This is a genomic window from Streptomyces sp. NPDC006551, assembly GCF_040611675.1.
Classification (GTDB): domain Bacteria; phylum Actinomycetota; class Actinomycetes; order Streptomycetales; family Streptomycetaceae; genus Streptomyces.
Genome location: NZ_JBEXOT010000001.1, coordinates 172092 through 229409 on the forward strand (window position 1 = coordinate 172092; position 57318 = coordinate 229409).

Consider the following 57318-nt stretch of genomic DNA (forward strand, 5'->3'; position numbering starts at 1 on the left):
GACGGTGACGACCGTGCCGCCCGGTCCGGTGAAGACGTCGGCGCCCGCGCCGAGGTGGCGCCGGACGCCCACGGACCACTGGGCGGCGGCCTGGACCCGGCTGGCCAGCTCCTCGTACCCGAGGGGGAGGGTGACCAGGCCGCGCGCGCCGGAGTCCATGGCCGCCGAGAACAGCACCGGGCTGGCGTCGGCGGTGATGAGGACGACGCCGACGGCGGGGAAGCGGAGCGCGACCTCGCGGATGAGCTCCAGGGCGGGGACGGGGCCGATCCGTTCGTGGACCAGGACGACGTCCGGCAGCTCGTCGAGGGACGCGGCGGCGAGCCGGGCGAGGGTGTCGACCAGTTGCGTGGAGTCGCCGACGGGTGCGAAGGGCTCCGCGTCGGGGAGCTGGCTGAGCAGCGTGGTGACGGACCGGGCCGCGTCGGGGTCGCCGACGGCCGGCAGGATCCTGGTGGTCATACCGGCCTCACTTGTCCTTGTCGAGCGTGTAGGTGCGGTCGCCGGGCTTGAAGATCGGCTCGCTGCCCGGGGCGACCAGTGCCAGCCGTACGTGCTCGGCGAAGGACTCGGCGTAGGCGACGCGCTGGGTGTCGAGGGTGTTCAGGGCGAAGGTGATGGGGACGGCTTCGGTGGCGCGGCTGCCCCGCTCGTCGCGGCCGGCGCTGATCGGGGTCAGCTTGCCGACGTCGATGACGCGGGCGTTGCTGACGATGACCTTGGACTGGTCGGGCTGCCCGTCGCGTTCGCCGGCGAAGGTGGCGTAGATGTTGACCGTGGCGCCGGGGGTGATCTTGCCGGCCACTCCGGTGGCGGCGTCGATCATGATGGCGATCTCCTGCTGGCCGGGCTGGAGCGCCGGGCGTTCGACGATCATGTCGCTCTGCAGCAGCGAACCGGCCTCGAGCCGGGTGACGGCGATCTTTCCCTCGATCTGGGCGAGGTCGGTGACGGCGTTGGCCGAAAGCCATCGCTCGGGCATCGAGATCTTCTGGAACTGCTTGGTGCCGAGCGGGGCGTAGGGCTCGATGTCGCTCCTGACGCGGTACGCCGTCACCTCGGGTCCGACCTTGGAGTTCACGTCGCTGATCACCGAGAGGACTCCGGCGAACGCGCCCAGGGCACACAGGACGGACAGCAGAAGAAGTAGGACGCCACGGCGCTGGCGGGAGTTCATTGCCGTACAACCTCGATCGGAGACATGTGACTCGGCGGGCAGGGACCGGGGGACGAAACGAGCGACGGGAGGGGCGACGGGACGGGCGAGGGGCCGGGCAGGAGCGTGCGCGAGGGAACGTACGAGAGGTCGTACGGCCGGGGGCACGGCGGCACCATCGCGCGACATGGCAGCACCATCGCGCGGCACGGCGGCGCCATCGCGCGGCTACGGGACACGGGCCGCGGATGCGTGGGGCTCTGCGGTGGGCAGCGGGGCGGAGCAGAAGCCGCAGCGGTCGCCGATGAGCTCCATCGCGCACCAGTGGCAGGTCTCGCGCCGTACCGAGGAGACGAGTTGGTGGAGGACCGGCAGGTCGGGGAGGTAGGCGGCGAACTCGACGAGCCGTCCGGTGCCCCACCAGCGTGGTGATTCGGCGGGCAGCGGCGCCTCCCGCACGGCCCGCACCTGCCACCCCGGTACGAGGGTGGCGGTGGGCCAGTCGGTCTGGAGCTGCCCTCGGGCCAGCACCAGCTCGGTGGCGAACTCGGGTCCGGCCGGCGGCGGGACACCCGGTCCGATCCTGTCGAGCTGGGGGACGGGGCCGGCGAGCACGGCGAACTGCGCGCCCGGCATCCATCCCTTGACATGCGACTTCAGGCTGACCGGTACGCGGTCGAGCTTGGCGACGGAGCCGAGGACGGCCCCGGCGTAGATGTAGTGGGCCAGGAGCCGCGCCGCCGAGGCGACGACGCCGGGGCTGAAGTCGCAGACGGAGAGCTGTCGCAGCTGCCGCGCCAGGACGGCGGTGCCCAGGGGTGGCAGCTCGGACTTCACCAGGGCGATCCGGTCGCTCTCCAGGAGGGAGCGGATCGCGTACAGCCGCTGCTCCGTGGCGGTCGGCACAGAGGACGGGAAGACCACGATGACGTGGCCGTACCGGTCCACGAGCAGCTGGAGTTCGGCGACGGCGGAGGCGAGTGGCTGGGTCCCGGGAGCGGGCAGCACGGCGGCGGTGGGCGTTCGCTGATCGGCCGGTGGCAGCACCAGGTCGGCGCTGGTGACCGCGATCGCTGTCGACACGTCAGACCCCCCTCCATGTCACTCACTGCGTTCACCGCGTTACTGCACAGCGCGGCCGCCTCTGCACCTTATCCACGACCCCCGGGGTGGTGAACAGACAATCCGCCAAGCGACAGGGAGATTTTTGGGCCCGGCGTGGGTCCACGCTGGGCCCAGAGCTGGGCCCGCGGCGGACCCGCGGCGGACCCGCGGCGGACCCGCGGCGCGCCCGCGTCCGGGCCCGCGACGAGGATCACGCCGAGCCTCGCCCTGGGTCCGCGCCATGGGCCTCCGGACCCAGCCCCCAACTCGCCTTCACTCCAGAGGTCTTGACAACTCAATTGGTCTGGACCAGCTTGGTCCCTCAGCGGTGGCCACCGTTCCGAACTCCTCCAGACCCCCAACTCCCCCACCGGAGGCAGCAAGTGGACCGCACCACCACACGCTCCCGCAGATGGCTGGGCAGCGCCCTCGCGCTGGCCGTCGGCTCCGGGCTCGTCCTCGTCGGCGGCGCCGGCACCGCGCAGGCCGCGGACGTCAACGTCGCCAAGAACGCGGGCTTCGAGTCCGGTACCGCCAACTGGACCTGTTCCGCCGGCAGTGGCACCGCCGTCTCCTCGCCGGTACGGACCGGAGCCGGCGCCCTCAAGGCCACCCCCGGCGGCCAGGACCACGCCAAGTGCACCCAGGTCGTGACCGTCAAACCCAACTCGACGTACAGGCTGAGCGCCTGGGTGCAGGGCGGGTACGCCTACCTCGGCGCGAGCGGCACCGGTACGACGGACGTCTCCACCTGGACCCCGGACAGCTCCTCCTGGAAGCAGCTGACCACCACCTTCACCACCGGGGCGAGCACCACCTCCGTCACCGTCTACACCCACGGCTGGTACGGACAGGCCGCCTACCACGTCGACGACGTCAGCGTCTTCGGGCCCGACGGTGGCGGCGGCACCGATCCCGACCCGGTGGTCCCGGCGGCCCCGGCCGGCCTCGCCGCGGGCACCGTCACCTCGTCCTCCGTCGCCCTGACCTGGAACGCCGCCTCCGGCGCGACCGGCTACAACGTCTACCGGGGCGGCACCAAGGTCCTCTCGGTCAGCGGCACGTCCGCCACCGTGACCGGGCTCGCCGCCGACACCACGTACCAGTTCCAGGTGTCCGCGACGAACTCCGCGGGCGAGTCCGCCAAGTCCGCCACCGTCTCCGCGAGGACCGGCAAGGTCACCGACCCCGGCCCCGGCCCGGCCGTACCCAAGCACGCGCTGACCGGCTACTGGCAGAACTTCGACAACGGTGCGACCGTCCAGAAGCTGCGGGACGTGCAGGCGCAGTACGACATCATCGCCGTCTCCTTCGCGGACTCCACCGCCACGCCCGGCCAGATCGTCTTCAACCTCGACCCGGCCGTCGGCTACGCCTCCGTCGCCGACTTCAAGGCCGACGTCGCCGCCAAGAAGGCGGCCGGCAAGTCCGTGATCATCTCGGTCGGCGGGGAGAAGGGGAACGTCACCATCAACAGTGACGCCTCTGCGACCGCCTTCGCGAACAGCGCGTACGCCCTGATGCAGGAGTACGGCTTCAACGGTGTCGACATCGACCTGGAGCACGGCATCAACTCGACCTACCTGACGAAGGCGCTGCGCCAGCTCTCCGCCAAGGCGGGCTCGTCGATGGTCCTGACGATGGCCCCGCAGACCATCGACATGCAGAACACCGGGACCGAGTACTTCAAGACCGCGCTCGCCGTGAAGGACATCCTCACGGTGGTCAACATGCAGTATTACAACAGCGGTTCGATGCTCGGCTGCGACGGCAAGGTCTACAGCCAGGGCTCGGTGGACTTCCTCACCGCGCTCGCCTGCATCCAGCTCCAGGGCGGTCTCGACGCCTCCCAGGTCGGACTCGGAGTGCCCGCCTCGACCCGTGGCGCGGGCAGCGGCTATGTCGACCCGTCCGTCGTGAAGAACGCGCTGGACTGCCTGACCCGTGGCACCGGCTGCGGTTCGTTCAAGCCGTCGCGGACCTGGCCGGGCCTGCGAGGCGCGATGACCTGGTCGACCAACTGGGACGCGACGGCCGGGAACGCCTGGTCGAACGCGGTCGGCCCGCACGTGCACAACCTGCCGTAACAGGGACGGGGCACGCCGTGGCGCCGCCGCTCCCCCGGCGGCGCCACGCGCGTCGAGCGCCGTGACCGGAAAGGCTCGCCCGGGGCGGGGCAGGAGGGCGAGCCTGCCGAAAAGCGTTTCGATCGCCGTGGCGGTTGCCTCTACCGTGACCTGGTGACGACTCAGGTGATCGTGTTGAACGGTGGGTCCAGCTCGGGCAAGTCCGGGATCCTCCGGTGCTTGCAGGCGGTCCTGCCGGATCCGTGGCTCGCCGCCGCCGTCGACTCGCTCGTCGAGGCGATGCCCGCCTCCCTCCAGACATCGGACGCGGGGATCGGATTCGCCGCGGACGGCGGCGTGCATGTCGGATCGGCGTTCCGGGAGCTGGAAGCGGCGTGGATGGAGGGGGTCGCCGCGATGGCCCGTGCGGGCGCCCGGGTCATCGTCGATGACGTCTTCCTCGGCGGAGCGGCGTCCCAGGAGCGGTGGCGGAAGGCTCTCGGCGGGCTGGACGTGCTCTGGGTCGGCGTCCGGTGCGAGAGCACGGTCGCCGCGGGCCGTGAGGTCGCCCGGGGGGACCGGGCCGTGGGGATGGCCGCCAAACAGGCGGAGGCGGTCCACCAGGGCGTGGTCTACGACCTGGAGGTGGACACCACCCACACGGAGGCGCTGGAGTGCGCGCGGGCCATCGCCGCCCACGTCGGGTGACCGAGAACTCCGGCTGTCGGGGCGGGACACGGACCGCCGACGGAAGCGGGCACGGCATCCCGTACGAGCGTCGGCGGCGGGACCGGTGGGGACGCCACGTCCGGTACGGAAGCGGGCGCCGCGTCCCGTACGAGGGTGGGCGGCGTCTCGTCCCGTAGCCGGGGGTCCCGAAGGCCGTACCGGTGGCGGTGAGCCGGGTCGACTCCAGGGCGCGGGCGATGCCGAAGTCGATGACCCTGGGGCCGTCCGCCGCCATGACGATGTTCCCCGGCTTGAGGTCGCGGTGGACGAGCCCGCAGCTGTGCACGGCCTCCAGGGCCTCGGCGAGGGCGGCCCCGAGCGCGCAGCCGAGGCTCGGGCAGGGGCCCTTCGGCCGCGAGGAGACCCGAGAGGGGGGCCCGTGATGTACGCGGTCGCCGGCCAGGGCGCCTCGGCCTCCGGATCGGCGTCCACGACCTGGGCGGTGTGGAAACCGCCGACCCTCCGCGCGGTGGCGACCTCGGCGCGGAAGCGGGCGCGGAAGGCGGGGTCGGCGGCGAGTTCCGGCCGGGCGACCTTGACGGCGACCGCCCGTCCGCCGCGCGAGCGCGCCAAATACACGGTGCCCATGCCGCCGTCGCCCAGCTTGTGCTCGACCTCGTACGTACCGATCAGCGTCCCCACGCGGGAGAGCATGGCCGAACGTAACGTCTTGACCGGTGCATGCCAGGGCTCCACGATGTGCCCTGGACACCCGCACCGATTTCTGTCGCACACCCCCACACTCCCCACCCAGGAGACAGCATGCGACTACGCATTCGCGGAAGAAGGTCCGCCACCCTCGCGGCCCTGTTGGCGCTCGCCGTGGCGGCGCCCCTCTCCGCAAGCGCGATGCCCGCCGGGCCCGACCCGGCGCCGGCCGCCGCCACCACCCCCGCCGAAGAGGTGATCCGGCAGTACGAGATCACCGGCCCGTCCACCCCCGCCGCCCGCACCGCCCTCGCCGCCACCGGAGTCTCGGTGGACGAGGTCGACGCCCGCTCGGTCGTGGTCAGCGCCAACGCCGAACAACTCCGACGGCTCAAGGCCCTCGGCTACAAGGTCACCGCCCTGCCCGCCCCGCCCACCCGGACGATCGAGGGGCTCGGGATCAAGCCCCTCGACTTCCCCTCCGCCGACTCGAAGTACCACAACTTCGCCGAGATGAACGCGGAGATCGACCAGCGCCTCGCCCAGTACCCGTCCATCATGAACAAGCGGGTCATCGGCAAGACGTACCAGGGCCGGGACATCGTCGCCATCAAGATCAGCGACAACGTCGGCACGGACGAGGCCGAGCCCGAGGTCCTCTTCACCCACCACCAGCACGCGCGCGAGCACCTGACCGTGGAGATGGCGCTCTACCTGCTGCGCGAGCTCGGCGCCGGCTACGGCACGGACTCCCGGGTCACCAACGTGGTCAACGGCCGCGAGATCTGGATCGTGCCGGACCTCAACCCGGACGGGGGCGAGTACGACATCGCCTCCGGCTCCTACCGCAGCTGGCGCAAGAACCGGCAGCCCAACGCCGGTTCCAGCTACGTCGGTACGGACATGAACCGCAACTGGGACTACAAGTGGGGCTGCTGCGGCGGCTCGTCCGGTTCCGCGAGCTCCGAGACCTACCGCGGCACCGCCCCCGAGTCCGCCCCCGAGGTGAAGGTCGTCGCGAACTTCGTCCGCTCGCGCGTGGTCGGCGGCAAGCAGCAGATCAAGGCCGGCATCGACTTCCACACGTACAGCGAACTGGTGCTCTGGCCGTTCGGCTGGACCAACGCCGACACGGCGCCGGGCATGACCCAGGACGACCGGGACGCCTTCGCCGCCGTCGGGCGGAAGATGGCCGCGAGCAACGGCTACACCGCCGAGCAGTCCAGCGACCTCTACATCACGGACGGGTCGATCGACGACTATCTGTGGGGCTCGCAGAAGATCTTCGGATACACCTTCGAGATGTATCCGGCCTCGTCATGGAACGGCGGCTTCTACCCGCCCGACGAGGTGATCGAGCGCGAGACGAGCCGCAACCGGGACGCCGTCCTGCAGCTCCTGGAGAACGCCGACTGCATGTACCGGTCGATCGGCAAGGCCTCGCAGTACTGCACGAGTTGAGGCCGTGACACCGCCCCGTTGATATCGATTCCGTGAACTCCCTGTCCCGGATCCGTCCGGGACAGGGAGACCCATGGCCGAGCCGCCCGCGTCGTGCCACTGTGGACGGGGACCGGTACCACGGGGGAGGTACGGCATGACGGGGGCGCGCGTAGAGGAACTGCGCGGGGACGATCCACAGCGGCTCGGGCGGTACCGGCTGCTCGGGCGGCTCGGCACGGGCGGCATGGGACGGGTCTATCTCGGCCGCACCCGGGGCGGACGGCTCGTCGCCGTGAAGACCCTGCTCGCCGAGGGCGTCGTCGGCGAGACCGACCGCCGCCGCTTCGCGCGGGAGGTCGCGCTCGCCCAGCGGGTCACCAGCGTCTACACCGCCCAGGTCCTCGACGCGGACGCCACCGCCGACCGCCCCTGGATGGCGATCGAGTACATCGCCGCGCCCTCCCTCGCCGAACTCGTCCGCTCGAAGGGCGTGTTGCAGGCGTCCGCCGTACGGTGGGTGGCGGCCGGGACGGCCGAGGCACTGGTCACCCTGCACCGGATGGGAATCGTCCACCGCGATGTGAAACCGCAGAACATCCTGCTGCCGCTGGACGGCCCCCGTCTCATCGACTTCGGAATCTCGCACGCCACCGACCTCACCCGCACCCAGCTCACCCTCGGCACCATCGCCTTCACCTCTCCGGAGCAGGCGCGCGGCGAGGAGTCGACGGCCGCCGCCGACGTCTACTCGCTCGGCGCGACCCTCTTCCATCTCGCGGTGGGCCGGCCGCCCTACCCGGAGGACGGCGACACGCTCCGGCTGCTCTCCCGTGTGCAGCGCGGCGATCTCGACCTGGGCGGGCTGCCCAAGGAGCTGACCCCGCTCATCCGGCCCTGCCTCGCCGCTGAGCCGGACGCCCGGCCGGAGCCGGCCGAGGTCCTGGAGCAGTTCACCTCCTCGATCGCCGGGCTGCCCGACTCCCCGAGCGGCAACCGGTGGCTGCCGCCGCGCTGGACGGAGCTCATCGGCGCGTACGAGAACCAGGGGCGCCGTTTCCTGGAGGCGGGCGCGGGGGACGCCGAGGCGCCGACCGTGAACCAGCGGACGAGCGCGGTCCCGCCACCCGGCCCGACGAGGGTCCTCCCGGAGGAGCGGGCACGCCGCGGCGCGGAGGCGCGGGCCGCGCAGGCGGCCATGTCCGCGGCGCTCGCGGCCCAGGAGGAGGCGCTCCGCCGCGCCCGCGCCTCCCGGACACCGCCGCGCACCCCACCGGCCCGCACCCCACCGCCCCCGGTACCGACACCGGCAGCGGCACCGGCGGGTGGCGGCAAGAGCGGCGGCGGCTGGTTCGGGATCGTCGTGCTCGCCGTCATCGGGTTCTTCCTCTACCAGGCGAACGCCGACGACACGAGTTCGAGCAGCGGCGGTTCGGTGTCGTCGCCGCGCTCCACGTACACCTACACCCCACCGCCGACCCCGACACCCGACGCGGTGGACCGCGCCTTCCGCGCCGTCGACTCCGGCGACTGCCTCACCGCGTACGACGACGGCTACGAGTCCTGGTCGACGAGGGCCCCGCAGATCGTGCGCTGCTCGGCCGCGAACGCGTACCTCCGGGTCACCGCGGCGACCGCGGGCATCGACTTCGCCGACTGCCCGACGGGCACCGGCCGCAGCTACTGGTACCACTCCGGCTCGCGCTACGACTTCTCCACCACGCTGTGCGTGGAGCGGCAGTTCCGCAAGGGCCAGTGCTTCGTCGCCAAGCGCAGCGGCACCACCATCACCTCGTCCCGCCCCATGAACCTGTGGAACTGCGAGGCGGAGAAGGTCCCCAAGGGCTACAACGAGATCCTCCAGATCACCGGTTACTACAAAGCGCAGAAGTCCTACCCGCCCGGATACTGTTCGCGCGACCACTACGACCGGAACGTCTACTGGACGTACGAGGTCGACGGGGGAAAGAGCGTGCTGTGTACGACAACGGTCTGATGGTCCCCGTACCGCTCCTGGCGGGCGGTGCGTCGCTGCCCGCGCCGCGCGATCCGGAAGGCCGGCGAACGGCCGTCGTCGGGCGGCTGCGGCGGCGGTGGCGGGGCTGCGGCGGCTGAGCTCTGGGGAGCCTGTCAGACCACGAGGCTGAGGACCGCCGCGACCGCGAAGCCGGCCAGTGAGAGCACCGACTCCAGGACCGTCCAGGACTTCAGGGTGTCGCGCTCCGAGATCCCGAAGTACTTCGCCACGATCCAGAACCCACCGTCGTTGACGTGCGAGGCGAAGATCGAGCCGGCCGAGATCGCCATGATGACCAGGGCGAGGAAGGCCTGGGAGAAGTCCCCGCCCTCGACCAGCGGCAGGACGATGCCGGCCGTGGTGACGATCGCGACGGTCGCCGAGCCCTGCGCGACCCGCAGGACGAGCGAGATCAGATAGGCGAGGACGATGACGGGCAGGCCGACGTCGTTGAAGGTGTCGGAGAGCGCCTGGGCGACCCCGCTGGCCTTGAGGACGGCTCCGAAGACCCCGCCGGCGCCGACGACCAGCAGGATGTTGCCGACCGGCTTCAGCGAGGAGGTGGACACCTGCTCAAGGGACTTGCGGGACCAGCCGCGCCGGATGCCGAGCAGGTAGTACGCGAGGACCAGCGCGATCGTCAGCGCGACGAACGGGTTGCCGAAGAACTCGATCACGGACCGGAGGGTCGACGGGTCGAGCGCGATGGAGGAGAAGGTCGCGGCCAGGATGAGGACGAGCGGCGTGCCGATGATGAAGAGGACCGTGGAGAGCGAGACCGGCGCCTCCGAGGCGCCGCCCCTGCGTTCCGCCGCCACCTTCGCCTTGGCCTCCTCGGCGGCCTCCAGCATGTCGTGCGGGACCTCGACGAAGATCCGCTTGCCGATCCAGGACGCGTAGGCCCAGGCGGTGAGGACGGCGGGGATGCCGACGACGACGCCCATGAGGATGACCCAGCCGAGCGAGACGTGCAGCAGTCCGGCGGCGGCGACGGGGCCCGGGTGGGGCGGCAGGAACGCGTGGGTCATCGAAAGACCGGCGAGCAGCGGCATGCAGTAGAGCAGGATCGACTTGCCGGAGCGCTTGGCGGCGGCGTACACGATCGGCGCGAGGACGAAGATGCCGACGTCGAAGAAGACGGGGATGCCGAAGATGAGGCCGGTCAGGCCCATGGCGAGCGGTGCGCGCTTCTCCCCGAAGAGGCCCAGGAGGCGGCTGCTGAGCACCTCCGCGCCGCCGGAGACCTCGAGTATCGCGCCGAGCATGGTGCCCAGGCCGATGATGATGGCGACGTGGCCGAGGATGCCGCCCATGCCGTTCTCGATGACGGAGGCGGCGGCCGACTTCTGCACCGTGCCGAAGAGTTCGGTGACGGAGAGACCGGCGGCGAGGCCGACGCCGAGGGAGACGGCGAGCAGCGCGACGAAGGGCTGCAGCCGGACCTTGATGATCAGGACAAGCAGCAGGGCGATCCCGAGCGCGGCGACGGTGAGGAGTCCTGCGGTGCCCGGGATGAGGAGAGGGAGACCACCGGTGTGGGGTGGTGGAGCGGTGGGGGTCATGGCGGGGACCTCGCGTTTTCGGGTAGGGGGAGCGCGGCACGGCGTCCCGGGGACGAACGCCGTGCCGTGAAGCGGTGGTTTCAGAGGAATCAGCTCGGGTCAGCCGAGGACGGCGAGGGCGTCGATCTCGATGAGGAGTCCCTTGGGAAGGCCGACGTAGACCGTCGTACGCGCGGAGGCGGGCGCCTTGAGGCCCTGCTCCTCGAAGTACGCGTTGTAAATCTCGTTCATCTCGGCGAAGTGGTCGACGTCGGTGAGGTAGACGCGCATCATCATCACGTCGTCCCAGCTCGCGCCGCCCTCCTCCAGGATCGCCTTGACGTTGGCGAAGGTCTGGAGGGTCTGCTCGCGGAGCGTGGGACCGGCGGGCGTCGGGGCCTGACCGTCGACGGCGGGCAGGAAGCCGACCTGGCCGGCGACCTGGAGGATGTTGCCCTTCTTGACACCGTGCGAGAACTTCGCGGGCGGGGCAGTGTGGGTGGCGGGGGTGAGCGCGATCTTCTCGGTCATGTCCGGTCCTTGCCTGAATAGTCACGGCTGATGGCGTCGGCGGTGCGGCGCACCAGCGGGAGGAGCGTGAGGAGTTCCTCGGCGGTCACGACCACATTGGGCGCCGAGACCGACATGGCCGCGGCGACGCGGCCGTCGGCGCCGCGGATGGGGGCGCCGACGCAGTTGATGGACTCCTCGTGGCCACCGAGGTCGGTGGCCCAGCCCTGTTCGCGCACGGTCGCCAGCTCCTGGAGGAAGGCGGCGGCGTTCGGGGTCGAACGGGGTGTGTACAGGGGGTAGTCGAGCTTGGCGGCGACGGCGCGCCGCTCGGGCTCGGGAAGGTCGGCCAGCAGCAGCTTGGCGACGGCGGCGACGGTGATCGCGACGGGCTTGCCGATACGGGAGTACATCCGGACCGGGTAGCGGCTCTCGACCTTGTCGATGTAGAGGACCTCGCTCTCCTCGTACACCGCGAGGTGGACGGTGTGCCCGATCTGCTCGTTGAGCGCGACGAGATGAGGGTGGGCGATCTCGCGGATGTCGAGGTTCTCGACGGCCTCCTGCGCGAGGGCGAAGAGGCGGGCGCCGAGGCGGTAGCGCTGGTCCTGCTGGCGGTAGACGAGGCCGTGCTCGTGCAGGGTGCGCAGCAGGCGCAGGGCGGTGGACTTGTGCACCCCGAGCCGGTCGGCGACCTGCCCGAGGTCGGCGGGCCCCTGCGCGAGCAGCGGCAGGATGCTCAGCGCGCGGTCGACGGTCTGGCTCATGGCGTACGTACCTCTTCCTGGTCGTCCCCGTGATCCCTTGTCCAGCCGGGGCCGAGGTGAAGTCTCTCCCAGGCGCTGTCGTCGAGAGCGACCAGCCGGTCGGCGTAGGCGGTGTCGGCGGGCACCCCGAGGTCTCCGGGCACGGTGAGCACGGCGGCGGCCATCAGGTGCCCGTGCCGGATCCGGTCCCGCACTCCGAGCCCGCGCAGCGTCCCGGACAGGAACCCGGCGGCGAACGCGTCCCCGGCCCCGACGGGCGCGACGACGTCGACGGCCGGGGCGGGCACGAAGGTGACGGTGTCGGGGGCCGGGGCGGGGGAAGGCTCCGCGCGGCGCTCGAACGCGACCGCGCCCCGTCCGCCCCGCTTCACCACCAGCACGCGCGGCTCGGGCAGGGCCTCACGAATCGCCTCGGGCCCGTGGAGCCCCCACGCCTGCTCGGCCTCGTCCTCCCCCACGAAGACCACGTCCGCGCCTCGCGCCAGCTCCCGCAGGACGCCGCCGCCGCCGGGCCACAGCCCCGGCCGGAAGTTCACGTCGAACGACACCAGCGGCCGTCCGGCCCGTCGCGCGGTCAGCGTGCGCGTCAGCGCCAGGCAGCCCTCCGACAGCGCCGCCGTGATCCCGGACAGGTGCAGGATCCGGCCGTCGGTCACGTCCTCGTACGGCACGGTCGCGGGCGACATCGCCGACGCCGCCGATCCGGCCCGGTAGTACGCGACCTCGTGCTCGTCGGCCGCCCGGTCCGTGGCGGTGCGGAAGTAGATCCCGGTCGGCCGCAGCGCGTCGCGCCCGACGGCCGACACATCGACCCCGTACGACGAGATCGCCTCGACCAGATGGTCGCCGAAGCCGTCGCGCCCGACCCGGCTGACCCACTTCGCGCGGTGGCCCGCGGCGGCCAGCGCGCAGGCCACGTTGGACTCGGCGCCGCCGATTGCGCGGGCGAAGGACGGCACGTCGGCGAGGCGGCCCGCCCGGGAGGGCAGGAAGGTGACCATGGACTCCCCGAGACAGACGGCGTCCACGGGCGCGTCCACGGGCGGGGTTCCGGTCACTCTGGGGCTCCTCGGCGATCGAGCGGGTCCATTGACCCGGCGTTGGGCCGGATGTTAGACAGCATCGAGCGACATACGCAATGGCCATTGCACATGCTGCAACGTGTACAAAGGCGTGATGCAGACGAAGGAGAAGCCCATGCCCATCGAGCCCCTTGCGGACGAACGCGTCGACCACCGTTTCAAGGCCCTGCCCCCGGACGCCGAGGGCCTCACCGTCGGCGAGCTGGCCGCCCAGCGCCGCAACCTCTTCACCGGCGGCTTCACCACGCCCGTCCTCGCCCTCTCCGCCGAGTCCGTCGAGCACAACCTCCGCCTCCTGGAGACCTACGCCGAGCGCCACGGACTCGCGTTCGCCCCGCATGGCAAGACCTCCATGGCACCGCAGCTCTTCGCCCGCCAACTGGAGCACGGCGCCTGGGGCATCACCGCGGCCGTCCCCCACCAGGCCCGCGTCTACCGCGCCCACGGCATCGCCCGGATCTTCCTGGCCAACGAGCTCGTCGACGCGGCCGCCCTGCGCTGGCTGGCGGCCGAACTCGACGCCGACCCCGGCTTCCGCTTCATCTGCTACGTCGACTCCGTGCGCGGCGTCGAACTCATGGACGCGGCCCTCACCGACGCGGGCGCCCGCCGCCCGGTCGACGTCGTCGTCGAGCTCGGCGCCGGCGAGGGAGCCCGTACCGGCGCCCGTACCGCGGCCGACTGCACCGCCGTCGCCGACGCGGTCGCCGCCACCCGCACCCTGCGGCTCGTGGGCGTCGCCGGTTACGAGGGCGAGGTCCCGCAGGCCACGACCGAGCGGGTACGGGAGTGGCTGGACCGGCTCGTGTCCCTCGCCGCCGAATTCGACAAGGCCGGCCGCTTCTCCCCGGACATCGAGGAGATCGTGATCAGCGCGGGCGGCAGCGCCTGGTTCGACGCCGTCGCCGACGTCTTCGCCGAGATTCCCGAACTCTCCCTTCCCGTACTGAAGTTGCTGCGTTCGGGCGCGTACGTCTCGCATGACGACGGCCACTACCGCCACCTCACCCCCTTCAACCGCGTCCCGGAGGAGGGCACCCTCCAGCCCGCCTTCCGGCTCTGGGCGCAGGTCGTCTCCCGCCCCTCCGACGAGCAGGCGTTCACCAACGCGGGCAAGCGGGACGCCGCCTATGACCTGAACCTGCCCGAGGCACAGGTCGTGCGCTCCGCCCGCGACGGCTCCCAGCGTCCGGCGCACGGCATCACCGTCACCGGCCTCTCCGACCAGCACGGCTGGCTGCGGACGGAGCCGGAGGCCGGGATCGAGGTCGGCGACTGGCTCGGGATGGGTCTGTCCCACCCCTGCACCTCCTTCGACAAGTGGCAGTTGATCCCCCTGGTCGAGGCGGACGGCACGGTCGTCGACTACATCCGTACGTTCTTCTAGAGGAGCCCCCGTGGATCTCGTCATCCGTGACGCGGAGGTGGTCGACGGCAGCGGAGGCCCCTCCTACCGCGCCGACGTCGCCCTCGACGGCGGCAGGATCGCCGCGATAGTGAAGGAGGGCGCGGCGGCCGGCTGCCAGCGCCCCACCGCCCGCCGCGTCCTGGACGCCGACGGCCTCGCCCTGTCGCCCGGCTTCATCGACATGCACGCCCACAGCGACCTCGCGCTGCTGCGCGACCCCGACCACAGCGCGAAGGCCGCCCAGGGCGTGACCCTCGAAGTCCTCGGCCAGGACGGTCTGTCGTACGCCCCCGTCGACGACCGCACGCTCGCGGAGGTCCGCCGGGCGATCACCGGCTGGAACGGCGACGGGTCCGACATCGACTTCGACTGGCGATCGGTCGGCGAGTACCTGGACCGCCTCGACCGCTCCCACGGCGGACAGGGCATCGCCGTCAACGCGGCCTACCTCGTCCCCCAGGGAACGGTCCGGATGCACGCCGTCGGCTGGGAGGACCGCGAGGCGACGCCCGAAGAGCTCGACCGCATGCGGCGCTTGGTGGCGGAGGGCATGGAACAGGGGGCGTTCGGCATGTCCTCCGGCCTCACGTACACCCCCGGGATGTACGCGGCCGACGCCGAACTCACGGAGCTGTGCAAGGTCGTGGCGCGGTACGGCGGTTACTACTGCCCGCACCACCGCTCGTACGGCGCCGGCGCGCTCCAGGCGTACGAGGAGATGGTCACCCTCACCCGGGAGGCCGGCTGCGCCCTCCATCTGGCCCACGCGACGATGAACTTCGGTGTGAACAAGGGCAAGGCGCCGGACCTCCTGGCCCTGCTCGACCGGGCGCTGGACGAGGGCGCCGACATCTCCCTCGACACGTACCCCTACACGCCGGGCTGCACGACCCTGGTCGCGATGCTCCCGAGCTGGGTGAGCGAGGGCGGCCCGGAGGCGGTCCTCGCACGCCTCCGGGACGACGCGACGGCGGAACGCATCCGCCACGACCTGGAGGTCGTCGGCTCGGACGGCTGCCACGGCGTGCCGATCGAGTGGGACACGATCGAGATCTCGGGCGTGAGCGACCCGGGTCTCGCCTCCTGCGTCGGCAAGACGATCGCCCGGTCGGCGGAGATGCGGGGCGAGGCCCCGTGGGTGACCGCCCGCCGGCTGCTGATCGACGACCGGCTGGGCTCGACGATCCTGCAGCACGTGGGCCATGAGGAGAACGTCCGGACGATCATGCGCCACCGGGTCCACACCGGCGGCTCGGACGGCATCCTCCAGGGCTTCAAGCCGCACCCGCGGGCGTACGGCACGTTCCCGCAGTACCTCGGCCGGTACGTGCGCGAGCTGGGCGTCCTCTCCCTGGAGGAGTGCGTGGCCCATCTGACCTCCCGCCCGGCCGCCCGGCTGCGCCTGCCGGACCGGGGCCTGGTCCGCGAGGGCTACCGCGCCGACCTGGTCCTCTTCGACCCGGCGACGGTCGCCCCTGGCTCGACGTTCGACGCCCCGCGGACCCTGCCGGTGGGCATCCCGCACGTGCTGATCGACGGAAAGTTCGTGATCGAGGACACCAAGCGAACGCCCGTCCTGGCGGGCCGCGCGATCAGAAGAACCCCCACGCCCTGACGCGGGCCTCAGCCCCGGTTGCGGGCATTCGTTCCGCTGGGGCGGAACGGGTGGGCACAACGGACGACGCCCTCGCGGGCGCCTCCGCCCCCGGTGCCTGTCCACCACGGGGGCCGGCGCCGCTACGGCACCGCCCCCGCGGCCCGGCTCTCCCGCCCGGCCTCCTCCGCCTCGGCGGCCCGCGCCCACGACTCCCGCCGCATCCAGAGGAACCCCAGCAGCAGCACCACCCCCGCCACCACGAACCCGTACCACGGCGTACGCCCCGACGGCGCCGTCTCGTACACCAGCGCCGCCGACAGGACGACCAGCAGCTGCCCCACCCGGCTCCGCCACGCCACCGCCGCGACCACCACCGTCCCCCACAGCAGGTACCACGGCTGCACCATCGGCGACAGAACCACCAGGGCGACCAGCGACAGCCCGAGCCCCAGCACCGGGTCGACCCGCCCTCGGTAGGCGCGCCACGCCAGTGCGGCGATGACGGCGAGCGCGGCGACCAGCCCCAGCTTCCGCACCACGTCCTTCACCGGGTCGGGATCGTCCGCGACGAGGAGCCCGATCCCCAGCCCGATGTCGCTCGTCAGCGACAGGGCCGTGTGGATGGTCCCGGCGACGCTCTGCGTACGCAGCCAGCCGAACCCCGTCCCGGCGAGAAGCGTCGCCCCTGCGGCGACGGCTCCCGCCACCGCCCCCGGCAGCACGAGCCCCTTCGCCACGCCTCGCAGACCGTGCCCGCGCGCCACCGTCACGCCGATGAAGAGCAGCGCCACCGCCGCCGGTGACTTGATCATCATCGCGAGGCCCACCAGGACGCTGCCGAGCACCCACCGCCCGCGGACCGCGAGCACCACGCCGCTCAGCATCAGACCGATCATCAGGCCGTCGTTGTGCATCCCACCGACGACGTGGATGAGCAGCAGCGGGTTCAGCGCGCCCAGCCAGAGCGCGCCAGGGCCGCCGCCGAGACCCCGCACCGCCCACACGATCAGCGCGAGCGCGACCAGCGCGATCAGCCGCATCCCCAGGACAGCGGGCACGATCTCCCCGCCGGTCAGCTTCACCACGGCCTGGGCGAGGACGAGGAAGACCGGCCCATAGGGGGCGGGGGTGTCGGTCCAGTGCCCGCCGACGCTGTCGGCGGCGTCGGCGCCGAGGTCGTCGGGGCCCAGGACGGAGGGGCCGGCGCCGTAGACGTCGTGGCCTTCGAGGACCATCGCGCCCTGTGCGATGTAGCTGTAGACGTCGGCGCTGTACAGCGGAGGCGCGAGCATCAGCGGCGCGGTCCACCAGGCGAGCGTCACCAGGGCCCGGTCCCGCACGCCGTCCGCGAGCAGCCTCCCGTACCGCCACCACGCGGCCACGAGCAGAGTGAGGCCGAGGTAGGCGAGGACGGCGGCGGCGACGGCGGTTCCGGAGCCCCGGGGCGCCCAGATCCCCCACGGCTCGCGCACCGGCAGGGTCCCGGCCGCGTACCCGCCCACGGCGATGGCGAGCGATCCCGCCGCACCCAGCCACCGGCATCCGGAGGCACTCGCACTCAACACCCACATGACGGGTCAACCTATCCTGACGTGCGGCGCTCTCCGGCCTGTCACCCCTTGGGGCGCTTGGCCGGAGGCGGCCCCAAAGGCCCGACGTGTCCCAAAACACGAGGCGCGGTGTCCGCCTCCGCCGTAAGCTCGCGTCATGCAGGTGATCCAGTCCACGAAGCTCGCCAACGTCTGTTACGAAATCCGGGGCCCGGTGCTCGAAGAGGCGATGCGGCTCGAGGCTGCCGGTCATCGCATCCTCAAGCTGAACACCGGCAACCCGGCCGCCTTCGGCTTCGAGTGCCCGCCGGCGATCCTCGAGGACGTGCTGCGCAACCTCGCGGACGCGCACGGCTACGGCGACGCGAAGGGGCTGCTTTCCGCCCGCCGCGCGGTGATGAGCCACTACGAGACGAAGGGCATCCCGCTCTCCGTCGAGGACATCTACCTGGGCAACGGCGTCTCCGAGCTGATCCAGATGTCGATGCAGGCGCTCCTCGACGACGGCGACGAGGTGCTGGTCCCCGCGCCGGACTATCCGCTGTGGACGGCGTCGGTCTCCCTGGCGGGCGGCACGGCCGTGCACTACCGCTGCGACGAGCAGGCGGACTGGATGCCGGACCTCGCCGACATCGAGCGGAAGATCACCGACCGCACCAAGGCGATCGTGATCATCAACCCGAACAACCCCACGGGTGCCGTCTACGACGACGAGATGCTGCGGTCCCTCACCGAGATCGCCCGCCGCCACAACCTGGTGGTCTGCTCGGACGAGATCTACGACAAGATCCTCTACGACGGCACCACGCACACCCCGACGGCCGCCATCGCGCCGGACCTGCTGGTCCTGACGTTCAACGGTATGAGCAAGAACTACCGGGTGGCGGGCTTCCGCTCCGGCTGGCTCGCGGTCTGCGGCCCCAAGGCGCACGCCACCTCGTACATCGAGGGTCTGACGATCCTGGCGAACATGCGGCTGTGCGCGAACATGCCGGCGCAGCACGCGGTGGCCGCCGCCCTCCAGGGCCGGCAGTCGATCGAGGACCTGGTCCTGCCGGGCGGGCGGCTGCTCGAACAGCGCGACACGGCGTACGAGCTGCTCACCCAGATCCCGGGGGTGACCTGCGTGAAGCCGAAGGGGGCGCTGTACCTCTTCCCGCGCCTCGACCCGAGCGTCTACAAGATCAAGGACGACCGGCAGATGGTTCTGGACCTGCTGCGGGCCGAGAAGATCATGGTGGTGCACGGTACGGGCTTCAACTGGCACGAGCCGGACCACTTCCGGATCGTCACGCTGCCCAACGCCAAGGATCTGGCGGACGCGGTGACCCGCATCGGCACCTTCCTCGACGGCTACGGCCAGCGCTGACGCGCCCGTCCGGACCACGCTCAACTTTAGACGGAATCTAAGCTAGGATGGTCGCAGAGCTACTGCAGGAGGCCGTCCTCATGTACGAACCGATCCGCACCAAGTCGGTCCACCGGATGGCCGACGACGACCAGAACGCCTACCCGCACCGCTCCCGCGAGGAAGAGCTGGACATCCAGCTCGCCGGACATCTCTCCGCCCTGCTCGCCGTCACGGACGAACTGGGCGACGCGGCGGCCGGCGAGCGCATCGCCCAGCAGGTGGCGCGGCTGCGTGGCGCGCCCCCGGCCCGTCACGCGGGGCTGAGCGGCTCGTCCCCCCAGTCCCTCCACCGCCGCGCCCACACCCTCGCGGGCCGGGCCCTGGTCGTCGCCGCGTCCCGGGCGGACACGGCCGCCGCGATCCTCGCCGCCGAGCGCATGGACGCGCACACCGCCGCGCTGACCTCCCCCGACCTGGTCAGCGCCCCCTGACGGCCCCGGTCCGCGTGCCGGGGAGGCGCGCGGACCGGGCGCCACTCATCCCAAAAGGCCGGCCCCCGAAGCTGTGAGGAGCTTCGGGGGCCGGCATGCGTCGTGACGGGCCGTCGTGACCCCACTGGTCAGGGCGGTTGTCGTGGGCAACCCGTCACGAGTCCGTGGTGCGGGTTCAGCCCAGGCGCTCGACCAGCGCGCGGTACTCGTCCCACAGCTCCTTCGGCGTGTGGTCGCCGAAGGTGTTCAGGTGCTCGGGGACCAGGGCGGCCTCCTCGCGCCAGACGTCACGGTCGACCTTGAGCAGGAACTCCAGGTCCTCGGCCGGCAGCTCCAGACCGTCGGTGTCGAGGGACTCGACCGTCGGCAGGATGCCGATCGGGGTCTCGACGCCCTCGGCCTTGCCCTCCAGACGCTCCACGATCCACTTCAGGACGCGGCTGTTCTCGCCGAAGCCGGGCCACACGAACTTGCCCGCGTCGTTCTTGCGGAACCAGTTGACGTAGTAGATCTTCGGCAGCTTGGCCTGGTCGGCGTCGGCCCCCACCTTGATCCAGTGGGCCATGTAGTCGCCCATGTTGTAGCCGCAGAACGGCAGCATGGCGAAGGGGTCGCGGCGCAGCTCGCCGACCTTGCCCTCGGCGGCGGCGGTCTTCTCGCTGGCCACGTTGGCGCCGAGGAAGACGCCGTGCTGCCAGTCGAAGGACTCGGTCACCAGCGGAACGGCGCTCGCCCGGCGGCCGCCGAAGAGGATCGCCGAGATCGGCACGCCCTTCGGGTCCTCCCACTCGGGCGCGATGATCGGGCACTGCGAGGCGGGGACGGTGAAGCGGGCGTTGGGGTGGGCGGCCGGGGTCTCCGAGTCCGGAGTCCAGTCATTGCCCTTCCAGTCCGTGAGGTGCTTCGGCGCCTCCTCGGTCATTCCCTCCCACCACACGTCGTTGTCGTCGGTGAGCGCGACGTTGGTGAAGACGGCGTTGCCCCACAGGGTCTTCATGGCGTTGGCGTTGGTGTGCTCGCCGGTGCCGGGCGCGACGCCGAAGAAGCCGGCCTCGGGGTTGATCGCGTACAGCCGGCCGTCCTCGCCGAACCGCATCCAGGCGATGTCGTCGCCGATGGTCTCGACCGTCCAGCCGGAGATCGTGGGCTCCAGCATGGCGAGGTTGGTCTTGCCACAGGCGGACGGGAACGCGGCCGCCACGTACTTCGACTCGCCCTGCGGCGGGGTGAGCTTGAGGATCAGCATGTGCTCGGCGAGCCAGCCCTCGTCGCGCGCCATGACGGACGCGATGCGCAGGGCGTAGCACTTCTTGCCGAGCAGGGCGTTGCCGCCGTAGCCGGAGCCGTACGACCAGATCTCACGCGTCTCGGGGAAGTGCGAGATGTACTTGGTGGTGTTGCAGGGCCACGGGACGTCCTCCTGACCCTCCTCCAGCGGGGCGCCCAGGGTGTGGACGGCCTTGACGAAGAAGCCGTCCGTGCCGAGCTCGTCGAGGACGGCCTGGCCCATGCGGGTCATGGTGCGCATGGAGACGGCGACGTACGCGGAGTCCGTGATCTCGACGCCGATGGCGGAGAGCGGCGAGCCGACGGGGCCCATGCAGAAGGGCACGACGTACATCGTGCGGCCCTTCATGGAGCCGCGGAAGATGCCCTTCTCACCCGCGAAGACGTCCTTCATCTCCGCCGGGGCCTTCCAGTGGTTCGTCGGGCCCGCGTCCTCCTCCTTCTCGGAGCAGATGAAGGTCCGGTCCTCGACGCGCGCGACGTCGGAGGGGTCGGAGGCGGCGTAGTACGAGTTCGGGCGCTTGATCGCGTCCAGCTTCTTGAACGTGCCCTTGGCGACGAGCTCCTCGCACAGGCGCTCGTACTCGGCCTCGGATCCGTCGCACCAGACGATGTCGTCCGGCTGCGTGATCGCCGCGATCTCGTTCACCCAGGAGACGAGTTCCTGGTGCTGGGTGGGGACGGTGGTGGGAGCCGCGTTGTCGCGCGCCACGATTGCTCCTTGATGAGGGGTTTTTAGATGTAGGCCCCTTGGGGGCTGCGACCCGGATGCTTCTCTGTGGAGACGCTCGCGCTCATCCGGTGCCGACCGCACTCATTTGATCATCCGACGCAAGTGCCCATATGTCCAGAGGGCCGCCCACGTGAGCATCGCCACTCCTCTTCGCCCCCTACGGAGGCGTAGGTAGCATTCTTTGCATGACTTCAGCCATGCCGTCGGTGAACGAGATAGAGCAGTTCGTGAAGCCCCGGCTGAGAGGCTGGCTGCACGCGGGAATGTTCCCCGCCGTGATCGTCGCGGGCGTCGTCCTGGTCGCCCTGGCGGACTCGCCCCGCGCCCGGATCGCCTGTGGCGTCTATGTCCTCACCGCCTGTCTGCTGTTCGGCATCAGCGCGCTGTACCACCGGGGGAACTGGGGCCCGCGCGGCGAGGCGATCCTGCGCCGCCTCGATCACGCCAACATCTTTCTGATCATCGCGGGCACCTATACCCCGCTGACGCTGCTGCTTCTCCCCGATTCCACCGGTCGGCCGCTCATGTGGGCGGTCTGGGTCGCGGCCGCGGCCGGCATCGCCTTCCGGGTCTTCTGGGTCGGCGCCCCTCGCTGGCTGTACACGCCCTGCTACATCGCGATGGGCTGGGCCGCCGTCTTCTTCCTGCCGGACTTCATGCGGGCGGGCGGCATCGCCGTTCTCGTGCTCGTCGTCGTCGGCGGACTGCTCTACAGCGCGGGCGGTGTCATCTACGGCATCAAGCGCCCCAACCCGTCCCCGCGCTGGTTCGGCTTCCACGAGGTCTTCCACTCGCTGACCCTCGCCGCCTTCATCGTCCACTACATCGGCATCTCGCTGGTGGCCTACCAGCACGCCTGAGCGGGACAATGACGGCCATGGCCGCCGACACTCCCCCACGCCCCAGCCTGCGCGAACGCAAGAAGCTCAGGACCCGGGCGGCGATCCGGAAGGCCACCTACCGGCTCGCCGCCACGGACGGCTGGGACGCGACCACCGTCGAGCGGATCGCGTCCGCCGCCGATGTCTCCCCCTCCACCGTCGCGCGCTACTTCCCGGTCAAGGAGGACATCCTCCTGACGAGCGAGCAGGACCCGCTGGTGGAGGCCCGGCTGCGGGCCCGCCCCGCGGACGAGGAGCCGCTGGAGTCGCTGCGCGCCGTGATCCTCGACGCGGTGACGGCGGCGCTCGCCGACGAGCCCGAGGAGACCCGGCTGCGGGCCCGCCTCATGGTGGAGGTCCCCGCCGTACGGGCTCGGCTCACCGAGACCACGGCCGAGACCGCCCAGCGCCTCGCCGGCGCCCTCGCCGAACGCACCGGCCGCGACACGGACGACCTGGAGGTACGGGTCTTCACGGCGGCGGTCCTCGGCGCGCTGCGCGAGGCGACCGTCTACTGGGCCGAACGCGGCCGGCGCGACGACCTGATCCCACTCCTGAACCGGACCGTCGACACCCTCAAGGGCGGCCTGACGCTCCGAACGCGTCCCTGACGACCTTCCCCGATTCCGGATTGTCCGCGCAGCCCCACACTCCGTGCGGGCAGTAGTCCGTGAAGGTCTGGTAGACCGGCCTGTGCCGCGCGAACCAGTCGAGCATCCCGCGTACGTACGCCGGATTGTCGCCGTTGCGGAACAGCCCCCACTCCGGGTACGAGACGGGCTTGCCGTGCGCCGCCGCGAACCGCACATGGTCCGCGAGCCCGTACTCCTCGCCCACCTGTCCGGCGAAGTCCAGCCCCTCCGGCTGGTCGTAGGCGTCCATCCCGATGATGTCGACATACGCGTCGCCCGGATAGCAGCGCGGCCATTCCACGGCGTCCCGCCCCCGGCTCGCGGTGAAGTCGAAACGGAAACGCTGCCCGGCCACGTCCCTCAGCACGCCCACGACCCGCCGCCAGTACGTCTTCCAGCTCTCCGGGTCCGGTCCGCAGCGATGGCTGTAGGTGGTGCCGTTCATCTCCCAGCCCAGGACCAGGACCGCGTCGGCCAGCCGGTGCTCCACGAGCCGCTCGCCCAGGGTGCGGAAGTGGCCGTCGTACGCCCCCGCCGCCCCGCGCCGCAGCCCCGCCCGGACCTCGTCGTCCGGCAGGCCCTCCTCGCTGCGGTCGAGCAGCGGCACGTTCAGGACGAAGAGCCGCCCCGGTCCCGCCTCCTTCCACCGCGCCCACGGCTCGAAGAGCGCCGGATGCCCCTCGATGTTGGACCAGCGGTCGCCGGGCAGATACGTGTGCCCGACGGTCAGGGAGCCGCCGCCGAGCCAGCGCTGCACCTCGCCGATCCGCCGTACCCCTGTCGCGTCGGAGCCGGTGAAGAACCCGGACGGCACCGTCAGCGGCGCCGGCTCTCCCTCCGGCACGGCGGGTTCCGCGCTCTGCCGGGTGCCCGGCGCGAGCCGGTCGTAGGGCAGGACGAGCGCGAGAACGGCCGCGAGCAGCACGATCAGTGCCGCCCGCGGCCGGCGGGAACGGGTCACGTCAGCTGATCCAGAAGTCCCACCACCGGGTCAGGATCAGCATCCCGATGATCCCGATGTGCAGGACGGGCAGGGCGAAGGTGAACTCCTCGAAGAACCCCTTCAGGGCGGCCGGCGCGGGGAGCAGCCCGGCCCGCACGTTGTGCGAGGTGACGTACCAGAACATGACGATGGTCGCGACCCAGGCCAGGCAGCACCACAGGCACAGCGAGTTGATCTCGTACAGCGACTGGTACATCAGCCAGGTGCAGAAGCCGACGCCGAACACCGTCCCGGCGTTGAGCCCCAGCCAGAACCAGCCGCGGTAGCGGGCCCCGGCCAGCAGCCCGGCGCCGACGGCGACGACCATCGCGTACGTCACGAGACCCAGCATCGGGTTCGGGAAGCCGAACACCGCCGCCTGCTCGCTCTTCATGATGTTGCCGCAGGAGACGACCGGGTTGAGGCTGCACGCCGGCTGGAAGTTCGGATCCTCCAGGAGCCGGAACTTGTCGATCGTGATGACCCATGCGGCGAGCACTCCCGCCACGCCGGTGACCATCAGCATCCAGGCGAAGGCCCGGCTCGCTCCGATCGCCCCGCGGCTCTCCCGGGGCTCCTCCTGCCGCTGCCCCGGTACCCCGCTGCGTACGTTCGCCGTCGCCATGACGCCGCCGCCTTCCCCGCTCAGCCCTGCAGCCGCCGCACCGGCAGCACGACGTGCGCCCCACCCGCCAGGGGGTCCTCGCCGGCGAAGAAGGACCGCAGCTGCTCCACCGAGAGCGCACCGCCGGGCACGGCCTCGGGCCAGGGGCGGACGGAGCAGATCAGGTAGACGTGTCCGAGCTCCCTGGCAGCCGCCTCCCACTCCGCCGGCACCGAGGTCTGCACCTTCAGGAACGGCAGGGTGAGGACCGCCTGCTGAGCCTCGACGAGGAGGTGGGCGTCGATCCCGGACTTCTGGGACGCGTCGACCACCGGCCCGCCGACGGTCAGGCCCATGCCCTCCACGGCGGCTCGCATCGCTTCTTCACCGGCCTCCGGACCCTCACTGCCGTCGCCGAGCGAATACACCATCAGATACGGGGCGGCGGGTGCGTCGTCGGGAGCGGTGGTCCAGAGGACCATGGAGAGGGTTCCCAGCGGAGAGGCGCTGCGCGCCTCGGAAACGACATTGGAAGAAGTCATGGGTCCGGATGCTAGTGGTCGAACAGCGGCCATCCGCCCATGAATTCACCCGATCGGCCGATATTCACTCCGGCGGCATTTCCCTCGCACCGAAGTCGCGTTCTCCTCGTTATGCCCTGAGGGCATTCCCCCCCGCCTCGCGCGGGGATTCGCAGACCATCAGGAGATCACTCATGATCGTCCCGCGCCGCGTCGCACTGCGGTCCCTCTTCACCCTGGCCGTGGCCGCCTTCACGGGCGGCGCACTCGCCCGTATCGCCGCCACACCGCGCGAAGGGCGCCCCGCCGGCACCACGACCTCCGGCGGTGCTCCCGACACCTTCGACGAGATGTACCGGGGGCGCCACATCCGGGCCCGCGCCACCCCGACGGGTGTGCCGGAGGTCCTCGTCGACGGCCGGCCGCTGCATCTGATGCGCTGCGCGGACGGCGGCTATCTCACCCCGATCGATCACTACCAGTCCTGCCCGACGCCCCTGGCGGCCACCCGCGCGGCCGTGGACCAGATGGGGACGGCGCCACTGAGCCGCTTCGCCGCGGCTCATGGCGTCCACAGCGTCCGCCCCGGAGGGAGCCAGCGTGGCCCACACGCGTAAGAACCAGCGCGATCTGACCGGCGCCGAGCGGAGGAAGTTCATCTCCGCAGTCCTGGAGCTCAAGCGCAGGGGGACGTACGACGAGTTCGTCCGTACGCACATCGACTACTACGTCTCCGACGGCGAGGGCCGCCTCCGCGTGGCCCACATGACGCCCAGCTTCCTGCCCTGGCACCGTAAGTTCCTGCTGGAGTTCGAGCGGGCGCTGCAGCGGATCGACCCGACGGTGACCGTGCCCTACTGGGACTGGACCCGCGACAACACCCCGGCCGCCTCGCTCTGGAACGACGACTTCATGGGCGGCAACGGCCGCCGTGGCGACCTTCAGGTGATGACCGGCCCCTTCGCCCACGTGGGCGGGCGCTGGACCGTGAAGCACGGCATGACCGAAAGCCGCTTCCTCACCAGGGACTTCGGCCGCCCGTCGGACCCGATCACGCTGCCCACCAAGGCACAGCTGGACGAGGTGATGCGGGAGACGGTGTACGACGTGGCGCCGTGGAACTCCACGAGCGGCTCCGGGTTCCGCAACCGGCTCGAAGGCTGGGCGCCGGGCCGGGGCAACGCCCGCCATCGAATCCACAACCGGGTGCACCGCTGGGTCGGCGGCCTGATGCTGGGCGGCGCCTCGGTCAACGACCCGGTGTTCTGGCTGCACCACTCCTTCGTCGACCTGCTCTGGTCGCGCTGGCAGCAGCGCAACCCGCGCGCCGGCTATCTGCCGGTGAAGCCGCCCCCGCCGGGCGACTCACAGCACGGCCGGATCGCGGCCCTCCACGAGCGGATGGGGCCGTGGGGCGTCACCCCGGCCCAGATGCTCGACCACAGCACGATCTACCGGTACGCGTAGCGTCCCGCGTACGTCAGCGGCCCCCCGGCAGCTCTGCCGGGGGGCCGCTCGGTGAGCCGGGGGATCAGCCGCCGTAGCCGCCGTCGCCGTGGCCGTCGGCGATCACGCACGTGTTGCCGAACGCCGGGTTGATCAGGCCGACGATGGTCACAGTGTTGCCGCACAGGTTGATCGGGACGTGGACCGGAACCTGCACCACGTTGCCGGAGGCGAGGCCGCCCGAGTTGACAGCTGCGCCCTGGGCGCCGGAACCGGCGACGGCCATGCCGGCTCCGCTGAGGGCAACGGCACCCGAGCCGGCGAGGACAGCGGCAGCCTTCGCGATGCGAGACATCAAGAACTCCTTGGACGTGGAAAGGCGACCGCGAGAATCACGGCCGTCATGCGTGATAACGCCGAAAAGGCGTATGAGTAACGCCCTTGAGGCCGGATGGAACAGAACGAAGAGAGGGAAGGCCCGCAGACCTGGTCCACCCGCCGTCGGATACGGCGGAGCGAAACCCGAATCCGCGGGCCACGGCCATGCGACAAGCCTTCTGTTGTAACGAGCAACGACCCCTCGGGTGGCGGGGAAGAATCGTGTCTTCACCCACCGGCTCATCGGTCGCACAAAAGAACGTCGTCAGGCCGTCGGCCGCGCCAGACCCAGCTGGGAGTCCAGCGTCCCCGTCACCGCGGGGGCGATGACGCCGGCCCGCGGCGCCGTGAGCCCGGGCATCCCGAAACGGTCGGCGTGCGGCTGGGTGATCGGGGTGCCGACCACGGCACCGGGCGTGGCCGCCGCCATCTTGGAGCGCGGGGCGGTGAACAGCACCTGGCCGAGCTCGCTGCCGTCCACGACCTCCGGCAGCGGGGCGGCGACGGCGCTCTCCGGAAGAGTGGTGTCGAGGGGCACCCCGGGCACCCCGACGTCGGGCAGCTCACCGGCCCGCCCGGGGTGGAAACCGGTGGGACCACCGGGAATGAGCAGGGGGACACCGGTGGCCACCGTGGGAGCGTCCATGGGGATCGCCGGCTCCAGGCCCTGGAGCGGAACGATCACCGGTGCCTCCGCGGCGGCCGCGGGGGCGGCCATGGCCGCGGAGGCGAGAGCGGTCATGAGGATTCCCATGCCGGCTTGAGATCGCAGATTCATGACTGCGTACGCCCTTCAGAGCAGATGACGAGGGTGCGGTGTTGCTGTGTCCTGTGAACGAGCCTTCCGGGCCGAACGTCGCGAAATTCCCCTGTTCGCAGCAACGCCGGAGCCCCCCACCGGTGATGGGCGGGGGGCTCGGTTGACGGCGCGTCAGCCCAGCGCGTCAGTGCCGGCGTTCCTGCCGTCCGGCGCCCGCGAAGCGGCCCGCACGGAGACGGATGACCGTTCCGCCGAGGAGCAGCGCCGCACTCGTGGCGGCGGCGGCCCACAGCGCGGGATCGCTGCCGGTGTCGGGGAGCTCGGGCCTGCCCGGCCCACCGGGCGGAGTGGAGGGAGGCGTGGTGACGGGAGGCGTGGTCGGCTCCTCACACCCCGGCTTGGGCTCCTCGCACTCGCCCGGCGGCGTCGTCGGAGGCGTGGTGGGGGGCTTGGTGGGCGGCGTCGTCGGCGGCTTGGTCGGAGGCGTCGTCGGAGGCTTGGTCGGAGGCGTGGTGGGCGGCTTGGTCGGAGGGGTCGTCGGCGGCTTGGTCGGCTCCTCACACCCCGGCTTGGGCTCCTCGCACTCGCCCGGCGGCGTCGTCGGGGGCGTGGTGGGCGGCTTGGTCGGAGGGGTCGTCGGCGGCTTGGTCGGCTCCTCACACCCCGGCTTGGGCTCCTCGCACTCGCCCGGCGGCGTCGTCGGGGGCGTGGTGGGCGGCTTGGTCGGAGGGGTCGTCGGCGGCTTGGTCGGGGGCGTGGTGGGCGGCTTGGTCGGAGGGGTCGTCGGCGGCTTGGTCGGCTCCTCGCACCCCGGCTTGGGCTCCTCGCACTCGCCGGGCGGCGTCGTCGGAGGCGTGGTGGGCGGCGTCGTCGGAGGCTCGGTCGGGTAGTCGTCGTCCCCGTAGCCGTCGGGGTCGTCACCCGCTCGCGTACACAGATCGCCGACCGCCGCCGCGGCGGCCTCGCCGAGGTTCATGGGGCTGGCGCACAGATCGGAACCGGGCGTGAGCTGGAGGTGGTGGCCCGTGCCGCGGCCGGGGACCTCGCCCGTACCGGGCGTGGAGTTCACCGCCATGGCGAAGCCGCCGGTCAGCGACAGAATGCCCGTCGCGGCGGCGGCAGTGATCAGTTTCCTGCTGATGATGGATCGCATCCCGCTCTTCCTCTGGAGAAAAGGAGAGACCGGCGGGGAACCCCCCTCGCTCCGACCGGTCTGTCCACGCACTCGGTACGTCAGCCGTGGAGGGACTGACTACGGAACGTGAGGCTCAAGGACACCGGGCGAACGCGCCGCGGCGAGCGCGACGCGAGGTCGAGCGCTGCCGTCCTCGGACTCTCCATGGGCCAACCTTCCGTGGGGTTGGCGAGAGAGTAAGGAGCGGCCGGCCACGAAGAACCGGGACCACACGGCGGGCGATCGGAAAATCATTCGATCGGCCGACTACGTGGAGTAGCGGTATGCGCCGGTGGGAGCGTCCGCCGGGACCGGGCGGAGCGAGGATGCGATCCGGGGGATCGATGACCGCGGAGCGCGGTCCACGCGCGGGATGCGCGGAGGAGCGAGGGCGTGTGCGGCCCTCAGTTGCCGAGCGGGAGGCCACCGAGCAGCGACCGGGCCTGCTCGGTCTTGTTCAGGGTGTTCGCGGCGTCCCCCACCGTCTTGACCACGGAGCCGTCCGTGGTGCTGCTCAGCGCGTCCGTCTTCAGCCCCTTGCTGGTGAGCGATCCGAGACCGCCGTCGAGGCTGGTGGGGACGGCGGCCGACTCGGCAGCCATGGCGGGGGCGGCGGCACCCAGGGCCATCACAGAACCGGCGACGACCGCGGCAACCTTGGTGGGCTTCATGGGGTGGGTCCTTCCTCTATGGCGTCTCTCGCAAGCAAGTCGCTTGCCGCACAGTCCTCTTGGCGGATTCCTGTACGTCGTTCCGCCTTCTGTAACGAGGGGTCCGCTCACCGGAAACTCCAGGAGGAGGGATTTCTCCGCACAGCACCCGAACGAAGGGGCGCGGTCGTATTTGCCGACCGAACACGCGAGCGCCGTGCCGGTCCGGGGGCACTGCCGGACGTGGCCGCCCGTCACCATGCCCTGCGGCTATAGCACTGCGCAACGGGGGAACTACTGAGCGCCACCCCTTCGTTCGAGTGAATCCCTCCCCCGACCTGCTTCTCCCAGGGGCGTACGCCGTTGCACCGGGCGGCGCACACGGGTGCGCCCGAACGATCGAAGGCCGACGCGCCGCACCCTGGACGGGGCGGTGCGCCGGCCTCGGAAGGACAGCGATCCGGCGTGCGAGGTCAGGCGATGACGCAGGTGTTGCCGAAGGTCGGGTTCAGCAGGCCGACGATGTTGACCGTGTTGCCGCAGATGTTGATCGGCACGTGGACCGGGACCTGCACGACGTTCCCGGACAGGAGTCCCTTGGAGCCCACGGCCGCACCCTCGGCGTGGGAGTCGGCAGCGGCGACACCGGTGGCACCCGCGGCGGACGCGGCGACACCGACGGTCAGGACTACAGCCTTCGCGATACGGGACATGGGAAAGCGCTCCTCGAATGTGGTGAAAAAACTGGGACCTGACGGTCGGTGCGGACGGTTTCGTCCGACTCCCTCAACAACGCGGTTCGATTTCATTGGTTGCTCTCCCGAACGGGTGACGTTCAACCGATCTTTGGGCCATAGGAGGGCCGAATGGGCGACCGATCGGGGCGAGGGGCAACACGCTCAACGAGGAACCGGCCCGGTGGATACGGGAGTTAGCATTTCCGGTCTTCTAATGCTTACTATCGCCCGGCGTTGGGGTTATAAAGTTCCCGAACGTTGCTTCCGGCCCAGCCGCGCGTTCACTCATTTCGTGCGGACGAACTCTCCTTCTCCCCCGAACTCCACGGGTCTTCCCTTCCTTCTCTCATCAAAGCGGAGAACCTGTATGCGGAATTCAGCGGTTGGTGCGATGCGCCGCGGTCTGTTGTGCGTCCGCGTCGCCGACACTTCGGCCACGGCGGCCGAGAGCGTCCCGCTCTCCGATTTCGTCTCTTCCGCGAACTACGACTCCGACGTCTTCGATCCGGGGGGTGCGCGCCATGGAGCCGACCGATTCCACGACCGCTTCGCCCCCCGGAAGGACACCGTCCGGCTCGAAGCGCACTTCTGACGTGTGGTCTTCACGAGAATCGGAAGCCTCCTTCCTCACCGTTCTGCACGCGGTCCAGCCCGGTGACGCCGGAGTCGCCCGAGTCGTCACGGACCTGGTCCGCGCCCAACTCGGCTCAGGAATGCGGGTGGCGGTCGCCTGCCCGCCGGACACCCCGCTCGCCCGTGCCGTCCGCGCCGAGGGCGCCTCGGTGCATGCCTGGCGTGCCGGGCGGGAGCCCGGCCCGGCGCTGGTCCGGGAGACCCGCGACCTCGCGCGTCTGATCCGCACCGTCCGCCCCGCTCTGGTCCATGCACACAGCGCCAAGGCCGGACTGTGCGCCCGACTCGCCCTGCGGGGCCGGGTCCCGACCGTGTACCAGCCGCACGCCTGGTCGTTCGAGGCGGTCGACGGCACGGTCGGCGCGTTCGCCCGGCGCTGGGAGCGCTGGGCGGCGCGCTGGACGCAGCGGATCGTCTGCGTCAGCGAGGCCGAACGCCGCACCGGTGAGGAGGCCGGCGTCCGGGCGTCCTGGTCGGTCATCCACAACGGCGTGGACGTGGCCAGGTTCGGCGGTGCCGGATCGGAGCCGGAGTCCGGTGTCTCCGGGCGGGACGAGGGCCCCCTCGTCGTCTGCGTGGGACGGCTCTGCCGGCAGAAGGGTCAGGACGTGCTGCTCGCCGCCTGGCCCGCCGTCCTCGCCGAGTTCCCCACGGCCCGCCTGGTCCTCGTCGGCGACGGGCCGGACGGCGAGCGGCTGCGGGCCGGAGCGCCGGCCTCGGTCCGGTTCGCCGGCGCTGTGGAGGACACCGGCCCCTGGTACCGCGCGGCCGACCTGGTCGTCCTGCCGTCCCGTTGGGAGGGCATGGCGCTGGCTCCCCTGGAGGCCATGGCGAGCGGCCGGCCGGTCGTGGTCAGCGACGTGGCCGGGGCGCGCGAGAGCCTCCCGCCCGGCCATGAACCCCTGTGCCTGGTCCCGCCCGAGGACCCGGCCGCGCTCGCCGCCGCCGTCGGCCGTCTTCTCGGCCGGCCGGAGCTGCGGCACTCCCTGGGCCGCCAGGCCCATGAGCACGTACTCAGCAGATTCGATGTGCGGCGCACCGGCGCGGCCGTCGCGGACGTGTACCGCGAGCTGGCCGGAGTGCGGTGCACCGAGCACAGAGAGCCGATTGCCCAGTGACCACGGAAAGCACCAGCGTCCCTCCCGCACCGGGCCCCTGGCCCTCGGCGACCCACGCCGGCCCCGGTCTCGCCGCCCTCGCCCCGCAGCGCGGGGGGCCGGACCGGCTGGCGCTCCCGCCGCGCCGCCCCGCGCCGCTGCGGTTCGCCGCCGTACCGCTGATCGCGGCCGACGGTCTGGCCGTGCTGCTCGCCGTCGGGCTGATGCCCGAACCGCACGGCCAGGTCCGGCTGCTGCTCCTGGTCGCCGGGCTCGTCCTCGCCTTCGACGCGTACGCGGGTCTGCACCGGCCCGGCGCCCTCGCCTCCGTACTGGACGAGCTGCCCGCGCTCGCCTCCCGCGCCGGGGTCGCCTGGTGCGTGGCGGCCGCCGCCGTCGCCGCGTACACCCCCGAGCGGGCGATCGGCCCCGCCGCGCTCTGCTCCGCGTACGCCACACATCTCGCCGCCGTGTGCGTGGCGCGTGGAGCGGTCCACGCCCGCAGACGGCGGAGGGCCCGGGCGCATCCGCGGTCGGCGCTGGTGGTCGGCGGGCCGGGGGCGGCGCGCCGGTTCGCGGCGGCGGTCGGGCAGCATCCGGAGTACGGCATCAGGCCGGTGGGGATCGTCGCCACCCGGCAGGACGGCGTGACGCCGCAGCACGCGAGGGAGGCGGGGCTTCCGGTCCTGACGACCACGGAGGAGATCCACCGGGCGGTCATCCAGACCACCGTGCGCGACGCGGTGTTCCTGACGGAGGATCCCGGTCTGGTGACGCTCTTTCAGGACTACGGCTGCACCACCTGGCGGGTGGGCGGCGAGGGTCAGGACGGGCCGATGAGCGACCACCTGTGGGGGTACGGCTGCCGTCGCCTCGTACCGCTGTCCGAGCGGCGTGGTCTGACCGCGAAGCGCGCGCTCGACGTGGCCGTGGCCGGTCCCGCGCTGGCCTGCGCGCTGCCGGTGCTGCTGCTGTGCGCGCTGGCCGTGCGGCTCTCCGACGGGCCCGGTGTGCTGTTCCGGCAGGAGCGGGTGGGGCAGAACGGGCGGCTGTTCACGCTGCTGAAGTTCCGTACGCTGCGCCCGGCCGACGAGACCGAGTCGGCGACGCGGTGGAGCGTGGCCGACGACCGGCGGATGAGCGCGGTCGGCAGTTTCCTGCGGCGGACCTCGCTGGACGAGCTGCCGCAGTTGTGGAACGTGCTGCGCGGGGACATGAGCCTGGTCGGGCCCCGTCCCGAACGGCCGTACTTCGTCGCCCAGTTCAGTCGTATCCACGCCGGGTACGCGGCCCGTCACCGGATGCCGGTCGGGCTGACGGGACTGGCGCAGGTGCACGGGCTGCGCGGCGACACCTCGATCGAGGACCGCTGCCGTTTCGACAACCACTACATCGATCACTGGTCGCTCTGGCAGGACGTCCGCATTCTGCTGCGCACCGCGGCCGGTCTCGTCCGGCCGGCGGGGAGCTGATGATGGCGACGGCCGTGGCGGTCGCCGCCCCGCACGCCGACGTGCGCGACCTGGCGCGCAGAGTCGGGGCGTTGTCCCCGGTCCTGGCCGTGATCGGACTGCTGCTCGTCCCGGCGGGCGGTGGCGCGGAAGGAGGCACCGGCGGTACGGGCACGCTCGCGGACGCGGCCTCGGGGCTGCTCGTCCTGATCTGTCTGGTGCGGGTGCTGCGCGGCGGAGCACGGCCGCTGACCCGGTGGGCGGCGATCGTGCTCGGCCTGCCGGTCCTCGGGATCTGTCTGGCCGCCATCACCTCGAACGACCCGGCGGCGAGCCTGCCGGGCGTCGCCCGCTACGTACAGGTCTTCGTGCTCGTCCCGGCGGCCGTACTGCTGACGATCCGCGACCGGCGGGACTTCGCGGTGGTCGCGTGGGCGCTGGTCGTGCTGGCGCTGCTGCAGGGCGCGGTCGGGGTGGCGCAGTCGCTGACCGGGACGGGCGCCTCGTACATGGGCGAGGACGTGCGGGCGGTGGGGACGTTCGGGCCGACCGATGTGATGGGGATGGCGACGGTCGTCTCGTACGGTCTCGTCGTCGTCACCGGCATCGCGCTGGGCAGCGGGCCGGGGCGGACGCGGACGGCGGCGCTGGTCTGCGCGGGCCTGCTCCTCCTTCCGCTGACGCTCTCCTACAGCAGGGGCGCGTGGATCGCGACGGTGCTGGCCTGCGCGCTCCAACTACTGCTCTCCGGCCTGCGGCGGGCCGGGCGGGTGGCGCTCGCGGTGGGCGCGCTCGCGGTGGTCCTGGTCGGCGGGCTCGGGATCGGCTCGACGATGGTGAAGGAGCGGGTCGCCAGCATCACGCAGGTGACGGCCGCGCCGGACCAGTCGGTGACGGACCGGTACACGATGTGGGCGGCGGCCGGACGGATGTGGCGCGCTGAGCCGCTGACGGGGGTAGGCCTGAAGGGCTTTCCGCAGTACCGCGACTCCCACGCCTCGCTGGCGCTGTCGTCGGGCAGTGACACGGCGGGCGCGGGGGCGGCGTTCCAGCGCCAGCCGTTGCTGTCGCCGCACAACATGTACCTGCTGGTGCTGAGCGAGCAGGGCCTGGTGGGACTCCTCGCGCTGGCCGGAAGCTGGGTGGCGCTCCTGGTCGGGGCGCTGCGGCGGCGCGCCCGGGGCGCGGACTGCGCGCTGGTGGCGATCGGACTGCTGTCCTGGCAGCTCATCGACTTCTTCTACGCGGACATCGGCGGGCCCTCCACGGTGCTGCTGTCGGTCGTGCTCGGCCTGACGGCCTGGTGGTCGCTGGCGGAGGTGAAGCGTGCGTGACCCCTGGCGGGGTGACCCGGAACCGACGGACGCGTTACCGCGTGGCGGGGGCGCGGCCGTCCACCCGCACACGCGCGCCGATGCCGGCCCCGCGCCCGACGTGCCTCGGCCGGGGGCCGTCGGCGCGCCTCGGCGGGGACGACGACGCCCGGCGTCGTCGCCGTCCGGGAGGTTCCTGGCGCGGGCCGCCGCCGTCACGGCGGGGCTCACCGCGGCCGGTGCCGTGCTCGGTCTCGTACGGGACCAGATCCTGGCGCACTTCTTCGGCGCGGGGGCCGAGACCGACGCGTTCCTGGTCGCCTGGACCGTCCCGGAGTTCGCCTCGACGCTCCTCATCGAGGACGCGATGGCGCTGATCCTGGTACCCGCGTTCAGCCGCGCCCTCGCCCGGCGCTGCGGCGGCACGGCCGACGACCCCGTCCGTGCCCTCGTACGCACCACGCTGCCCCGACTGGCGCTCACCGTCAGCGCCGTCTCCTCGCTGCTGATCCTCGCCGCGCCGTTCCTCGTCGCCGCCCTCGCGCCCGGTCTTCCCGATCCGCGACTCGCCGTCGACTGCACCCGGCTGACCGCCACCTGCGTGCTGACCTTCGCGCTCGCCGGCTACTTCTCCGCCGCCCTGCGCGCGCACGGCCGCTTCCTGTCACCGGCCGCCATCTACGTCGCGTACAACATCGGGATCATCGGCACGATCGTGGTGCTGCGCGAGCCCTTCGGCGTGCGGTCCGCCGCGGCCGGGGTGGCTGTCGGAGGCGCGCTGATGGTGCTGACCCAAGCCCCCTTCCTGCTGCGCGAGTTGCGTCACCGTCCGGTGAGGAAGGAGGCGGAGCCCGCCGCGACCGGCACGGGCGACGGGCGGCTCCTCGTGCTCGGGCTCATCGCCCCGGTCATCGCCTTCGCGCTCTCCCGGCAGTCACAGATCCTCGTCGAGCGTTTCCTCGCCTCCCCGCTCCCCGCCGGCGCCATCTCGCATCTGAACTACGCGCAGAAGATCGCGCAGATGCCGATGATCCTCTCCCTGATGCTGTGCACGGTCAGCTTCCCGGTCGTCGCCCGTGCCATGGCGTCCGGCGACACCGAGGGTGCCCGCCGCCGCGTCGAGCGGGATCTGCTGCTCGCCGCCGTCGTCGTCCTCAGCGGCGCCGCGATCGTCATCGCGGCAGCCCCGCAGATCGTCGAGATCCTCTTCCAGCGCGGCGCGTTCGACCCCACCGACACCGCGGCGACCGCCGCCGTGATGCGCGTCTACGCCCTCGGACTGCTCGGCCAGACGGTGGTCGGCGCCCTGGCCCGCTGCTACTTCTCGGCCGCCCGGCCGCTCTGGTACCCGGCCGCCGCGATGGCCACCGGTCTCGTCGCGACCGCCGTCGCCGGAGTGCCGGGAGCCCGGCTGTGGGGCGCCGTCGGCATCGCCGCCGCCAACGCGTTCGGCATCACCCTGACCGCGGTGATGCTGCTGCTGGGGGCGCGCCGCCAGTCCATCCCGGTCCGGATCCGCCCCCTCGGCGAGGGGCTGCTGCGGCTGGCCACCGCGGCCGCGTGGGCCACCGGCGCCGGCTGGCTCTGCTCCGCCCTGATCGGCCCGGCCGTCCTCTCCCTCGCGGTCACGACGCTGGTCGCGGCCGGAGTCTTCCTGCTCTTCCTCGCCTGCGCTCCCCGTGCGCCGGACATCCCGCCCCTCACCCGCACCGCATCACGAAGGCTCGCCCATGCACGCTGTCATGGCGCCCCGCGCCGCCGCGATTCGTCGTCTGCTGCCGAAGCCGCCCCTGTGGGTGGCGATGTACCACTCGATCGCGGACACCCCGGATGATCCGTACCGCGTGACCGTCTCCCCCGTGCGCTTCGCCCGGCAGTTGCACTGGCTGAACGACCGGGGGCTGCGCGGTGTCTCGGTGGGCGAGCTGCTCACCGCGGCCGCCGCCGGCCGTGCCAGGGGCCTGGTCGGCCTCACCTTCGACGACGGGTACGCCGACTTCGTCGATGCGGCCCTCCCTCTGCTGCGCCGTCATGACTTCACCGCCACCGTCTACGTCCTGCCCGGCCGGATCGGCGGCGTGAACGGCTGGGACGGCGAAGGGCCCCGCAAGCCCCTGCTGACCGAGTACGGCATCCGGCGCGCCGCCGAGGCCGGCATGGAGATCGGCTCGCACGGGCTCCGGCACGTCTCACTCCCCGCCGCCGACGACGCGGCCCTCGCCGAGGAGACCCGGCGCAGCCGCGCCCTCCTGCAGGAGATCACCGGCACGCCGGTGGACGGCTTCTGCTACCCCTACGGTCACGTCGACGCCCGGACGATCCGGGCCGTACGGGCCGCGGGCTACCGCCACGCCTGCGCCATCGACCCCGGCCGGCTGACGAGCGCGCACGCGCTGCCCCGGGTCCACATCGACGAGCGGGACACCTCGTGGCGGCTCACCGCCAAGCGCGTCCTGCACCCCCTGCGCCGCCGCCACCCCGCCGATCTGCACCGTACGCGGACCGCTCGCTCCGCGCAGGTCACGAGCCCGGCCGGGGCGGACGTCCGATGAAGGTCCTGCACATCATCACCGGCCTCGGCATCGGGGGCGCCGAGCAGCAGCTCCGGCTCATGCTCCGCCATCTGCCCGTCCGGAGCGAGGTCGTCACCCTCACCAACCCGGGGCCTGTCGCGCGCGGCATCGAGGCCGACGGCGTCCCCGTCACCCACCTCGGCATGACGGGCAACCGCGATCTCGGAGCCCTGCCACGGCTCGTCCGGATCATCCGCGACGGACGCTACGACCTCGTCCACACGCATCTCTACCGCGCCTGTGTGTACGGCAGGATCGCCGCCCGCCTCGCCGGGGTCCGTACCGTCGTCGCCACCGAACACTCCCTCGGCGACACCCAGATCGAGGGCCGTCCCCTCTCCGCCGGCACCCGCGCCCTGTACCGGGCGACCGAGCGGCTCGGCACCGCCACCGTCGCCGTCTCGCCCAGCGTCGCCCGCCGCCTGGAGGGGTGGGGCGTGGCCCCCTCCCGTATCCATGTCGTCCCGAACGGCATCGAGTCGGCCCGCTTCGGCTACACGGAGGACGCCCGGCGTCTCACCCGCAAGCTGCTCGACCTGCCCGAGGACGCGTTCGTCGTCGGCGGGGTGGGGCGGCTGGCGCCGGGCAAGCGCTTCGACCGTCTCGTACGGGCGGTGGCGTCGGTGCCGGAGGCGCGGCTGCTCCTCGTCGGCGACGGCGAGGAACGCGAGCGGCTCCTCGCCACGGCCCACGCGTCCGGGGCTGCCGACCGGGTGCTCCTCGCGGGGGCGTGCGAGGACCCGCCACCCGCCGGGGGCGAACGGCCCGATCTGCCCTCGCTGCTCGCCGCGATGGACGTCTTCGTCTCCACCTCACCCGACGAGTCGTTCGGGCTCGCGGCCGTCGAGGCGCTGGCCGCCGGACTGCCCGTGCTGTACGTGGCCTGCCCGGCGATCGACGACCTTCCGCCCGACGCGGCGCCCGGGGCCCGGCGGATCGGCCCGTCCGTACCCGAACTGGCCGGCGCGCTGCGGGGCATCCGGGACGCCCGCCTGGCCCGGCTGCCGCGGCCCGCCGCCGCCCACCGCTACGACATCGCCCACAGCGCCCTGCAGCTGATGTCCCTCTACGAACAGGCCGTCCACGGCACCCCTCCTCCCCCGAAGTGAGCCAGCCCATGAACCCGTCACGTTCCGCCCTGAGAAACGCTCTGCGCAGCCCGCGCCGATCGTGGGTCCTGCCCGCCTCCGTGCTGGTCGGCGCCGCCCTCGGGGGCGGTTACGGCGTGCTGAAGACCCCGGAGTACGCGGCGACGAGTTACGTCATCGTGGTCCCCGGCGAGAAGTCGGCCCCAGCCGCGGCCGTCGGTTTCGCCCAGGCGTACGGCAGGGTCGCCACCGACCTCGCGGTGACCGGCGACGCCCAGGTGTGGGCCGGGGTGTCGGCCGCGACCCTGCGCTCCAGCGTGCAGGCCGCGACCTCCCCCGACGCTCCGATGATCTCCCTCACGGCACGGGCGTCCACGCCGTCCAAGGCGGTCTCCATGGCCGACGGCGTGGCCCGTGCGCTGGTCCTCAACAGCACGCACGCGTCCGGCAGCACGGGGGTGAAGGTCGTCCAGTTCTCCCGGGCCACCAAGCCGGTGGAGCCGGTCTCACCGTCCGCGCCGCTCTCCGCGCTGGTCGGTGGCTGCGCGGGCGGCCTGTTCGGCGGCCTGGCGCTGCTGGTCCGGCCCCGGCGCGCCGTGCGCGCCGAGGCGCGCCACTCCCGGCAGCCGTCCGCCGCCGTCCCCGGTCCGTCCACCGCCAAGCCCGCGACGGCCACCGCGCACCGGCCGGAACCGGAGTCGGTGTGACCGCCGGCGGCACGCACGGTCTGCGGAGCGAGGTCTGCCGGGACGGCGCGGAGTTCGGCCGGCTCGGCGAGCGGTGGACCTCGCTGTACGGGCGGTGCTCCACGGCGACCCCGTTCCAGTCCCACTCGTGGCTCCACTCCTGGTGGCTGTCGTACGGCAGGCCGGGCGCGCTGCGGGTGGTCCTCGTACGGCGGGAGGACGGCGAACTGGTCGCCGCCGCGCCCCTGATGCGGGCATGGCGGCCGCTCCCGGTCCTCAGCCAGCTCGGCGGCACCATCACCGACTTCACCGACGTGCTTCTCGACGACGCCTGCCCCGAGGCCGCGCCCCTGCTGGCCCGGGCGCTGGCGGAGGTGGCGCGCGGCGCGGTGATCGACCTGCGCGAGGTGCGGCCGGGGGCGGCGGCCGAGCGGATCCACGCCTGCTGGCGCGGTCCGCGCCGCCGACTCGCCGACTCGCTCTGTCTGGAGCTGCCGGCGGTGCCGATGGACGTCCTGCTCGAACGGATCCCCACGGGGAAGGCCCAGCAGCGGGTGCGCGCCAAGCTGCGCAAGCTGGACGCCCTCGGTATCGACGAGCGGGTCGTGACCGGCGAGGAGGTGCCGGCGGCCCTGGAGCGGCTCCTGACGCTGCATCAGCGTCAGTGGCTCGGCCGGCGCGTGACCGTGGAGCACACCAGCGACCGGTTCGCCCAGCATCTCGCGCGGGCCGTGCGGCCCATGGTGGAACGGGGGGACGCGATGGTGACCGAGTTCCGGCTGGCCGGGGACGTGGTGGCCGCGGATCTGACCCTGATGTCGCCACGGCTGGCCGGGGGGTATCTCTACGGCGCCGATCCGGTGCTGCGCGCCCGGAAGATCGACGTGGCGACGTTGCTGCTGCGGCACGGGGCACGCCAGACGAGCGAAAGCGGCCGGGTCACGTTGAGCCTGCTCCGGGGCAACGAACCCTACAAGCGGCACTGGCGCCCGGAGAGCGTCCCGAACCAGCGGCTGATGATGAGCCGCCGGAGTACGGCTCCGCTGCTGTGGCTGCTGGCGGGCGCGGCGGGCGCACGGCGCTGGGCGGCCCGGCAGGCTCGGGAGCGGGCATGGGTGGGGCGGGTGGTCGGACGGGTGCGGGGACGGACGAACGGCGGCGGAGGCTGATCTCCTCCGCCGCCGTGGGGGGCCTTTCTCCGGTCAGAACAGCCAGACGGCGTTGATGAATCCGGTCCAGCCGTCGTCGACCTCGTCCTTCCAGCTTTCCTTGGAGACGCAGATGGGGCCACCGATCCAGCTCTCCACCCACGAACCGAGATTCACGGTCCAGCACTCGGGCTTGGGCTTGGGCTCGGGCTTGGGCTCCGGCTTGGGCTCGGGCTTCGGTTCCGGCTTGGGCTCCGGCTTGGGCTCCGGCTTCGGTTCCGGCTTGGGCTCCGGCTTGGGCTCCGGCTTGGGCTCCGGCTTCGGTTCCGGCTTCGGCTCGGGCTTCGGTTCCGGCTTCGGCTCCGGCTTCGGCTCCGGCTTCGGCTCCGGCTTCGGCTCCGGCTTCGGCTCCGGCTTCGGCTCCGGCTTCGGGGGGACCTCTGGCACCTCCGGCACCTCGGGTACCTCCGGCACCTCGGGTACCTCCGGCTCGGCCCCGTACAGCATCTGTCGGAAGACCTGCGCCGATCGCGGATTGTCCCCGCACTGCCAGACGCCGTGCGGGCAGTAGTCGGTGATCGTGTGATACAGCGGCTTGTGCTCGTCCATCCATTCGAGCATCCGCCGCATGTACTCGGCATTGTCGCCGTTCCGGAAAAGCCCCCATTCCGGATAGGAGATCTCCTTGCCGTGCTCGGCCGCGAAATCCACCTGCTTCTGCAGCCCGTACGGCTCCTGGATGTGCCGGTCGAAACCAGCCCCCGGCGGCTGGTCGTACGAGTCCATGCCGATGATGTCGACGACGTCGTCACCCGGATAGCATTCCGTCCACGGAATGGCGTCCGTCCCCCGGCTCGGGGTGAAGTCGAAGCGGAACTCCTGACCGGGAACGGAACGCATGGCGGTGACGATCCGGTTCCAGTACTTCTTCCACGCCGTGGGATCCGGCGCGCACCGGTGCGTGTACGTGGTCCCGTTCATCTCCCAGCCGAGGACGATGACGGTGTCCGCCGCCTTCAGGCCGACGAGCCGTTCGGCCAGCGTACGGAAGTGATGGTCGAAGTACCCCGCAGCACCGAGCTGGAGCTGCCGACGGACCTCGTAGTCGGAGACCCCGGCCTCGTTCCGCTCCAGCATCGGCACGTTCAGGACGAACAGCCGGTTTTTCCGCTCGTTGCGCCAGTCCGCCCAGGCGTCCAGGAAGCCAGGGGGACCCTCGATGTTCGACCAGCGGTCGCCGGGAAGGTACGTGTGGCCGACGCGCAGCTCGCGCCCGCCGAGCCACCGCTCCAGCTGGGAGATCCGGCTGACGCCGACCGGGCCCGATTCGAGGAATGCTCCCATCGCGGTGGACAGGGACGGTGCCGGGTCTTTGGTAGGGACGCGTTCGGCGGCGTGAGTGGGGGAGGACAGCACGACTGAGCCCGATGCGAGGAGACCGGCGGTGAACACCCCCAGCCACACACTCGATGTCTTCCGCTTTCGATGGGCCATGGCCACTCCTCCTGGAATTACACCGCTTGATGGACCGTCAGTCTGATACTCCGAAAGTATTCCTAATGAGCCGACCGTGAACGCGGTCACGATCCGATCAGTAGCCCATCGGGGGGTTTTCGTCCCCCGGTTGGTGCACCCGGACATGGAAAAGGCCGGCCCCTGAAGGCGCGGTGGGCGCCTTCAAGGGCCGGTTTCTGAGAGGAGGTCAGGCGTTGACGCAGGTGCTGCCGAAGCCCGGGTTGATCAAGCTGAAGATGTTGTCGCGCGTGCGGCGCGGCGAGTCCCTCCGACGGACGGAATCGCTGCCGTTCAGCGTGGCCAGATGGGCGTGTTCATCAGCCGTTCCCACTCCAGGTCCGGCATGCCCGGGACCGTACGGCCCGCGCGAGCCCAGCGCTGAACCATCGAGGAATAGAGGGGGGACGGGGAGGGCCCCGGGTCGACCCGCGTGACCGGTGGCGGGTCCGCCACGTAACGGCTTCGCGGAATGAAGGCCATCCGCTCCCATTTACCTGGGTCGGGCGCCATCTTCTCCCTCCCATCCACTGCGGTCTCCGCATCATTCCACAGCCCCCGCAGGAGGGTGATTCGTCCCGCCGATGTCGCGTCGCGTACCTGTGTGCGACGGCAATCGATTTAGCGTGCGGACATCCCCCATTCCTCGAACTCCGGTGGTGTCCGCTTGTGTCCGCCAGAACATTTCGTCGGGGGCGGCCGGTGCTCGCCTCGGCCGCCCTCGTCGCCCTCGGTTCGGGGGCGCTCGCCGCGTCCCCCGCCGCCCTGCCCTCTCCGGCCGCGGGGCTCAACATCCTGGTCGTAGGCATCGACAGCCGTCAGGGCGTCACTCCGCGGGAGAAGGAGAAGTACCGCCTCGGTGGCAAGGGGTGCGACTGCACCGACGTGATGATGCTGGTGCACATCTCCGCGAAGAACGACCGTGTCAGCGTGGTCAGTCTGCCCCGGGACACGCTCACCGGCTTCCCCGCCGGACACCGTGACCAGCGGACCCGCGCGCAGCACGGAGCCCACCAGGCGAAGGTCAACAGCGCCCGCACCGAGGGCGGCCCGGCGTTCACCCTCGAGACCGTCGAACGGATGACGAGGACACCGGTCCACCGCTATCTCGAGATCGACTTCCGCCGGTTCATCGACGGCGTGAACCGCCTGGAGGGCGGAGTGCCGATCTGCACCAAGGTGCCGCTCAAGGACCCCGTCACGGGTCTCGACCTCCCCCCGGGAACGAAGAAGGCCGAGGGTGGCGAGGCGCTCCAGTTCGTCCGCTCACGGCGCGCCGACGGGAAGTTGGACTTCGGGCGCATGCAGAAGCAGCAGCAGTTCGTCGTCAACACCCTGCGGAAGGTACGCACGGAGCTCACGGACCCGGCCGCGCTGCGGACGTTCGCCTCGACCCTGCGCGGTACGGCGAGGGTGGAGAGGGGGCTCTCCGTCACCGACCTGCTGACGCTGGCCACGCGACTGCGGAACCTCACCCCGTCCCGTACGGAGTTCGCCACCGTCCCCGTCAGCGGCTTGAAGGACGTGACGGGCGTGGGGTCAGCCATCGCCTGGAACGAGAAGCAGGCGGCCGAAGTCTTCGAACGGCTGCGTGCGGACAAGCCGCTGCCGAAGGCCGCCACCACGCCGACGAGCACCGTCCCGCAGGGCCTCGGCGAGTACCGGCCGATCCCCGGGGCCTCGCTCCTCTGCGCGTAGGCGCCACCCGGGACACGCGCCGCTGCCCCGCCGCTCTCCCTGGAGAACGGCGGGGCAGCGGCGTGTCCGGTCAGCGGGACAGAACGCGGCCCAGCTCGGCCGGGTCCGTCGTCGGCGCGTCACAGGTGAAGTGACGGCAGACGTACGCGGCCGCTCCCCCGTTCACCAGGGGACGGTCCTTGAGCAGCGGGAACTCCGCGCTGTCCGGGGCGCCGAAGGCCACGACCGCACCGGGCGCGGGGGACAGCAGCGCGGTGCGGTGCAGGGCACGGGCCGGGCCGTCGTCGGAGACGTCACCCGCGGGGCCGACCACCGCGATCTCCCGGGGCCCGTCGAGCAGTGCCTCCGCGGTGGCCAGACCCCAGCCGATGAACCGGGGCGCGCGCGGCCCCAGCGCCTTGACCACTCCGAGCGCGCCCTCGGCGGCGGCCCGGTGCGCCTCGGAACCGGTGTGCGCGGCATAGGAGAGCAGCGCGCCGGCGGCCGCCGTCCAGCCGGACGGGGTCGCGTTGTCGGTCGGGTCCTGGGGCCGGCGGATCAGGGTCTCGGCATCGTGCGCGGTGTCGTACAGCGCGCCGCCCTCGGCGACGAACTGGTCGAGCACGATGTCGAGCAGGAAGCCGGCGAACTCCAGCCACACGCCCTCCCCGGTGACCCCGGCGAGCGCCAGGAACCCCTCGGCGACATCGGCGTAGTCCTCCAGGACGCCGGCGTTGGCTCCGGCGTGGCCGTCCTTGGAGGTACGGGAGAGCCGCGCGCCCTCGCCCATGTGGAGGCGTACGAGCAGATCGGCGGCCTCCGTCGCGCGCTCGACCAGGTCGGGCCGGTCGAAGAAGGCTCCGGTCTCGGCGAGGGCGGCGATCGCGAGCCCGTTCCAGGCGGCGACGATCTTGTCGTCGCGGCCGGGGCGCGAGCGCCGGTCACGGGCGGCGAGCAGCCGCTCCCTGACCGAGGCGACCCGGCCGGCGTCGGCCACACCCGCCTCCTGCGGGAGCTGAAGGACGGAGGCCCCCTCCTCGAAGGTGCCCTCCTCGGTCACCCCGAAGTACTGGGCGGCGAAGCGGGCGTCCTCCTCCCCGAGGACTTCGGTCAGCTGCTCCGGCGTCCAGACGTAGTACGCGCCCTCGACGTGCCTCCCGGTCCCGTCGTCACTGTCGGCGTCCAGCGCGGACGCGAAACCGCCTTCGGCCGTGCGCAGTTCGCGGACCATGAAGTCCGCGGTCTCCAGCGCGACCCGTCGGGCCAGGTCACTGCCGGTGGCCCGCCACAGATGCGCGTACACCCGGCACAGCAGGGCGTTGTCGTACAGCATCTTCTCGAAGTGCGGTACGACCCAGTCGCGGTCCACGGAGTAACGGGCGAAGCCGCCGCCGAGCTGGTCGTAGATGCCGCCGCGGGCCATCGCCTCGCAGGTGTCGGCGGCCATCTGGAGCGCGCCCTCCGCCCCCGTACGGGCGTGATGGCGGAGCAGGAACTCCAGCGCCATCGACGGCGGGAACTTGGGCGCGCCGCCGAATCCGCCGCGCGTGGCGTCGTACTCCCTGGTCAGGCCGAGGAGCGCCTGGGCCAGCTCCTGCTCGCCGGGTACCCCGTCGCCGCCGAAGGCCAGGGAGCGGGAGGAGAGATCCTTCGTGATCTTCCCGGCGACCTCGCCGACCTCGTCACGGCGCTCGGTCCAGGCGCGGGAGACGCCCTCGAGGACGTCCCGGAAGGACGGCATGCCGTGCCGGGACTCGGGCGGGAAGTAGGTGCCGAAGTAGAACGGTTCCCCGTCGGGGGTCATGAACACGGACATCGGCCAGCCGCCCTGCCCGGTGGCCGCCTGCACCGCCTCCATGTAGACGGCGTCGACATCGGGCCGCTCTTCGCGGTCCACCTTGACGGATACGAAGTGCTCGTTCATGTACGCGGCGGTGTCGTCGTCCTCGAAGGACTCGTGCGCCATGACGTGGCACCAGTGGCAGGCGCTGTAGCCGACGCTCAAGAACACGGGGACGTCGCGTTGCCGGGCTTCTTCGAACGCGCCGCTCTCCCATGGCCGCCAGTCGACGGGGTTGTCCGCGTGCTGGAGGAGGTACGGGGACGTGGCCTGCGCAAGTCGATTGGGCATACCCCCATCCTTGCGCACCCGCCTCCTCCCCGCCCATGCGCCACAGGGGCAGCGTCCGAACGGAGCGAGGGGTGCCGGCTCAGCACCCGCGCAGCCGGTACGGCAAATGTGTGGCCCTGTCTCGCCACGGTTCAAGAGCATGAACATGGCGTGGAGGCTGACGATCCTTCCCGGCGACCTCGGCGACCTCGTCGCGGCGGTCGGTCCACGCACGGGTGCCTTCGGGGACGCCCTGGGACAAGGGCATGCCGTGCCGGGCCCCGGACGGCGAGCGGCCCCGCCGCTCGCAGTGGATCTGCGAGTGACGGGGCCGCTCAGCTGCGCAGCGGACGTCAGCTGTTCGCGTTCTCGGCCAGAACGTCGATGAGGTCCGAGAGCGGGTTGTTGTTCTGCTCCTGCACCGAGTTCTGGGAGCACGTCATGTTCTGCTTCGGGCTCAGGACGTCATCCACGTTGATGGGGATGAGGTTGATGATCGGAACCTGAGCAGTGATGTCCTGGACATCGAAGCAGTGCAGGACGCCGCCGTTGACGAGACCGAAGTTGGGGCTCATGTAGCCACCGGTGGAGGTGCTGCCGATCGACTGCTTCGACTGGTTGCCGATGATGTTGGCGCTGTTGGTGCCGTCGTCACCCGCCGCGGACGCCGTGGCAGCAGACATACCGACGACGGAGGCCGCAACTGCCGCCGTAGCGAGAACCTTCTTGATCACGAGATTTCCTTCTTGAGCTGGAGGGCCCTGGAATGCTCCGTTACCGAAGCGTCCTGATCAACTGCCGGAAAATGGATTGGTTCCGGCGGCTCACTCGGACGCGCTATTCAGCAGATGAACGCCACCGGATGTGAGGTCGACGGGCAGCCGTTCGGTCCGGGCCGTTCCCGCGGGCGGTCCTGGTGGGGGCGCCGGTCGTCGGCCCCGCTCCCTCGCGCTGACGCGCGTTGCGCAGGACACTTGTTCACGGAAGCGGAAGCTTGCGGAGGGGGACGCACATGCGGGACAGCCACCGGGCCGAAGCCGAGGGGTTGTTTGCACGCCTCGTGGAGGAGGAGGTTCGGCGCTCCGGTGGCCGCATCGACTCCACGGCGCTGCTGGCACGCGGCCGGGCCGCGCTGGACACCATGGCGGCGGGTGCGGGCGAGGAGTACGCGGAGTATGTGCGCGTACTCGAGGAGGCGGAGGCGGGGCAGCGGTCACTGGCGGACCGGTTCAGCAGGGATGCGGTGGGAACCCCCGTGCTGGTCACCGCCGTGACGGCGGCCGCCGCGGTCGGCGCGGACCTGGCGCTGGGCACGGCCGCCGGGACGGCGCTGGGCGCCGGGGCCGTCGTGGCGGTGGCGGGCGCGGCGGCGACTGTTCTGAAGGTGACCGCCGGACACTGGCCGGCCGCGCACCGCAGAGCGGGCGCGCTCGGCCGGCCGGGCGGACCCGAGCAGCTCCGGCTGCGGTGGCTCACGGCCTTTGAGGTACGGGGTGTGCGGCCCTTCCTCGACCAGCAGCGGGTCCTGCTCACCGCCCAGAGGCCTCCGCGGAAGGTCGTCGCCCAGCTGCGCGGCGCGGACCGCAGCGCGGCGGCCCGGCGCCGTACCGTACTGGAGCAGTCCTTCGGGCATCTCCCCGACCCGGCGGGGCCGTTCGCGGGGCGGCGGGCGGAACTGGCGCAGATCACCCGATGGGTGCAGGCCGGGCGGGCGTCGACGGCGACCCGGCCGACGGTCGTGGTGCTGCACGGCGAGCCCGGCGCCGGACGCACGACGCTCGCCGTACGGGCGGCGCACGCGCTGAAGGACCAGTTCCGCGGGGCGTGCGTGGTGGATCTGCGGGGCGGCGGGACGCGCGGCGAGAAGCCGCTGTCCACGCGGGAGGCGCTGCTGCACCTGCTGAACCGGCTGGGCGCGCCGCGCGAACAGCTCCTCTTCCGGGAGCGCGCCTCCCCGGAGCAGCAGGTCCGAAGGCTGGCGGAGTTGTACCACCAGCATCTGACCGGGTTGCCTGTGACGGTGGTGCTCGACGACGCGGTGGACGCGGAACAGGTGCGGACGCTGCTGCCGGAGCGTTCGGACAGTCTGGTCCTGGTCACCTGCCGGGAGCCGCTGGATCTCGGGGCGGACGTACCGGCCTCCGTGCACCGGCTGTCGGTGGAGGCGCTGGACGCGGCGGGCGCGGAGGAGCTGCTGCGGGAGACGGCGGAGGCGCCCGACCCGGGCCCGTACGACGCCGACGCCTTCGACCGGGTCCGGGAGCTGTGCGGCGGGCTTCCGCTGGCGCTGCGGGTGGCGGGCTCCCTCCTCGGGCGCCGTTCGATGAGCGACCTGGCGGGTCTGCTGGCGCGGTCCGGGAGCTCCGATCCCCTCGAACGGGCCTTGTCGGTACGGTACTCCGCCGATCTCGACGAGGACGGGCGACGGCTGCTGCGCCGGCTCTCGCTGGCCGGACGGGCCTCCCTGGGTGCGGCGGCGGCCGCCGCGCTGCTCGGCGGGAAGGGCCAGGACGGGGCCCGGCTGCTGCGGGAGCTGTCGCGGGCCGGCCTCCTGGACCACGTCCGCGGGGGTCCCCCCACGCCGCAGGGCGGAGGCGGAGAGCGGTACCGGCTGCACGACTCCGTGCGCGGTTTCGCGGCCCTCCGGCTCGCCGACGAGGAGGACGCGGCGGAGGTCGCGGCGGCGCAGGAGCGGCTGATCCAGAACTACGCGGAGCTGGCGGACGCGGTGATCCGGATGGTCGACGGGAAGATGTCGACGCGCGCCGACCGGTTCGGCGGGCACGGCTTCGGTTCGCTGGACGCGGCCCTGCGCTGGCTGGACGAGGAGTCGAGCTTCATCACGGCGGCGCTGCGGCACGCCGAGGGCGTCGACCAGCAGACCGTACTGAATCTGCTCGGCGCGCTCTGCGACTACTGCCTGCTGCGCGGCGACCTGTACCGGCTCGGCGAGATCAACGAGCTGACCGACGCCGTGGGACAGGGCCTGCTGTCCCGGTCCGTGCAGTGGCGGACCGGTATCGCGGCCCGGCAGCTCGGTGAGCTGGACAAGGCGCGCACCACGCTGACGTCGGTGGTCTCCCTCTATCAGGAGGCCCACCAGGACGCGGGGGCCGCCCTCGCGCTCTGCTCGCTCGGGATCACGCTGCACCACCAGGGCAATCTGACGGAGGCGTCGGCGAAGCTGCGCGAGGCGCTCGTGCTGCAGGAGCCGGACTCGCTCGCCGCCGACCGGGGCTGGACGCTGCACGCCCTCGCGGCGGTGGAGCGGGACCGGGGCCGGCTGGCGGAGGCGCTGTCCCTGCTCGATCGGGCCCTCGCGCTGCACCGGGAGAACGAGTCCCTGCACGGCGAGGCGTGGGCGCACTTCCAGCTCGGCCAGGTCTGTCTGCGCATGGGCGACGCGCCGCGTGCGGAGACTGCGCTGCGGCAGGCCCTCGACCAGTACGGGCGCACCCACGACGGCCGGGGACAGGCGTGGGCGATGACCCAGCTGGCCCGCGCCCGGCTCGTCGAGGGGGACGCCGCCGCGGCGGTCGACGGGCTGCGCCAGGCGCTCTCCCGCCACCGCGAGCAGGAGGACGCCCGGGGCGAGGCCTGGACTCTCTACTACCTGGGGCACGCCCTGGAGGAGTCCGGCGACCTGGACCAGGCGGTACGGGAGCTGGAGCGGGCGCGCACGATGTTCTCCCGGATGCGGGACGTGTACGGGCTGGCCTGCGCCCGGCACCACTCGGGCCGGGTGACCAGGGACCAGCGCGCGGCCCGGACCGGCAATCTGCGCAACTCCGGTTTCGCCCGGCAGCTCCTGGTCGACGCCCGGGCGGACTTCCACCGGATCGGGGTGGCCCACGGCGAGGCGTGGACCTGCCTGGAGCTGGCGATCGTCGACGCCGGGAACAACAGGGCCGCGCAGGCGCTGGAGCTGTGCGAGGAGGCGGCCCGGCTGTTCCTCTCGTACGACGACCGCCGGGGCGCGGACTGGGCCCGCTTCCTGCGCTGCACGCTGCTTCCGTACGCCTTCCCGGGCGGTGTGGAGGCCGGCACGGCGGCGGCGCGGGAGGAGCTGGCCCGTCTGCTCGAGGACCGGCACGCGACGCGCGACGGCAAGCTGGAGGACTGCGCGGAGGCGTACGGCCTGGTCCTGGAGCGAGGCGTCCGGTCGGCGGCGGGCTGGCAGGCCTGGGGCCTGGGCATGGTGCCGAACCGGCACGCCCGGGAGGTGATGGGGGTGCCGGTGGTGGCGACGTGACAGGAGCGCCTCTGACGCGGGCCCGGGCGATCCCGGGGCCCGCGTCAGGGGTGCGACGAGCTAGTCCTGGGAAGGCGCCTTCGCCGCCTTCGGTGCGGCGGCGGCCGGGTCCGGGGCCTCCTCGAAGGTGACCTTGCCCATGTGGCGGTTCATCGACTTCATCAGCATCCAGACGGCGGCGGCCATCACGGCGAAGACGACGAAGCCGAGGACGCCGGGGGTCACCTTGTTCTTGTCCAGCTCCTGGGCGGCCAGGGGGACAAGGTGGGTCAGTGCCAGGTGTGCGCTCATGTCAGGCATTGTCGCGGATGCCCGCGAAGAGGTCGCTCTCGGGGAGGGAGGTATCGACCAGCGACTTGCTGAGCTCGTACTCCTCCGTCGGCCAGACCTCCTTCTGGATCTCCATGGGCACGCGGAACCAGCCGCCGTCCGGGTCGATCTGCGTACGGTGGGCGACCAGGGCCTTGTCACGGGTCTCGAAGAAGTCCGCGCACGGGACGGAGGTGGTCAGCGTGCGCTCGGCGGGCTGGAACTCCTTCCAGCGCTCCAGCCACTCGCCGTACGGGGACTCCAGGCCCCGGTCGAGCAGCGCCTGGTGCAGGGCGAGCGTTCGGGGCCGGTTGAAGCCCTGGTTGTAGTAGAGCTTCTGCGGCTGGAAGGCCGGGCCGAACTCGGCCTCCGGGTACTTATCGGTGTCCGCGGCGGCGTCGAAGGCCACCATCGTGATCTTGTGGGTCATGATGTGGTCGGGGTGGGGGTAGCCGCCGTTCTCGTCGTAGGTCGTGATGACCTGCGGACGGAAGGAACGGATCTTGCGGACCAGCTCGCCGGCCGCCTTGTCGATGTCCTGCAGCGCGAAGCAGCCCTCGGGAAGCGGCGGCAGCGGGTCGCCCTCGGGCAGGCCGGAGTCGACGAAGCCCAGCCACTCCTGCTTCACGCCGAGGATCTCGCGCGCCTCGTCCATCTCCTTGCGGCGCACCTCGTGGATGTTCGCCTCGATGTAGGCGTCGCCCTGGAGCTTGGGGTTGAGGATGGAGCCGCGCTCGCCGCCCGTGCACGTGACCACGAGGACGTCCACCCCCTCGGACACATACTTGGCCATCGTGGCCGCGCCCTTGCTCGACTCGTCGTCGGGGTGGGCGTGAACGGCCATCAGTCGCAGCTGCTCAGTCAAGACTCGGTCCTCGGTGATTCGTCGCGGAGGGAGGTCTCTATAGTGACGGAACCGGGGGGCGGAAAATTCCGGGTGCCCCGGCGTCGAGAGGAAAGACCATGAGCGCGGTGCGAGAGCAGCTGCCCGAGGGGCGCTACGGCCGCTCCGCGGACGAGCGCGCCGACCGCACGCTCAAGGTCGCCGGCGCTGTGCTCGGCGTGCTCTTCCTCGGCCTGATGGGCTGGTTCGGCTGGTACTACGTCGCCGACAACAAGATCAGCGCCGAGATGATCAAGTTCGATGTCGTCAGCGACAGCGAGGTCCAGGTGCATCTGGAGGTCCGCAAGGACACCGACGCCCAGGGCGTCTGCACGCTGCGCTCGCGCGCCGAGGACGGGGCGGAGGTCGGGCGCAAGGACGTCCGCGTCGAGGAGGCGGGCGAGCGGATCGACCGCGTCTGGACGATCCGTACGACCGCGCGCGCGACCAGTGCCGAGCTCGTCGGGTGTAGCGCCCGATAGCAGTGGGTAGGGACCGTACGGCGAGTCGGACCGCGTCCACCCGCTGACCTGGGGCGACGTCATCCTGATGGTTGAGGTCCTCCCCCTTTTCGCCACTAATTGTTAGGCTCGTGGTTTCGCCCACTCAGGAGGGACATCCTTCCGGGTAGGGCGATGCTTTGTATTCCCAGTACCTACGAGGAGCACCTGTGACCCAGACCAGCGACAACGTCACCTGGCTCACCCAGGAGGCGTACAACCAGCTCAAGGCCGAGCTGGAGTACCTGTCTGGTCCCGCGCGAACCGAGATCGCCGCCAAGATCGCCGCGGCGCGCGAGGAGGGCGACCTGCGCGAGAACGGCGGGTACCACGCGGCCAAGGAGGAGCAGGGCAAGCAGGAGCTCCGGGTGCGCCAGCTCACCCAGCTCCTGGAGCACGCCCAGGTGGGCGAGGCTCAGGCCGACGAGGGTGTCGTCGCGCCCGGCATGGTCGTCACGATCGCCTTCGACGGTGACGAGGACGACACGATGACCTTCCTGCTCGCCTCCCGCGAGTACGCGAGCAGTGACATCGAGACCTACTCGCCGCAGTCGCCGCTCGGCGTGGGCGTCAACGGCAAGAAGGCCGGCGAGGACGCCGAGTACGAGCTGCCGAACGGCAAGAAGGCCACGGTGAAGATCCTGAGCGCCAAGCCGTACACCGGCTGACGCCTTTCCCTTCGAAGCGGAGGGCCGGACCCCACGGGGTCCGGCCCTCCGCTTTTCATGCCCATGCAATGATGCCGCCCTGACGTCGCGTCAGTCGCGTCACGAGGGGGAGGACAGGGTGCTGGGACCGCTGCGCGAGGGCGCGCCACGGCGGATCGGACCGTACGAGGTGCTCGCACGGCTCGGCGCCGGCGGCATGGGCGAGGTGTTCCTGGGGCGGGCGTCCGGCGGCGCCGCGGGTGAGGGCCTCTTCGTGGCCGTCAAGACCGTCCGCCGGGACTTCGCCGCCGATCCCGCCTTCCGGGACCGCTTCCGGCGTGAGATCAAGGTCGCGCGTCTGGTACGGAGCCCGTACGCCGCGGCTCCCCTGGGCGGGGACCCCGACGCCGAGGTGCCCTGGCTGGCGACGGCGTACGTCCCGGGCCCCAGCCTGTCGCAGGCCGTGCGCCGGAGCGGTCCGCTGCCGGTGGCGACGGTACGGCGGCTGGGTGCCGGGATCGCCCGCGCGCTGGCCGACCTGCACACGGCCGGAGTCCTGCACCGCGACCTCAAGCCCGGCAACGTCATGCTGTCCGTCGACGGGCCGCGCCTGATCGACTTCGGCATCGCCCGCAACAACGGCGCCACGACCATGACCGCGACCGGAATGATGGTCGGCACGCCTTCCTTCATGTCCCCCGAGCATGTCGCCGGGGCGCGCTCGGTGACGGGCGCCTCCGACGTGTTCTGCCTCGGCTCGCTGCTCTGTTACGCGGCGACCGGCGAGGACCCCTTCGGCGACGGTCCGGTGGCGGCCGTGCTCTACCGCGTCTCGCAGGCGGAGGCGGACCTGACGCGGGTGCCGGAGGAGCTGCGGGACGTGATCGGTGCCTGTCTGAGCGCCGACCCGGCCTCCCGCCCGGCGCCGGAGCGGCTGGTGGAGCTGCTCGGCGGCGAGCGGGAGCCGGCGTGGCCCGAGAGCGTACGGGAGCACATCGGGGAGTACGGAAGGGAGCTCGCGCAGCTCGTGGCGTCGGGCGGCCCGCTGGTCGAGGTGCCGGCCGCGCCGGTGGCGGCCCTGGGGCCGCACCAGCTGCCGACGATGCCGCCGGTGGCGCCCGGCGCTCCCGCCGCGTCTCGACCGAAGCGCCGGGGGCTCCTCGCGGCCGTGGTGGCCCTCGCGGTGGTGGCGGGCGGTCTCGGGGCGTATCTGCTGTGGCCGGAGGGCGAGAAGGGCCGGACGCCGAAGGCCGGCCCACCGGCCGCCGGGCCCCGCGTCGCGGGCGTCGACCACCGGGGTCTGGCCGACTCCTCCGGGGTCGTACCGCAGAACGCGGACCAGCGGCCGGCCGGCTGGAAGCCGTGGCGGGGGAAGCTGAGCGCGCCGGCGTTCGGGTGCGCGGCCGGGGAGTCGGTGCTGGTGTGCCGGACGACGGACGGGCGTTACGAGGCGCTGGACACGGCGAGCGGACGGAAGCTGTGGGAGGCGGACCTCGTCGAGGACCCACGGGACGACCTCAGCTACATCGGGCCGACGGGCGGCGTCTTCATCCCGGGCGCGACGGCCCGGCCCACCGTCCATGACACGGCGGTCGTGCTCGCGTCGCGCGGCAAGCTCCAGGTGCGCGACGCGCGCACCGGGGCCGTCCGCTGGGAGGGCGAGGCGACGGGTGCCCAGGGCTCCGGGTCGCGCCCGCTGGTCGGGGACGGGGTCGTCTTCGCCGCCACGAAGGGCCCGGGCGACGCCGGTGCGTGGGAGGACTTCCGCCTCACCGCGTTCTCCCTCGAGGACGGCACCGAGCTGTGGGAGAAGAAGCTCACCAACGCCGTCCTGCCGCGCTCGGCCATCCGGCCCTTCGAACCGGTGGCCTTCGCCGGCCACCAGGTCTACGCGCTGACCGACGCCGGTCTCGTCGCGTTCGACGCCAAGACCGGCGTCGAACGCGGTCAGGTCGACGGCGACGCCAAGGCGTGCGAGGAACTGAAGATCCTCGGCGCCTCGGCCTACTGCGTCGACGTGCCGCACAACGCCACCGCGAAGCCGCGTCTGCGCGTCCTCGACGCGGCCGGCCTCGCGTCGAAGGGCAGCCTGCCGGCGCCCGTGGAGAAGCTGCGGCCCGACGTGATCGGCCCGAAGACCGCCGTCACCTTCGACGGCGGTCTGCGGATCCACGATCCGCGCGACGGCCGGCAGCTCGGGTCGTACCCGGCGAAGGCGGCGCCCTCGGGGCTCGAGCAGGCGTGGTCCGCACCGCTGCTCGCCGGGAACCAGGTGCTGTACGCCGACTACTCCGCGCTGTACGCCGTCCCGCTGGGCGAGGACGGCAGACCGGGTGGGCTGAAAGCGATCCCCGTACCGGGCGCGCCGGGCCCGCGCGCGGAGCGGGGCCCCGACCTGGAGTACGGCCTGACCATCGAGGGGATGATCCGCTCGCCCGAGGTCCTGCCGGTCGGCGGAATCGCGTACGTCGTCCACGACACGGGCGCCGTGGCCTCCGTGGAGCTCCCCGAGTGACGTACTGAGGCGTACTGAGACGTACGTCGATGGAGTGAGAGGACACCTTCGGTGCTGGAAGCACTGCCCGCCGGGCAGCCCCCACGGCTTGTCGGCCCCTACCGGCTGCTCGCCCGGCTCGGGGCGGGCGGGATGGGCGAGGTCCATCTGGCCTGCCGGGCGGACGAGCCGACGGCCGATCCGTACCGGATGGTCGCCGTGAAGACGGTGCGGGAGGACCTGGAGGTCGACGGAGACTTCCGGGTCCGGTTCCGGCGGGAGATCACGGCGGCGCGGGCGGTCAGCGGCCCGTACGCCGCCGCGCTCGTCGACGCCGACGCGGACGCGCCCGTGCCCTGGCTGGCGACCGAGTACGTTCCCGGGCCCTCGCTCGCGGAGGCGGTCGTCCGGTCCGGGGCGCTGCCGATCGCGGCCGTACGGGCGGTGGGCGCGGCGCTCGCGCGGGCGCTGGAGGCCGTGCACGGGGCGAAGGTGCTGCACCGGGACCTGAAGCCCGCGAACGTGCTCCTCGGTGCCGCCGGGCCGAAGCTGATCGACTTCGGTATCGCGCAGGCCTTCGAGGCGACGGCGCTGACCTCGACGGGGCTCGTGGTGGGATCGCCGGGGTTCATGTCGCCGGAGCATCTGACCGGAAGCCGGGCCGTCGTCCCGGCGTCGGACGTGTTCTGTCTGGGTGCGGTCCTGGCGTTCGCGGCGAGCGGGCGGGGGCCGTTCCACGACGACGAGATGGCGGCCGTCGTCTACCGGATCAGCCGGGCCGACGCCGAACTGGAGGGCGTACCGGAGGAGTTGCGGCCGGTGGTGGAGCGGTGCCTGCGGCTCGACCCGGCCGAACGGCCGTCGGCGGCGGAGCTGGTGGAACTCCTGGGCTCCGAGGTGCCGACCGCCTTTCCCTGGCCGGGCGGGGTGCTGGCACAGCTCTCCGAGTACGGGGACGCGGCGCGGCGGATCGGGGAGGCGGCGGCATCCGGGGCGGGTGTGGCGGATCTGCCGACGGTCGTCGCCCCACAGGTGCCGTACTCCCCCACGGCGGCCGGGTACCGGCCCGCCGCGGCGTCCGAGCCGTCCGCGTCGAGGCCTTCGCGCGGGCGGTGGGGGCGGTTCGCGGCCGGGGCGGTGGCGGTGGCCGTCCTCGCCGCGGTCGGTGTGGTGATGTCCGACCGGCTGGGCGCGGAGGGCGGTTCGGGCGGCGCGACCGGTGGGGCCGGCGGCGCGACTCCGAGCGCGAGTGCCGCGCCCGCGACGCTCAGCCGGGTCGTGCTGCCGTACGGCGGCGAGGGCCACGCGAACGACTTCGGGCCGGCGGGGGCGGATCGCTCCTCCCGTCCGGCCGGCTGGTCACCCTGGGCGAAGCGGATCGGCGCCGGCCCGGGGCCGTGCGCCCTCGGCCCGGAGGTCATGGTCTGCTCGGGGGCGGGCGGCGCGGTGACGGCGCTGAGGTCCGCCGACGGCGAGGTGCTCTGGTCGAAGCCCGGCCGGGGGGAGGCCCCGCGGGCCTCGCCGCAGTACCCGGCGGTCGTCGGTGACCAGGTCGCCGTGACGGGCCCGGACGGTGTCGTGTCGTACGCCGTCGCGGACGGCGGGGAACGGTGGCGGCGGCCCGCACCGGACGGCGACTGGGCGGTGAAGGGCACGGACCTGCACGACGGCGTGCTGTACGCGACGTACGTCAATGTGCGTGACGAACGGTCGGGCCTGGTCACGGCGGTGAGGCCGGCCGAGGGCGGCAAGGAGCTGTGGAGAACGCCGCTCGACGTCCTGCCCGAGCAGCCGGTGGCGGCGGGCGGCTCGGTCTTCGTACCGGGCAACGGCATGGTGCTGGCTCTGGACGCCCGTACGGGCGAGGAGACGGCTCGGGGATCGGACGAGAACGGCTGCTACTCGGTCCTCGTCCACAAGGAGCGCGTGCTCTGCCCGAGCGCCTCGGGCGGCGGGGTCGCCGTGCTCGACGGCCGTTCCCTGAAGCGGCTGCGGACGCTCGGCGAAGGGGTGCTGATCGTGGGGGCGCCCGCGGTGAACTCCCGGGGCGTCGTGGGCCTGAGCGACGGCGACACGCTCTACACGTACGACCTGGAGAGCGGCGAGGAGCGGTGGCGTCGGCCGGCCTCCACCACGGCGGAGCAGGTGGAGCGGGTGTGGTTCGCGGGCGACCGGCTGCTTTCGGCCGCCGGGACCACCGTCGTCTCGCTTCCCCTGGAGAATCCGCCGACCGACGCCCACGCGTACGACTCGATCGGGTTCACCCAGCCCGGGAACGACGACGCCGTGTACCAGGGCGCCTCGACGGTCCTGGCCGCCGGAGGGGCGGTCTTCCTCGCCCTCTCCGACGGCCTGGTGGTCTCGGGCTATCTGCCCTGATTCAGGCGGTCGCCGAGCGGTACTTCCGTACGGCCAGGGTCCGGAACACCACGATGATCAGGACGGACCAGATGATCGAGGCCCACACCGGGTGCTGCATCGGCCAGGCGTCGGGGACCGGGTAGTTCGGTGGGAGGTTGCCGAAGAGCTCGCGGGCCGCCTGGACCGTGGCGCTGAACGGGTTCCACTCGGCGATGTGGCGCAGGAACGTCGGCATGTTCTCCGACGGCACGAACGCGTTGGAGATGAACGTCAGCGGGAAGAGCCAGATCAGGCCGCCGGACGTGGCCGCCTCCGGGGTCCGTACGGAGAGACCGATCAGCG

51 protein-coding genes and 1 pseudogene (2 of these 52 running past the window's edge) are annotated in these 57318 nt (G+C 72.0%); 28 read left to right on the forward strand and 24 right to left on the reverse strand.

The annotated features are described in order from the left end of the window. The 3 genes from ABZY12_RS00675 to ABZY12_RS00685 form a co-directional block, all read right to left on the reverse strand. Positions 1–462 carry the 5' portion of a P-loop NTPase gene (locus ABZY12_RS00675; RefSeq protein ID WP_356885625.1) on the reverse strand. The gene continues 834 nt to the left of window position 1, outside the view, so 462 of the gene's 1296 nt are visible here — the first part of the coding sequence; its start codon is at positions 460–462; its stop codon lies off the left edge, out of view. A gap of 7 nt (positions 463–469) precedes the next feature. Then, the gene (gene cpaB, locus ABZY12_RS00680) at positions 470–1177 is read right to left on the reverse strand and encodes a Flp pilus assembly protein CpaB (RefSeq protein ID WP_356885627.1); all 708 of its coding nucleotides are present in this window, start codon (positions 1175–1177) and stop codon (positions 470–472) included. A 207-nt stretch (positions 1178–1384) separates the two neighbouring features. Next, positions 1385–2239, reverse strand: coding sequence for a hypothetical protein (locus ABZY12_RS00685; protein ID WP_356885629.1), 855 nt, complete (start codon positions 2237–2239; stop codon positions 1385–1387). A gap of 404 nt (positions 2240–2643) precedes the next feature. On the opposite strand from ABZY12_RS00685, the gene ABZY12_RS00690 reads away from it, so the two are divergent. Together ABZY12_RS00690 and cpt are read left to right on the forward strand one after the other, a co-directional pair. Beyond that, on the forward strand, positions 2644–4347 hold the full coding sequence (locus tag ABZY12_RS00690; RefSeq protein ID WP_356885631.1) for a glycoside hydrolase family 18 protein: 1704 nt from the start codon (positions 2644–2646) through the stop codon (positions 4345–4347). Between the two features lie 153 nt (positions 4348–4500). Further along, positions 4501–5034, forward strand: coding sequence for a chloramphenicol phosphotransferase CPT (gene cpt / locus ABZY12_RS00695; protein ID WP_356885633.1), 534 nt, complete (start codon positions 4501–4503; stop codon positions 5032–5034). 214 nt (positions 5035–5248) lie between these two features. Here cpt and ABZY12_RS00700 read toward each other — a convergent pair. Then, a pseudogene (locus ABZY12_RS00700) lies at positions 5249–5788 on the reverse strand (hypothetical protein); the annotation flags it as partial. A gap of 29 nt (positions 5789–5817) precedes the next feature. Between ABZY12_RS00700 and ABZY12_RS00705 the strand changes: the two are divergent. The 3 genes from ABZY12_RS00705 (at position 5818) to ABZY12_RS00715 (ending at position 9258) form a co-directional block, all read left to right on the forward strand. Continuing rightward, positions 5818–7164 (forward strand): M14 family metallopeptidase, encoded by a 1347-nt coding sequence (locus tag ABZY12_RS00705; RefSeq protein ID WP_356885635.1) that lies wholly within the window; start codon positions 5818–5820, stop codon positions 7162–7164. 136 nt (positions 7165–7300) lie between these two features. After that, positions 7301–9139: a serine/threonine-protein kinase gene (locus ABZY12_RS00710; RefSeq protein ID WP_356885637.1), complete on the forward strand. Its 1839-nt coding sequence runs from the start codon at positions 7301–7303 to the stop codon at positions 9137–9139. Then, positions 9121–9258 carry a hypothetical protein gene (locus ABZY12_RS00715; RefSeq protein WP_356885639.1) on the forward strand — a complete coding sequence of 46 codons (138 nt, stop codon included), beginning with the start codon at positions 9121–9123 and terminating at the stop codon, positions 9256–9258. Before ABZY12_RS00710 ends, ABZY12_RS00715 begins: the two co-directional genes overlap by 19 nt. 15 nt (positions 9259–9273) lie before the next feature. Here ABZY12_RS00715 and ABZY12_RS00720 read toward each other — a convergent pair whose 3' ends face one another. The 4 genes from ABZY12_RS00720 to ABZY12_RS00735 form a co-directional block, all read right to left on the reverse strand. After that, entirely contained in the window at positions 9274–10722 is a 1449-nt protein-coding gene (locus ABZY12_RS00720; protein WP_356885641.1) for a gluconate:H+ symporter, read from the reverse strand. Positions 10723–10821: 99 nt separating this feature from the next. Beyond that, positions 10822–11232 (reverse strand): RidA family protein, encoded by a 411-nt coding sequence (locus ABZY12_RS00725; protein ID WP_356885643.1) that lies wholly within the window; start codon positions 11230–11232, stop codon positions 10822–10824. Next, positions 11229–11978 carry an IclR family transcriptional regulator gene (locus tag ABZY12_RS00730; protein ID WP_356885645.1) on the reverse strand — a complete coding sequence of 250 codons (750 nt, stop codon included), beginning with the start codon at positions 11976–11978 and terminating at the stop codon, positions 11229–11231. The genes ABZY12_RS00725 and ABZY12_RS00730 overlap by 4 nt, the downstream gene beginning before the upstream one ends. Then, on the reverse strand, positions 11975–13036 hold the full coding sequence (locus ABZY12_RS00735; RefSeq protein WP_356885647.1) for a sugar kinase: 1062 nt from the start codon (positions 13034–13036) through the stop codon (positions 11975–11977). Before ABZY12_RS00735 ends, ABZY12_RS00730 begins: the two co-directional genes overlap by 4 nt. Before the next feature lie 139 nt (positions 13037–13175). On the opposite strand from ABZY12_RS00735, the gene ABZY12_RS00740 reads away from it, so the two are divergent. Continuing rightward, positions 13176–14447: an alanine racemase gene (locus ABZY12_RS00740; RefSeq protein WP_356885649.1), complete on the forward strand. Its 1272-nt coding sequence runs from the start codon at positions 13176–13178 to the stop codon at positions 14445–14447. A 10-nt stretch (positions 14448–14457) separates the two neighbouring features. Next, a complete protein-coding gene (locus ABZY12_RS00745; RefSeq protein ID WP_356885651.1) occupies positions 14458–16083 on the forward strand; it encodes a D-aminoacylase in 1626 nt (541 codons plus the stop codon). A gap of 122 nt (positions 16084–16205) precedes the next feature. Here ABZY12_RS00745 and mptB read toward each other — a convergent pair whose 3' ends face one another. Next, positions 16206–17636 carry a polyprenol phosphomannose-dependent alpha 1,6 mannosyltransferase MptB gene (gene mptB, locus ABZY12_RS00750; protein WP_356885653.1) on the reverse strand — a complete coding sequence of 477 codons (1431 nt, stop codon included), beginning with the start codon at positions 17634–17636 and terminating at the stop codon, positions 16206–16208. A gap of 136 nt (positions 17637–17772) precedes the next feature. Here mptB and ABZY12_RS00755 point away from each other — a divergent pair, with 136 nt between their 5' ends. Together ABZY12_RS00755 and ABZY12_RS00760 are read left to right on the forward strand one after the other, a co-directional pair. Continuing rightward, entirely contained in the window at positions 17773–18984 is a 1212-nt protein-coding gene (locus ABZY12_RS00755; RefSeq protein ID WP_356885655.1) for a pyridoxal phosphate-dependent aminotransferase, read from the forward strand. An 80-nt stretch (positions 18985–19064) separates the two neighbouring features. Beyond that, positions 19065–19457, forward strand: coding sequence for a hypothetical protein (locus ABZY12_RS00760; protein WP_356885657.1), 393 nt, complete (start codon positions 19065–19067; stop codon positions 19455–19457). Positions 19458–19632: 175 nt separating this feature from the next. On the opposite strand, the gene ABZY12_RS00765 is transcribed toward ABZY12_RS00760, so the two are convergent. Beyond that, positions 19633–21456, reverse strand: a complete 1824-nt coding sequence (locus ABZY12_RS00765) for a phosphoenolpyruvate carboxykinase (GTP) (protein ID WP_356885659.1) — start codon at positions 21454–21456, stop codon at positions 19633–19635. Between the two features lie 206 nt (positions 21457–21662). Here ABZY12_RS00765 and ABZY12_RS00770 point away from each other — a divergent pair, with 206 nt between their 5' ends. Then, positions 21663–22337 carry a hemolysin III family protein gene (locus ABZY12_RS00770; protein WP_356885661.1) on the forward strand — a complete coding sequence of 225 codons (675 nt, stop codon included), beginning with the start codon at positions 21663–21665 and terminating at the stop codon, positions 22335–22337. Between the two features lie 17 nt (positions 22338–22354). Then, positions 22355–22969: a TetR family transcriptional regulator gene (locus ABZY12_RS00775; protein ID WP_356885663.1), complete on the forward strand. Its 615-nt coding sequence runs from the start codon at positions 22355–22357 to the stop codon at positions 22967–22969. On the opposite strand, the gene ABZY12_RS00780 is transcribed toward ABZY12_RS00775, so the two are convergent. The 3 genes from ABZY12_RS00780 to ABZY12_RS00790 are packed head-to-tail and all read right to left on the reverse strand — an operon-like array spanning position 22935 to position 25118. Beyond that, positions 22935–23951 (reverse strand): glycosyl hydrolase, encoded by a 1017-nt coding sequence (locus ABZY12_RS00780; RefSeq protein WP_356885665.1) that lies wholly within the window; start codon positions 23949–23951, stop codon positions 22935–22937. The two genes, ABZY12_RS00775 and ABZY12_RS00780, sit on opposite strands and share 35 nt — an antisense overlap. Position 23952: 1 nt before the next feature. Continuing rightward, the gene (locus ABZY12_RS00785) at positions 23953–24597 is read right to left on the reverse strand and encodes a vitamin K epoxide reductase family protein (RefSeq protein ID WP_356885667.1); all 645 of its coding nucleotides are present in this window, start codon (positions 24595–24597) and stop codon (positions 23953–23955) included. Positions 24598–24617: 20 nt separating this feature from the next. Beyond that, entirely contained in the window at positions 24618–25118 is a 501-nt protein-coding gene (locus ABZY12_RS00790) for a DUF5949 family protein (protein ID WP_356885669.1), read from the reverse strand. 173 nt (positions 25119–25291) lie between these two features. Between ABZY12_RS00790 and ABZY12_RS00795 the strand changes: the two genes are divergently transcribed. Then, entirely contained in the window at positions 25292–25714 is a 423-nt protein-coding gene (locus tag ABZY12_RS00795) for a tyrosinase family oxidase copper chaperone (protein WP_356885671.1), read from the forward strand. Continuing rightward, positions 25698–26564: a tyrosinase family protein gene (locus ABZY12_RS00800; RefSeq protein ID WP_356885673.1), complete on the forward strand. Its 867-nt coding sequence runs from the start codon at positions 25698–25700 to the stop codon at positions 26562–26564. The genes ABZY12_RS00795 and ABZY12_RS00800 overlap by 17 nt, the downstream gene beginning before the upstream one ends. A 64-nt stretch (positions 26565–26628) precedes the next feature. Here ABZY12_RS00800 and ABZY12_RS00805 read toward each other — a convergent pair whose 3' ends face one another. The 5 genes from ABZY12_RS00805 to ABZY12_RS00825 all read right to left on the reverse strand — a co-directional run bounded on the left by ABZY12_RS00805 (position 26629) and on the right by ABZY12_RS00825 (position 30218). Next, positions 26629–26898, reverse strand: coding sequence for a chaplin (locus tag ABZY12_RS00805; RefSeq protein WP_356885675.1), 270 nt, complete (start codon positions 26896–26898; stop codon positions 26629–26631). Between the two features lie 288 nt (positions 26899–27186). After that, entirely contained in the window at positions 27187–27663 is a 477-nt protein-coding gene (locus ABZY12_RS00810) for a hypothetical protein (protein WP_356885677.1), read from the reverse strand. Positions 27664–27865: 202 nt separating this feature from the next. Beyond that, positions 27866–28834 (reverse strand): hypothetical protein, encoded by a 969-nt coding sequence (locus ABZY12_RS00815; protein WP_356885679.1) that lies wholly within the window; start codon positions 28832–28834, stop codon positions 27866–27868. A gap of 425 nt (positions 28835–29259) precedes the next feature. Then, a complete protein-coding gene (locus tag ABZY12_RS00820; protein WP_356885681.1) occupies positions 29260–29526 on the reverse strand; it encodes a hypothetical protein in 267 nt (88 codons plus the stop codon). Between the two features lie 452 nt (positions 29527–29978). Next, entirely contained in the window at positions 29979–30218 is a 240-nt protein-coding gene (locus tag ABZY12_RS00825) for a chaplin (protein ID WP_356885682.1), read from the reverse strand. A 391-nt stretch (positions 30219–30609) separates the two neighbouring features. Between ABZY12_RS00825 and ABZY12_RS00830 the strand changes: the two genes are divergently transcribed. The 9 genes from ABZY12_RS00830 to ABZY12_RS00870 are packed head-to-tail and all read left to right on the forward strand — an operon-like array spanning position 30610 to position 40252. Next, the gene (locus tag ABZY12_RS00830) at positions 30610–30834 is read left to right on the forward strand and encodes a hypothetical protein (protein ID WP_356885684.1); all 225 of its coding nucleotides are present in this window, start codon (positions 30610–30612) and stop codon (positions 30832–30834) included. Between the two features lies 1 nt (position 30835). After that, positions 30836–31993 carry a glycosyltransferase gene (locus ABZY12_RS00835; RefSeq protein WP_356885686.1) on the forward strand — a complete coding sequence of 386 codons (1158 nt, stop codon included), beginning with the start codon at positions 30836–30838 and terminating at the stop codon, positions 31991–31993. Next, on the forward strand, positions 31990–33444 hold the full coding sequence (locus ABZY12_RS00840) for a sugar transferase (RefSeq protein ID WP_356885688.1): 1455 nt from the start codon (positions 31990–31992) through the stop codon (positions 33442–33444). The genes ABZY12_RS00835 and ABZY12_RS00840 overlap by 4 nt, the downstream gene beginning before the upstream one ends. A 2-nt stretch (positions 33445–33446) precedes the next feature. Beyond that, on the forward strand, positions 33447–34757 hold the full coding sequence (locus tag ABZY12_RS00845) for an O-antigen ligase family protein (protein WP_356885690.1): 1311 nt from the start codon (positions 33447–33449) through the stop codon (positions 34755–34757). Beyond that, on the forward strand, positions 34750–36570 hold the full coding sequence (locus ABZY12_RS00850) for a lipid II flippase MurJ (protein ID WP_356885692.1): 1821 nt from the start codon (positions 34750–34752) through the stop codon (positions 36568–36570). Before ABZY12_RS00845 ends, ABZY12_RS00850 begins: the two co-directional genes overlap by 8 nt. Beyond that, positions 36479–37288, forward strand: a complete 810-nt coding sequence (locus tag ABZY12_RS00855; protein WP_356885694.1) for a polysaccharide deacetylase family protein — start codon at positions 36479–36481, stop codon at positions 37286–37288. The genes ABZY12_RS00850 and ABZY12_RS00855 overlap by 92 nt, the downstream gene beginning before the upstream one ends. After that, positions 37285–38418 carry a glycosyltransferase gene (locus tag ABZY12_RS00860; protein WP_356885696.1) on the forward strand — a complete coding sequence of 378 codons (1134 nt, stop codon included), beginning with the start codon at positions 37285–37287 and terminating at the stop codon, positions 38416–38418. Before ABZY12_RS00855 ends, ABZY12_RS00860 begins: the two co-directional genes overlap by 4 nt. Positions 38419–38426: 8 nt before the next feature. Then, positions 38427–39104: a lipopolysaccharide biosynthesis protein gene (locus ABZY12_RS00865; RefSeq protein WP_356885698.1), complete on the forward strand. Its 678-nt coding sequence runs from the start codon at positions 38427–38429 to the stop codon at positions 39102–39104. Beyond that, on the forward strand, positions 39101–40252 hold the full coding sequence (locus tag ABZY12_RS00870) for a GNAT family N-acetyltransferase (protein WP_356885700.1): 1152 nt from the start codon (positions 39101–39103) through the stop codon (positions 40250–40252). The genes ABZY12_RS00865 and ABZY12_RS00870 overlap by 4 nt, the downstream gene beginning before the upstream one ends. Positions 40253–40285: 33 nt before the next feature. Here ABZY12_RS00870 and ABZY12_RS00875 read toward each other — a convergent pair whose 3' ends face one another. Continuing rightward, positions 40286–41725: a glycosyl hydrolase gene (locus ABZY12_RS00875; protein WP_356885702.1), complete on the reverse strand. Its 1440-nt coding sequence runs from the start codon at positions 41723–41725 to the stop codon at positions 40286–40288. Between the two features lie 687 nt (positions 41726–42412). Between ABZY12_RS00875 and ABZY12_RS00880 the strand changes: the two genes are divergently transcribed. Further along, positions 42413–43441, forward strand: a complete 1029-nt coding sequence (locus tag ABZY12_RS00880) for an LCP family protein (protein ID WP_356885704.1) — start codon at positions 42413–42415, stop codon at positions 43439–43441. A 70-nt stretch (positions 43442–43511) separates the two neighbouring features. Here ABZY12_RS00880 and ABZY12_RS00885 read toward each other — a convergent pair whose 3' ends face one another. Together ABZY12_RS00885 and ABZY12_RS00890 are read right to left on the reverse strand one after the other, a co-directional pair. Then, complete coding sequence (locus ABZY12_RS00885) at positions 43512–45551, reverse strand: thioredoxin domain-containing protein (RefSeq protein WP_356885706.1); 2040 nt, start codon at positions 45549–45551, stop codon at positions 43512–43514. 332 nt (positions 45552–45883) lie between these two features. Continuing rightward, a complete protein-coding gene (locus ABZY12_RS00890; protein WP_356885708.1) occupies positions 45884–46264 on the reverse strand; it encodes a rodlin in 381 nt (126 codons plus the stop codon). 278 nt (positions 46265–46542) lie between these two features. Between ABZY12_RS00890 and ABZY12_RS00895 the strand changes: the two genes are divergently transcribed. Further along, on the forward strand, positions 46543–49782 hold the full coding sequence (locus ABZY12_RS00895) for a tetratricopeptide repeat protein (RefSeq protein WP_356885710.1): 3240 nt from the start codon (positions 46543–46545) through the stop codon (positions 49780–49782). A gap of 60 nt (positions 49783–49842) precedes the next feature. Here the strand turns inward: ABZY12_RS00895 and ABZY12_RS00900 are convergent, their stop codons facing one another. Together ABZY12_RS00900 and mca are read right to left on the reverse strand one after the other, a co-directional pair. Next, positions 49843–50073, reverse strand: coding sequence for a hypothetical protein (locus ABZY12_RS00900; protein WP_356885712.1), 231 nt, complete (start codon positions 50071–50073; stop codon positions 49843–49845). A gap of 1 nt (position 50074) precedes the next feature. Then, positions 50075–50956 (reverse strand): mycothiol conjugate amidase Mca, encoded by an 882-nt coding sequence (gene mca / locus ABZY12_RS00905; RefSeq protein WP_356885714.1) that lies wholly within the window; start codon positions 50954–50956, stop codon positions 50075–50077. 98 nt (positions 50957–51054) lie between these two features. Between mca and ABZY12_RS00910 the strand changes: the two genes are divergently transcribed. From ABZY12_RS00910 to ABZY12_RS00925, 4 genes are all read left to right on the forward strand, one after another. Beyond that, complete coding sequence (locus ABZY12_RS00910) at positions 51055–51456, forward strand: DUF4307 domain-containing protein (protein WP_356885716.1); 402 nt, start codon at positions 51055–51057, stop codon at positions 51454–51456. Positions 51457–51644: 188 nt separating this feature from the next. Then, a complete protein-coding gene (gene greA / locus ABZY12_RS00915; protein WP_356885718.1) occupies positions 51645–52142 on the forward strand; it encodes a transcription elongation factor GreA in 498 nt (165 codons plus the stop codon). 118 nt (positions 52143–52260) lie between these two features. After that, positions 52261–54636, forward strand: coding sequence for a PQQ-binding-like beta-propeller repeat protein (locus ABZY12_RS00920; protein ID WP_356885720.1), 2376 nt, complete (start codon positions 52261–52263; stop codon positions 54634–54636). A gap of 51 nt (positions 54637–54687) precedes the next feature. After that, the gene (locus ABZY12_RS00925) at positions 54688–56994 is read left to right on the forward strand and encodes a serine/threonine-protein kinase (protein WP_356885722.1); all 2307 of its coding nucleotides are present in this window, start codon (positions 54688–54690) and stop codon (positions 56992–56994) included. A 1-nt stretch (position 56995) separates the two neighbouring features. Here ABZY12_RS00925 and ABZY12_RS00930 read toward each other — a convergent pair whose 3' ends face one another. Then, positions 56996–57318, reverse strand: partial view of an ABC transporter permease gene (locus ABZY12_RS00930; RefSeq protein WP_356885724.1) — the final stretch only. Its footprint extends 535 nt past the window's final position; 323 of the gene's 858 nt are visible here — the last part of the coding sequence; the start codon falls outside the window, past its right edge — the gene reads right to left on this strand; the stop codon is at positions 56996–56998.

Coding starts and splice junctions, on each gene's coding strand:
- ABZY12_RS00910 (WP_356885716.1), top strand. CDS start 51,055: ATGAGCGCGGTGCGAGAGCAGCTGCCCGAGGGGCGCTACGGCCGCTCC.
- ABZY12_RS00710 (WP_356885637.1), top strand. CDS start 7,301: ATGACGGGGGCGCGCGTAGAGGAACTGCGCGGGGACGATCCACAGCGG.
- ABZY12_RS00825 (WP_356885682.1), bottom strand. CDS start 30,218: ATGTCCCGTATCGCGAAGGCTGTAGTCCTGACCGTCGGTGTCGCCGCG.
- ABZY12_RS00795 (WP_356885671.1), top strand. CDS start 25,292: ATGATCGTCCCGCGCCGCGTCGCACTGCGGTCCCTCTTCACCCTGGCC.
- ABZY12_RS00720 (WP_356885641.1), bottom strand. CDS start 10,722: ATGACCCCCACCGCTCCACCACCCCACACCGGTGGTCTCCCTCTCCTC.
- ABZY12_RS00895 (WP_356885710.1), top strand. CDS start 46,543: ATGCGGGACAGCCACCGGGCCGAAGCCGAGGGGTTGTTTGCACGCCTC.
- ABZY12_RS00845 (WP_356885690.1), top strand. CDS start 33,447: ATGGCGACGGCCGTGGCGGTCGCCGCCCCGCACGCCGACGTGCGCGAC.
- mptB (WP_356885653.1), bottom strand. CDS start 17,636: ATGTGGGTGTTGAGTGCGAGTGCCTCCGGATGCCGGTGGCTGGGTGCG.
- ABZY12_RS00725 (WP_356885643.1), bottom strand. CDS start 11,232: ATGACCGAGAAGATCGCGCTCACCCCCGCCACCCACACTGCCCCGCCC.
- ABZY12_RS00775 (WP_356885663.1), top strand. CDS start 22,355: ATGGCCGCCGACACTCCCCCACGCCCCAGCCTGCGCGAACGCAAGAAG.
- ABZY12_RS00770 (WP_356885661.1), top strand. CDS start 21,663: ATGACTTCAGCCATGCCGTCGGTGAACGAGATAGAGCAGTTCGTGAAG.
- ABZY12_RS00790 (WP_356885669.1), bottom strand. CDS start 25,118: ATGACTTCTTCCAATGTCGTTTCCGAGGCGCGCAGCGCCTCTCCGCTG.
- ABZY12_RS00815 (WP_356885679.1), bottom strand. CDS start 28,834: ATGCGATCCATCATCAGCAGGAAACTGATCACTGCCGCCGCCGCGACG.
- ABZY12_RS00740 (WP_356885649.1), top strand. CDS start 13,176: ATGCCCATCGAGCCCCTTGCGGACGAACGCGTCGACCACCGTTTCAAG.
- ABZY12_RS00810 (WP_356885677.1), bottom strand. CDS start 27,663: ATGACCGCTCTCGCCTCCGCGGCCATGGCCGCCCCCGCGGCCGCCGCG.
- ABZY12_RS00830 (WP_356885684.1), top strand. CDS start 30,610: ATGCGGAATTCAGCGGTTGGTGCGATGCGCCGCGGTCTGTTGTGCGTC.
- ABZY12_RS00900 (WP_356885712.1), bottom strand. CDS start 50,073: ATGAGCGCACACCTGGCACTGACCCACCTTGTCCCCCTGGCCGCCCAG.
- ABZY12_RS00760 (WP_356885657.1), top strand. CDS start 19,065: ATGTACGAACCGATCCGCACCAAGTCGGTCCACCGGATGGCCGACGAC.
- ABZY12_RS00855 (WP_356885694.1), top strand. CDS start 36,479: ATGGCGCCCCGCGCCGCCGCGATTCGTCGTCTGCTGCCGAAGCCGCCC.
- ABZY12_RS00705 (WP_356885635.1), top strand. CDS start 5,818: ATGCGACTACGCATTCGCGGAAGAAGGTCCGCCACCCTCGCGGCCCTG.
- ABZY12_RS00805 (WP_356885675.1), bottom strand. CDS start 26,898: ATGTCTCGCATCGCGAAGGCTGCCGCTGTCCTCGCCGGCTCGGGTGCC.
- ABZY12_RS00860 (WP_356885696.1), top strand. CDS start 37,285: ATGAAGGTCCTGCACATCATCACCGGCCTCGGCATCGGGGGCGCCGAG.
- ABZY12_RS00755 (WP_356885655.1), top strand. CDS start 17,773: ATGCAGGTGATCCAGTCCACGAAGCTCGCCAACGTCTGTTACGAAATC.
- ABZY12_RS00885 (WP_356885706.1), bottom strand. CDS start 45,551: ATGCCCAATCGACTTGCGCAGGCCACGTCCCCGTACCTCCTCCAGCAC.
- ABZY12_RS00875 (WP_356885702.1), bottom strand. CDS start 41,725: ATGGCCCATCGAAAGCGGAAGACATCGAGTGTGTGGCTGGGGGTGTTC.
- ABZY12_RS00730 (WP_356885645.1), bottom strand. CDS start 11,978: ATGAGCCAGACCGTCGACCGCGCGCTGAGCATCCTGCCGCTGCTCGCG.
- ABZY12_RS00865 (WP_356885698.1), top strand. CDS start 38,427: ATGAACCCGTCACGTTCCGCCCTGAGAAACGCTCTGCGCAGCCCGCGC.
- ABZY12_RS00820 (WP_356885681.1), bottom strand. CDS start 29,526: ATGAAGCCCACCAAGGTTGCCGCGGTCGTCGCCGGTTCTGTGATGGCC.
- cpaB (WP_356885627.1), bottom strand. CDS start 1,177: ATGAACTCCCGCCAGCGCCGTGGCGTCCTACTTCTTCTGCTGTCCGTC.
- ABZY12_RS00785 (WP_356885667.1), bottom strand. CDS start 24,597: ATGGCGACGGCGAACGTACGCAGCGGGGTACCGGGGCAGCGGCAGGAG.